At 59.4% G+C, this 57671-nt stretch carries 47 protein-coding genes and 1 tRNA gene (1 of these 48 cut by a window edge); 24 read left to right on the top strand and 24 right to left on the bottom strand.

Features of this window, described 5'->3' with window-relative positions; translation table 11 throughout:
• Both ctlX and JZY08_RS19635 read right to left on the bottom strand, forming a co-directional pair.
• Window positions 1–272, bottom strand: partial view of a citrulline utilization hydrolase CtlX gene (ctlX, locus tag JZY08_RS19640; protein ID WP_216333273.1) — the beginning only. 652 nt of this gene lie to the left of the window's left edge; 272 of the gene's 924 nt are visible here — the first part of the coding sequence; it begins with the start codon at window positions 270–272; its stop codon lies beyond the left edge, outside the window.
• An 11-nt stretch (window positions 273–283) separates the two neighbouring features.
• Window positions 284–1333, bottom strand: a complete 1050-nt coding sequence (locus JZY08_RS19635) for an ornithine cyclodeaminase (RefSeq protein ID WP_216333271.1) — start codon at window positions 1331–1333, stop codon at window positions 284–286.
• A gap of 133 nt (window positions 1334–1466) precedes the next feature.
• On the opposite strand from JZY08_RS19635, the gene JZY08_RS19630 reads away from it, so the two are divergent.
• Complete coding sequence (locus tag JZY08_RS19630; protein WP_003497825.1) at window positions 1467–1904, top strand: Lrp/AsnC family transcriptional regulator; 438 nt, start codon at window positions 1467–1469, stop codon at window positions 1902–1904.
• A gap of 2 nt (window positions 1905–1906) precedes the next feature.
• On the opposite strand, the gene JZY08_RS19625 is transcribed toward JZY08_RS19630, so the two are convergent.
• Window positions 1907–2905 carry a helix-turn-helix domain-containing GNAT family N-acetyltransferase gene (locus JZY08_RS19625; RefSeq protein WP_035243264.1) on the bottom strand — a complete coding sequence of 333 codons (999 nt, stop codon included), beginning with the start codon at window positions 2903–2905 and terminating at the stop codon, window positions 1907–1909.
• A gap of 178 nt (window positions 2906–3083) precedes the next feature.
• Here JZY08_RS19625 and JZY08_RS19620 point away from each other — a divergent pair, with 178 nt between their 5' ends.
• The gene (locus JZY08_RS19620) at window positions 3084–3428 is read left to right on the top strand and encodes a hypothetical protein (protein WP_216333269.1); all 345 of its coding nucleotides are present in this window, start codon (window positions 3084–3086) and stop codon (window positions 3426–3428) included.
• A gap of 69 nt (window positions 3429–3497) precedes the next feature.
• On the opposite strand, the gene JZY08_RS19615 is transcribed toward JZY08_RS19620, so the two are convergent.
• The 7 genes from JZY08_RS19615 to JZY08_RS19585 form a co-directional block, all read right to left on the bottom strand.
• Window positions 3498–4646 carry an alpha-hydroxy acid oxidase gene (locus JZY08_RS19615; RefSeq protein ID WP_082185276.1) on the bottom strand — a complete coding sequence of 383 codons (1149 nt, stop codon included), beginning with the start codon at window positions 4644–4646 and terminating at the stop codon, window positions 3498–3500.
• 136 nt (window positions 4647–4782) lie between these two features.
• On the bottom strand, window positions 4783–5793 hold the full coding sequence (locus JZY08_RS19610; RefSeq protein WP_216333267.1) for a 2-hydroxyacid dehydrogenase: 1011 nt from the start codon (window positions 5791–5793) through the stop codon (window positions 4783–4785).
• Window positions 5794–5853: 60 nt separating this feature from the next.
• Window positions 5854–7476 (bottom strand): ribosomal protection-like ABC-F family protein, encoded by a 1623-nt coding sequence (abc-f, locus tag JZY08_RS19605; protein WP_216333265.1) that lies wholly within the window; start codon window positions 7474–7476, stop codon window positions 5854–5856.
• Window positions 7477–7634: 158 nt separating this feature from the next.
• On the bottom strand, window positions 7635–8873 hold the full coding sequence (locus JZY08_RS19600) for a TadE/TadG family type IV pilus assembly protein (RefSeq protein WP_216333263.1): 1239 nt from the start codon (window positions 8871–8873) through the stop codon (window positions 7635–7637).
• A gap of 169 nt (window positions 8874–9042) precedes the next feature.
• Entirely contained in the window at window positions 9043–9921 is an 879-nt protein-coding gene (locus tag JZY08_RS19595; protein WP_216333261.1) for a transglutaminase family protein, read from the bottom strand.
• A gap of 4 nt (window positions 9922–9925) precedes the next feature.
• Window positions 9926–12331 carry a circularly permuted type 2 ATP-grasp protein gene (locus JZY08_RS19590; RefSeq protein ID WP_216333259.1) on the bottom strand — a complete coding sequence of 802 codons (2406 nt, stop codon included), beginning with the start codon at window positions 12329–12331 and terminating at the stop codon, window positions 9926–9928.
• Window position 12332: 1 nt separating this feature from the next.
• A complete protein-coding gene (locus JZY08_RS19585) occupies window positions 12333–15659 on the bottom strand; it encodes a DUF2126 domain-containing protein (protein ID WP_216333257.1) in 3327 nt (1108 codons plus the stop codon).
• 72 nt (window positions 15660–15731) lie between these two features.
• Between JZY08_RS19585 and JZY08_RS19580 the strand changes: the two genes are divergently transcribed.
• The gene (locus JZY08_RS19580; RefSeq protein ID WP_137067609.1) at window positions 15732–15968 is read left to right on the top strand and encodes a hypothetical protein; all 237 of its coding nucleotides are present in this window, start codon (window positions 15732–15734) and stop codon (window positions 15966–15968) included.
• The gene (locus JZY08_RS19575; RefSeq protein ID WP_216333256.1) at window positions 15953–17761 is read left to right on the top strand and encodes an ABC transporter ATP-binding protein/permease; all 1809 of its coding nucleotides are present in this window, start codon (window positions 15953–15955) and stop codon (window positions 17759–17761) included. The genes JZY08_RS19580 and JZY08_RS19575 overlap by 16 nt, the downstream gene beginning before the upstream one ends.
• 4 nt (window positions 17762–17765) lie before the next feature.
• Here JZY08_RS19575 and JZY08_RS19570 read toward each other — a convergent pair whose 3' ends face one another.
• A complete protein-coding gene (locus JZY08_RS19570; protein ID WP_164056821.1) occupies window positions 17766–17960 on the bottom strand; it encodes a hypothetical protein in 195 nt (64 codons plus the stop codon).
• Window positions 17961–18133: 173 nt separating this feature from the next.
• Here JZY08_RS19570 and JZY08_RS19565 point away from each other — a divergent pair, with 173 nt between their 5' ends.
• From JZY08_RS19565 to JZY08_RS19535, 7 genes are all read left to right on the top strand, one after another.
• Window positions 18134–18523 carry an acyl-CoA thioesterase gene (locus JZY08_RS19565; protein ID WP_035242922.1) on the top strand — a complete coding sequence of 130 codons (390 nt, stop codon included), beginning with the start codon at window positions 18134–18136 and terminating at the stop codon, window positions 18521–18523.
• A 174-nt stretch (window positions 18524–18697) separates the two neighbouring features.
• Entirely contained in the window at window positions 18698–20941 is a 2244-nt protein-coding gene (locus JZY08_RS19560; RefSeq protein ID WP_216333255.1) for a polysaccharide deacetylase family protein, read from the top strand.
• Window positions 20942–21341: 400 nt separating this feature from the next.
• Window positions 21342–21431: transfer RNA gene (locus JZY08_RS19555), tRNA-Ser, on the top strand.
• 90 nt (window positions 21432–21521) lie between these two features.
• On the top strand, window positions 21522–23399 hold the full coding sequence (locus JZY08_RS19550) for a hypothetical protein (protein ID WP_216333254.1): 1878 nt from the start codon (window positions 21522–21524) through the stop codon (window positions 23397–23399).
• Window positions 23400–23806: 407 nt separating this feature from the next.
• On the top strand, window positions 23807–26425 hold the full coding sequence (locus JZY08_RS19545) for a DEAD/DEAH box helicase (protein WP_216333253.1): 2619 nt from the start codon (window positions 23807–23809) through the stop codon (window positions 26423–26425).
• Window positions 26426–26616: 191 nt separating this feature from the next.
• Window positions 26617–27381 carry a DUF4276 family protein gene (locus JZY08_RS19540; RefSeq protein ID WP_216333252.1) on the top strand — a complete coding sequence of 255 codons (765 nt, stop codon included), beginning with the start codon at window positions 26617–26619 and terminating at the stop codon, window positions 27379–27381.
• On the top strand, window positions 27378–28025 hold the full coding sequence (locus JZY08_RS19535; protein ID WP_216333251.1) for a hypothetical protein: 648 nt from the start codon (window positions 27378–27380) through the stop codon (window positions 28023–28025). The genes JZY08_RS19540 and JZY08_RS19535 overlap by 4 nt, the downstream gene beginning before the upstream one ends.
• A gap of 169 nt (window positions 28026–28194) precedes the next feature.
• Here JZY08_RS19535 and JZY08_RS19530 read toward each other — a convergent pair whose 3' ends face one another.
• The 13 genes from JZY08_RS19530 to JZY08_RS19470 form a co-directional block, all read right to left on the bottom strand.
• A complete protein-coding gene (locus tag JZY08_RS19530; RefSeq protein WP_216333249.1) occupies window positions 28195–29130 on the bottom strand; it encodes a restriction endonuclease in 936 nt (311 codons plus the stop codon).
• Between the two features lie 14 nt (window positions 29131–29144).
• Window positions 29145–30656, bottom strand: coding sequence for a restriction endonuclease subunit S (locus tag JZY08_RS19525; RefSeq protein ID WP_301183742.1), 1512 nt, complete (start codon window positions 30654–30656; stop codon window positions 29145–29147).
• The gene (locus JZY08_RS19520) at window positions 30656–32137 is read right to left on the bottom strand and encodes an N-6 DNA methylase (protein ID WP_216333245.1); all 1482 of its coding nucleotides are present in this window, start codon (window positions 32135–32137) and stop codon (window positions 30656–30658) included. Before JZY08_RS19520 ends, JZY08_RS19525 begins: the two co-directional genes overlap by 1 nt.
• Window positions 32138–32150: 13 nt before the next feature.
• Window positions 32151–35540: a type I restriction-modification system endonuclease gene (gene hsdR, locus JZY08_RS19515; protein WP_253204153.1), complete on the bottom strand. Its 3390-nt coding sequence runs from the start codon at window positions 35538–35540 to the stop codon at window positions 32151–32153.
• 221 nt (window positions 35541–35761) lie between these two features.
• The gene (locus JZY08_RS19510; protein ID WP_216333244.1) at window positions 35762–36079 is read right to left on the bottom strand and encodes a hypothetical protein; all 318 of its coding nucleotides are present in this window, start codon (window positions 36077–36079) and stop codon (window positions 35762–35764) included.
• A 651-nt stretch (window positions 36080–36730) separates the two neighbouring features.
• Window positions 36731–37480, bottom strand: coding sequence for a hypothetical protein (locus tag JZY08_RS19505; protein ID WP_216333243.1), 750 nt, complete (start codon window positions 37478–37480; stop codon window positions 36731–36733).
• Entirely contained in the window at window positions 37473–39509 is a 2037-nt protein-coding gene (locus tag JZY08_RS19500; RefSeq protein WP_216333242.1) for an ATP-binding protein, read from the bottom strand. Before JZY08_RS19500 ends, JZY08_RS19505 begins: the two co-directional genes overlap by 8 nt.
• Entirely contained in the window at window positions 39509–39928 is a 420-nt protein-coding gene (locus JZY08_RS19495) for a hypothetical protein (protein WP_216333241.1), read from the bottom strand. Before JZY08_RS19495 ends, JZY08_RS19500 begins: the two co-directional genes overlap by 1 nt.
• A gap of 82 nt (window positions 39929–40010) precedes the next feature.
• Window positions 40011–40916, bottom strand: coding sequence for a hypothetical protein (locus JZY08_RS19490; protein WP_216333240.1), 906 nt, complete (start codon window positions 40914–40916; stop codon window positions 40011–40013).
• 528 nt (window positions 40917–41444) lie between these two features.
• Window positions 41445–42554, bottom strand: coding sequence for a hypothetical protein (locus tag JZY08_RS19485; RefSeq protein ID WP_216333239.1), 1110 nt, complete (start codon window positions 42552–42554; stop codon window positions 41445–41447).
• Window positions 42555–43033: 479 nt separating this feature from the next.
• Window positions 43034–44278: a type II toxin-antitoxin system HipA family toxin gene (locus JZY08_RS19480; protein ID WP_216333238.1), complete on the bottom strand. Its 1245-nt coding sequence runs from the start codon at window positions 44276–44278 to the stop codon at window positions 43034–43036.
• A 12-nt stretch (window positions 44279–44290) separates the two neighbouring features.
• Window positions 44291–44557, bottom strand: a complete 267-nt coding sequence (locus JZY08_RS19475; protein ID WP_216333237.1) for a helix-turn-helix domain-containing protein — start codon at window positions 44555–44557, stop codon at window positions 44291–44293.
• A 1227-nt stretch (window positions 44558–45784) separates the two neighbouring features.
• Window positions 45785–46696 (bottom strand): LysR substrate-binding domain-containing protein, encoded by a 912-nt coding sequence (locus JZY08_RS19470; RefSeq protein WP_216333236.1) that lies wholly within the window; start codon window positions 46694–46696, stop codon window positions 45785–45787.
• Between the two features lie 201 nt (window positions 46697–46897).
• Here JZY08_RS19470 and JZY08_RS19465 point away from each other — a divergent pair, with 201 nt between their 5' ends.
• The 13 genes from JZY08_RS19465 to JZY08_RS19405 all read left to right on the top strand — a co-directional run bounded on the left by JZY08_RS19465 (window position 46898) and on the right by JZY08_RS19405 (window position 57485).
• A complete protein-coding gene (locus JZY08_RS19465; RefSeq protein ID WP_082185304.1) occupies window positions 46898–48085 on the top strand; it encodes a CaiB/BaiF CoA-transferase family protein in 1188 nt (395 codons plus the stop codon).
• A complete protein-coding gene (locus tag JZY08_RS19460; protein WP_216333235.1) occupies window positions 48085–49293 on the top strand; it encodes a CaiB/BaiF CoA-transferase family protein in 1209 nt (402 codons plus the stop codon). The genes JZY08_RS19465 and JZY08_RS19460 overlap by 1 nt, the downstream gene beginning before the upstream one ends.
• A 37-nt stretch (window positions 49294–49330) precedes the next feature.
• Window positions 49331–50494 (top strand): acyl-CoA dehydrogenase family protein, encoded by a 1164-nt coding sequence (locus JZY08_RS19455; RefSeq protein ID WP_082185306.1) that lies wholly within the window; start codon window positions 49331–49333, stop codon window positions 50492–50494.
• A 12-nt stretch (window positions 50495–50506) separates the two neighbouring features.
• Window positions 50507–50920, top strand: a complete 414-nt coding sequence (locus JZY08_RS19450; RefSeq protein ID WP_216333234.1) for a MaoC/PaaZ C-terminal domain-containing protein — start codon at window positions 50507–50509, stop codon at window positions 50918–50920.
• A 4-nt stretch (window positions 50921–50924) separates the two neighbouring features.
• Entirely contained in the window at window positions 50925–51362 is a 438-nt protein-coding gene (locus tag JZY08_RS19445; RefSeq protein ID WP_216333233.1) for a MaoC family dehydratase, read from the top strand.
• Window positions 51363–51370: 8 nt separating this feature from the next.
• Window positions 51371–52312: a dihydrodipicolinate synthase family protein gene (locus tag JZY08_RS19440; protein ID WP_253204152.1), complete on the top strand. Its 942-nt coding sequence runs from the start codon at window positions 51371–51373 to the stop codon at window positions 52310–52312.
• 10 nt (window positions 52313–52322) lie between these two features.
• On the top strand, window positions 52323–52616 hold the full coding sequence (locus JZY08_RS19435) for a DUF4286 family protein (protein ID WP_253204151.1): 294 nt from the start codon (window positions 52323–52325) through the stop codon (window positions 52614–52616).
• 122 nt (window positions 52617–52738) lie between these two features.
• Entirely contained in the window at window positions 52739–53575 is an 837-nt protein-coding gene (locus tag JZY08_RS19430; protein WP_216333229.1) for an ABC transporter substrate-binding protein, read from the top strand.
• Between the two features lie 31 nt (window positions 53576–53606).
• Window positions 53607–54305, top strand: a complete 699-nt coding sequence (locus tag JZY08_RS19425; protein ID WP_003497781.1) for an amino acid ABC transporter permease — start codon at window positions 53607–53609, stop codon at window positions 54303–54305.
• Between the two features lie 20 nt (window positions 54306–54325).
• Window positions 54326–55090 (top strand): amino acid ABC transporter ATP-binding protein, encoded by a 765-nt coding sequence (locus JZY08_RS19420; protein ID WP_137039229.1) that lies wholly within the window; start codon window positions 54326–54328, stop codon window positions 55088–55090.
• Between the two features lie 37 nt (window positions 55091–55127).
• Window positions 55128–55874, top strand: a complete 747-nt coding sequence (locus JZY08_RS19415) for an electron transfer flavoprotein subunit beta/FixA family protein (RefSeq protein WP_216333227.1) — start codon at window positions 55128–55130, stop codon at window positions 55872–55874.
• A 25-nt stretch (window positions 55875–55899) separates the two neighbouring features.
• Window positions 55900–56829 (top strand): electron transfer flavoprotein subunit alpha/FixB family protein, encoded by a 930-nt coding sequence (locus JZY08_RS19410; protein ID WP_216333225.1) that lies wholly within the window; start codon window positions 55900–55902, stop codon window positions 56827–56829.
• Window positions 56830–57122: 293 nt separating this feature from the next.
• Window positions 57123–57485, top strand: a complete 363-nt coding sequence (locus tag JZY08_RS19405) for a hypothetical protein (RefSeq protein WP_003497769.1) — start codon at window positions 57123–57125, stop codon at window positions 57483–57485.
• Window positions 57486–57671 lie beyond the last annotated feature (186 nt).

The raw sequence follows: 57671 nt of genomic DNA, 5'->3' as shown, positions 1-57671 counted from the left end.
CCGCCCGCATGGGTGGAAAACCAGTTGTTGGGAAAGACCGAGTCGGGCGTCCGCGTGCTTTCGTCCTCGAAGAGGTGCACTGCTACGCCATGGCTTTCCAGCATTTGAGCGGCGCGGGTGATTTCACGATGGGCAATCGCGCTGAAGTCTTCGCCGCTTGCCGGTGTCGCCTGAAAGCGGTTGTCGGCTGCTGTCTCGGTATTAACCGTGAAATGGTGCGGCCGCACCATGACGACGGCGGCCGGAGCCTGAATGGAATAGGTTTTTTTCATCGTTTTAATCCTCAGTTCCGGGCGCGTTGCAGCATGCCGAAGAGGTCGCGTGGGTCATCGGGATCGGCGATGATGTCGATCTCCTGATAGAAGCTGGAGCCCTCAAGTTTTCCGCGCACGTAACGCAGCGCGGAAAAGTCCTCAATGGCGAAACCCACGCTGTCGAACAGGGTGATCTGGCGCGCGTCTCGCCGGCCTTCGGCTTCGCCAAGGATCACTTTCCAAAGCTCGGTCACCGGATAATCCGGGTCCATCTGCTGGATTTCGCCGTCGATGCGTGTCTGCGGGGGGTATTCGACGAAGGTATCGGCGCGCAGCAGAATATCCCTGTGCAGTTCCGTCTTGCCGGGGCAATCGCCACCGATGGCGTTAATGTGTACACCAGCGCCGACCATATTGTCGGGCAGGATCGTCGCATATTGCTTGTCTGCGGTGCAGGTGGTGATGATGTCGGCGCCCTCGATCGCGGTCTGGGCCGATTTGCACGGTGTCACGTTCAGGCCGCTCCCCCTCAGGTTCGCGGCCGTCTTTTCAGTGGCGCGGGGATCGATATCGTAAAGGCGTACTTCCTCGATGCCGATCACCGCCTTCATTGCCAGCGCCTGGAATTCCGCCTGCGCTCCGTTGCCGATCATCGCCATCACCCGGGTGCCCTTCGGCGCCAGATGCCGGGCGGCCATTGCCGAGGTGGCGGCGGTGCGCAGCGCCGTCAGCAGGGTCATCTCCGTCAAAAGTACCGGATAACCGGTGGAGACGGATGCAAGCAGGCCAAAGGCGGTGACTGTCTGAAGCCCATCGGCCATGTTTTTCGGATGGCCGTTTACATATTTGAAGCCGTAGATTTCGCCGTCGGACGTCGGCATCAGCTCGATGACGCCTTCTCGCGAATGGGAGGCGACGCGCGGGGTCTTGTCGAAGCACTGCCAACGGCGAAAATCAGCCTCTATGGCATCGGTAAGCTCGACGAGCATCTGCTCGATGCCGATATGATGCACGAGGCGCATCATGTTCTCGACACTGACGAAAGGGATCAGGGCTTTTGCGGACGGGGACAGGGGCATCTGGGCAACTCCTCACTTGCTGGAGCGAGGATATCCATTGTGCCTGTTCAACCGAAATCGCAGAAGCTTGTTGTTTCTGAAACTATTTTGAACAATATGTTCAGTCCAGTTGTCAATTCTGTCAGATATTCAAATGAGCATCGCAAAATACATACCTGATGAGCTCGACCGGCAAATCATTGCCCATCTGCGGGTCGACGGCCGCGCTTCGCTGGCCAAGCTCTCGGATGTGCTGGGTGTGGCGCGCGGAACGGTTCAAAACAGGCTGGACCGCTTGACGGAAACCGGCACGCTGCTTGGTTTCACCGTGCGGGTGCGCGAGGATTATGATGACCGGGCGGTACATGCGGTCATGATGATAGAGGTAATGGGCAAATCCACCACGCAGGTCATCCGCAAGCTGCGTGGCATCGCAGAGATTTCCTCGCTGCACACCACCAACGGCAATTGGGACCTTGTGGCAAACATCCGCGCCGGAAGCCTCTCGGATTTCGATCGCGTGCTGCGCGAGGTCCGCATGATAGACGGCGTCTCAAACAGCGAAACCAGCCTTTTGCTCAGCAGCGTCTGAGCTCAGCCGCGCGGGGCGGGCATGCCGTTGAGTTGCCTGACAAAACGCTGCTCCAGAACCTCGCTTCCCCATTGGCTGCCCGGATGTTCTTCGACACATGCGAAACCATGGGCCTCGTAAAGATGCCGTGCGGCCAAAAGGCCGTTGAACGTCCATAGATGGGTCTCATGAAAGGCATTTTCATCCGCAAAGGCGAGCGCGGTTGCCAGCAGCCTGCGCCCGACACCGCCGCCGCGCACGCCGTCATCGACGATGAACCAGCGCAGATGCGCCACACCCGGCCCCAGATCCTCGCCGTCGATTGCGACGGAGCCGATGATCTCCTGTCCCCGCATTGCGACCCAGATTGCATTTTTCGGGTTTTCCAGCCGGTTGCAAAAGGAGGCGAGGCCTTCAGCCACAACGGATTCGAAGCGTTGGCCGAAGCCCGATGTCCGGGCATAATAAAGCGCGTGCATCTGGGTGATGCGGGCAATGAGGCCTGGTCTATAGCCTTCGACGATATCGATGGTGGGAGCCGCCTTGTCGCTCCGGCCTCCCAGCGCATCGGCGTAAAGGCGAAGTCCTTCGAGGATCGTATGGCCGTCCGCCCGCGTGAGCCGCGTCAGCGCGCTCGACACCTGCCTGTTTGCAAAGCTGTGAATGGCGCCGGCCCGTTCCTGCCCTTGTCCGGAGAGATGCAGCCGCTTGATACGACTATCTTCATCGTCCGTCTCTTCCCGGACGTCGCCGGACAGAACGAGTTTGCGAAGCATGCGGCTGACGCTGGATTTCTCAAGCCGAAGCAGCTTGCCGAGATCACGCGCCGTGATGCCCGGGCATGCGTCGATTTCGATCAGGGCATGCACCGCAGAGGGCGGCAAGTCGGTGCCAGCGAAGTCTCCGCCCATAAAACCGAGCTCGCGGACAAGCCGACGCGAGGTGGAGCGGATGTCGTTTATGGTGAAGGATTGTTGAGACACGTTAAATCCATTATGGTTGCATGATGCAACGATAATCATGATTTGCGTGGCCTGCCAAGATGAAAGCCGTTCAAAATGCTGGATTTCCCTGCGAAAGCGGGCAATCTTCAATCCAGCAATTCGCAAGTGGCGTGTTGAAGCCGCTGCCGTCGGTGGAAACCCCTTCACCCGGTTTCTTGCAGGTTCGCATAGTTGATTATCCGGCTATGGAGAAGCCATGCCCGATACACCGCGATTTTTCCGCTATGCCGTTTTAGCCGCGATGTTTCCCGTCGCCGCCCTTGGGGTATTGGGAACACCGAACGAATATCGCGCCATCGGCATCGATGCCGTTGATTGCGACGGGCCAATCTCCGTTCTGATAGCCGCCGTGCCGGCGCTCGCGGCCTATGCCACTGTCGGATGGTTGTTTGTTTTCGACACCAAGCGCCATCGTTCATTGATGGCGGGTGGTGTCTGTGGGCTGATCTGTCTGGCGCTTGTCTGGAGTATCGGGGCTGCGCTTCTGGAGCATCGGCGAAACACGATTGAAATGGCATGTGATGCCAGTGGCCGGCTGTGATTGTCTTCCGGCTCGCCGATAGAGACGCGGGATTTCGGTTGAAAGCTCCGTTCAGTTTTTCCAGTCGCCTTAGTCGCGAAAACGAAGGTTCCGGCGTGTCAGCTGGTCGACGGTGGTGCAGCCCATAAGCTTCATATCGCGCTCGATTTCGATGCGCATCAGTTCGAGAGCCCGCTCCACACCGGGCTGTCCGGCGGCAGCGAGCGGAAAAAGGTAATAGCGGCCGAGCCCAACCGCTTTCGCGCCCAGTGACAGTGCTTTGAGCACATGGGTTCCGCGCTGCACGCCGCCATCCATCATGACATCGATCCGGTCACCGACCGCATCGACAATCTCGGCAAGCTGGTCGAAGGCGCTGCGCGAACCATCGAGCTGGCGGCCGCCATGATTGGAGAGCACGATGCCGCTGCAGCCGATCTCGACCGCGCGTCTTGCGTCATCGACGGACATAATCCCCTTCAGGCAGAAGGGCCCGCCCCATTCGCGCACCATCTGCGCCACATCGTCCCAGTTCATGGAAGGGTCGAGCATCTCAGTGAAATAGCGGCTGATGGAAAGCGCGCCACCATCCATTTTGATGTGGCCGTCAAGCTGCGGCAGGCTGAAGCGCTCATGCGTGAGGTAATTAATCCCCCATGCCGGTTTCATGGCGAATTGCGCGATGCCGGAAAGATTGAGCTTGAAGGGAATGGCAAAGCCGGTGCGCTTGTCCCGCTCGCGGTTTCCACCCGTGATGCTGTCTACCGTCAGCATCATCGTCTGCACGCCGGCAGTCTTGGCGCGCGCCATCATATCGCGGTTGAGGCCGCGATCCTTGTGGAAATAGAACTGATAGACCTGCGGCCCGCCGCTGATGCGGCGCGCTTCCTCGAGGCTGGTGGTGCCAAGCGAGGAGACGCCGAACATGGTGCCATATTTTCCCGCCGCTGCCGCAACCGCCCGCTCGCCCTGGTGGTGGAAGAGGCGCTGCAACGCCGTCGGGGAACAATAGACCGGCATTGCCAGCTTCTGCCCCATGACGGTGACAGACATGTCCACATCCGCCACGCCTCGCAACACGTCGGGAACGAGATCGCAATTCTCGAAAGCGGCCGTGTTTCGTCGATACGTCACCTCGTCATCGGCAGCGCCATCAATGTAGTTGAAGATCGGTCCGGGAAGACGCTGTTTCGCCATGCGGCGAAAATCGTGAAAATTATAGCAGTCCTTGAGTTGCATCTGTTACCCGACCGGTCCGGTGTGAAAACGTATCAAAAGATCGCCCGAAACCTATACCGGAGATCTGGGACGGGCAATTGCATTGCGGACGATTTCAGTACCCTGTTGAAAGGCTTTTTGCCGGCCGTAGCGGAGATCAGGCAGGGCCTGCCAGCTGCCGGGTGGAAACGACGTGCAGGGCTTTGCCGGTGTCGAAAAAGCTCTGCACATTGCCGATCGTGGTGTCTGCAATGTTCTTGAGCGCTTCGTGCGTGAAAAACCCCTGATGGCCGGTGACCAGAACATTCGGGAAAGTCAGCAATCGCGCAAAGACGTCATCGCGCAGCACATCGTTGGAAAGATCTTCGAAAAAGAGGTCTGCCTCCTCCTCATAGACATCGATGCCGAGACTGCCGATCGTGCCATCCTTCAGACCTGCAATCGCCGCGCGTGTGTCGATGATAGCCCCGCGGCTGGTGTTGACGAGCATGACGCCCTTCTTCAGGAGCGGCAACGTATCCCGGCGGATCAGGTGACGGGTCTCAGGCGTGAGCGGGCACATCAGCGCGAGAACGTCCGATGTACGGAACAATTCCTCCCGGGTGACATAGACCATGCCAAGGGCTTCGCAATCTGGATTTGGGTAAGGATCATGGCCGATGATACGGCAGCCGAAACCGGCAGCAATGCGTGCGAAAATCGCGCCGATCTTTCCGGTACCAACGATGCCCACCGTCTTGCCGTGAAGATCGAAACCAAGCAGGCCATCCAGGGCGAAGTTGCCTTCGCGCACCCGGTTATAGGCGCGGTGAATCTTGCGGTTGAGCGCCAGTATGAGCGCCATCGTGTGTTCGGCGACCGCATGGGGCGAATAGGCAGGTACGCGCGCAATGGTCAGGCCCAGCTTTTCGGCAGCCGCGATATCGACCTGATTGAAGCCGGCGCAGCGCAGCGCAACGAGCCGCACGCCCATCTCCACCAGTTTTTCCAGCACGGGCCGCGACAGATCATCGTTGACGAAGGCGCAGATCGCGACAGCGCCCTTGGCCAGTGCCACCGTTTCAAGAGACAGCCGCGCTTCGCAATATTGCATCCGCATGCCGGACCCTGCAGCCGCGTCAAGGAACTGCCTGTCATAGGGTTTGGCGCTATAGACGACGATCCGCATCTGCTTCTCCGGTATAGAGTACGAAAGTTGCCGTAGCGGGCCTATGCGTACGGCTTCCGGTTAGCTGCGCAGGCCCGGCGCTTCCTGTCCGGTGCTTTCCACATATTCCGTGTATCCGCCGCCATATTGGTGGATTCCGTCCGGTGTCAGTTCCAGCACCCGGTTTGAAAGCGCGGCCAGGAAATGGCGATCGTGGGAAACGAACAGCATCGTGCCTTCATATTGCGACAGGGCCTTGATCAGCATTTCCTTGGTGTCGAGGTCGAGATGGTTCGTCGGCTCGTCCAGCACGAGGAAATTCGGTGGGTCGAACAGCATGGCGGCCATGACGAGACGGGCTTTTTCACCGCCGGAGAGAACGCGGCAGCGTTTTTCCACGTCGTCGCCGGAAAAGCCGAAACAGCCGGCAAGGGCGCGCAGCGGTGCCTGGCCCGCTTTCGGAAAGCGTTCTTCCAGCCATTCGAGAATGGTGCTGTCGCCATCCAGAACATCCATGGCGTGCTGGGCGAAATAACCGAGCTTGACGCTGGCGCCGAGCGTGACATTGCCGGAATCCGGCTCTGTTGTGCCGGTCACCAGTTTCAGCAATGTCGATTTTCCGGCACCGTTGACGCCCATGATGCACCAGCGTTCCTTGCGCCGTACCATGAAGTCCAGTTCGCCGTAGATCGTGCGGCTGCCATAGGCCTTGTTCACTTTTTTCAGCGCGACGACATCCTCGCCCGATCTGGGCGCAGGTGCGAATTCGAAAGCGACCGTCTGACGCCGGCGTGGGGGTTCGACGCGGTCGATCTTGTCGAGTTTCTTCACGCGGCTTTGCACCTGCGCGGCGTGCGAGGCGCGCGCCTTGAAGCGCTCGATGAATTTGATTTCCTTGGCAAGCATGGCCTGCTGGCGTTCGAACTGCGCCTGCTGCTGTTTTTCGTTCTGCGCCCGCTGCTGTTCGTAAAAGCCGTAATCGCCGGAATAGGTGGTGAGGCTGCCGCCGTCGATCTCGATGATCTTGGTCACGATGCGGTTCATGAATTCGCGGTCGTGCGAGGTCATCAAAAGCGCGCCGTCGTAGTTCTTCAGAAAATCCTCGAGCCAGATCAGGCTTTCGAGATCGAGATGGTTCGAGGGTTCGTCGAGCAGCATCACGTCCGGTCGCATCAGAAGAATGCGGGCGAGCGCCACGCGCATTTTCCAGCCGCCGGAAAGTTTGCCGACATCGCCGTCCATCATCTCCTGGCTGAAGCTCAGACCGTCCAGAACCTCGCGGGCACGGCCTTCGAGCGCATATCCGTCCAGCTCCTCATACCGCGCCTGCACTTCGCCGTAACGTTCGATGATGGCGTCCATCTCGTCCATCCGGTCGGGATCGGACATGGCGGCTTCCAGTTGCCTGAGCTCGGCCGCCACTTCGCTGACCGGGCCGGCGCCTTCCATGACTTCGGCCACGGCTGAGCGGCCGGACATTTCGCCGACATCCTGATTGAAGTAGCCGATCGTCATGCCCTTTTCGGCGACGACCTGTCCCTCATCGGGCTGTTCCTCTCCGGTGATCATCCGGAACAGCGTGGTCTTGCCAGCGCCGTTCGGGCCGACAAGGCCAATCTTCTCGCCGCGATTGAGTGCGGCGGAGGCCTCGATGTAAAGAATGCGGTGACTGTTCGACTTGCTGATATTTTCGATGCGGATCATGACGGGGCCTGTGAATGGGAGCGCCCTCCTATGCCACGGGCCGCCGCCGCTGTCACCTGCCGCTCACGACTTGCCAGCCATGCAGCCGGACAGAATCTCCAGGAAGCATCGCTCCTTGCAAACGACGCCGTCTCAAGGCCCCGCTCGCCGAATTTTCATCAGTTGGTCAGCGTGGCAATGCTGCCGGCAGCCTTGCGCGCGATTTCGCCAAAAGCGGTGACGATCTGCTGCATGTTTTCGGGCGCGTAATAATTGTCGAGGTTTGAGGCGCAATATTGCAGCAGGGACTTGCCCTTGTCGGGCGCCATGAAGGCCACGCTAAAAATCTTGATGCCGTCCTTCTTGGCCGTATCGCAGGTATTACGTACGGCCTGGTCGATGCCGGAGTTCCACGCGGCGCTATACCCCGTCATTTCGCCATCCGTCATCAGAACGATGTAGCGTTCGAAGGATTCGTTTTTCTGTTTTTTATGAGCGGTGGCTTCCGTTGTATTCACCTTTTTGAGCGCGTTGTAAGCGGCGTTCAGGCCGCTCGTCGCGTCCGTGCCGCCAGTAGGGAATTCTGGAATTTGTTTGTCGACATAGCTGACGACGCCGCTCGTCCCCCAGTTAAGGGCCTGAGCAGCATAGCTCTCATGTGTATAGACAGAGGCACCTGTTCGGACCAGTTCGGAGCCGCCGCTCGCCGTATAAGTCGGATCGGCCTTGTTCAGAGTGGCAACGAGAAAGCCTATCGCAGTTTTTAGCGAAGTGGCCTTGTTAACGTAGCAGGGCGACGTGTTCTTAAGATTGGGATAGCTACCCCAGTTATCGGACGTGTAGTTCTGGCACGACGTTTTTTTGGTGTCGACGGTATCGGTCTTGAAGGACATCGAACCCGAGCGGTCCAGCACCAGATACATGGAAATCGGCGCGCCCTTGTTGACCGTGCTCTTTGCGGTCCCGGTTGCCGAAACTTCGAGTGTTTTTACCCCGATTAACCCAAGCAGAGGATTGAGCTGTATCTCGCGGTTGATCGTGGTCTCGATTGTGTAAGTCTTGCCACGGGTATCTTCCGTCGTACCGATATTGATTGGCGAATTCTTCTCGATTGCCTTCTTCTCTTCCTCGGTCAGGTTCTTTTCCAGCTGGCTGGCGATGAAAGCCTTGGCGATCTCCTTGATTTGTTCGTCGGTCAGTGCGCCTTCCTTCAAACGAGCCTCGGTCGCCGCCGCAAGGGCTGCTGAATCTGCCGTATTCTGCAAATCCGCTTTCACCTGCATCACATTTGCAAGTTCCAAGCCAGCGCCGGCAAAGCCAAGCAACACCGGTAGCAATACTGCCGTCATGATGCCGAAATTGCCGTTGGTATCGGCAAGGAAACGGCGCTTCAGTTTTTGATAGGCGGAGGCGGTCATGATGGGGCTCACGGATTAGAATATACGACTGAGCGCAGGAAACCCGCAAACGATGTAAAATCCGCTAACGTGATGGGTTCAATTTTATGCGGCGCTCAAATTGGCGCAGTTTTTGAAGTATTTTTAAGAATTAATTCCAGCAAATTTCGAAACAATACACCTTGCATCATTACTGGACGGGGATGACGTCGACGGCCTGTTTTATCTGCTGGTTGCCATAGCTCTTCAATACCCCGATCACCGGTGCGACGTCGGAATAGTCCCGGCCATAACCGACGACGATATGGTCGCTGCCGGCGACGATATCATTAGTGGGGTCGAGTTCCAGATAGCCCGCCGCCTCGCCGCACCAGACGCGAACCCAGGCATGCATTGCATCGGCCCCTTCCAGACGTTCCTTGCCCGGCGGGGGAATGGTGCGCAGGAAGCCGCTGACATAACCGGCGGGAATGCCGAGGCTGCGCAGCGCCATGATCATGATATGCGAGAAATCCTGACAAACGCCGCGTTTCAGCTTGAAGGCTTCCGATGGCGTCGTATCCACGGTCGTTGCCTCGCCATCATAGGTAAAGTCCTTGTGGATGCGTTTGCACATGGCGAGCGCGATTTCGCGAATGGTCATTCGCGGTTTCAGCAGCTCCCGCGCATAGGCTGCGATTGCCGCATCCATCCCTATTCTCGGGCTGGCGCCGATGAAATGGTGCGGCGACTGGAAATCGAGCGACCAGACATCGGCAAGATCTTGCGGCAACCGTGAAAGCTCCGGTGAAAAATCGGCCGTCAGGGCCGCCGCCTCGACCATCACGCGCGCCTGCATGCGGATATCCAGCTTCTCATGCGGCGCGCGCAGATGCACGGAGGTGGCCGATTGATGGAAGAAGTCGTCGAAAACGACGCGTTCTTCCGGCACAGGAGAAACATCGAGAGATCCGGCGACAAGCCGCTGCCGGCCGGGGATGGACAAAGGCAGGACACGGATGATGTGCCGCGCACCATGGGCCGGTGTGTCGTAGGTGTAACCCATATGCAGGGAGAGATCGTAAAGCATCGGGTTATCCGAGATAGGTCTGGGCAAGAACATCGGACAGGTGTTCCATGTCCGTTTCGAGCTGGCGATAGATCGCGCCATTCATGTTTTCCGGCGTCATGACCGCAAGGCCGGAATGCAGCCGCATCGCCTCGCGGTAAAAAGGCGACATCTGCCCGTTTACAAAGGCGTTCGGAAGCTGTTCCACCTCGGTGCGGATTTCGTTCAGCTGAAACAGGATGGACCGTGGATTGAGCGGATCGAGCGCCAGAAGATCGGTGACGGTCAGTCCCGCCGTGCTGACATTGTAGCGGCGGCGATGGGTCATGACGCTGTCGCCGATTTCCAGCAGCATGTCATAGGATCCATCGGGCGCATCGGGCCCGGTCATATGGCCGAGCAGCCGCGTCATATGCAGGCCACGCTCGAGATAACGGCCGATCGACAGGAACCGCCAGCCGGTGAAACGATACATGTTTTCGTGCACGAGACCGGCAAAGCCCGCAAGCTTGCGCAACAGGATCGTCATGGCATGGGTCGCGTCGTCGCCAGGCGACACCTTTGCGTGGAACCGGCGGGCGGTCTTGGCAAGGTCGTTCAGCGCCAGCCATCCATCGGGTGAAAAGCGGTCGCGGATGTTGCTGGCGGAATAAACCGCGCTGTTGATGTTGTTCAGCAGGCTTTCCGGCACGGCATCGTTCATCTCCACGTCGAGCGCTTCCAGATAGCGCGTCACATGGGCAAGCAGGGGCTGGCGCGGATCGGCCGATTCGGCATAACGCCCGTGCCAGGCACGCAGGATGCGCAGCGCGCCTTCCGAGCGTTCGATATAGCGGCCGAGCCAGAAGAGATTGTCGGCGGCCCTGCTTGGCAGGCTGCCCGGCATGTTGCGGGTGAAGCTTTCTTCCGCAGGCAAAAGCGTGGTGCGTTCCACCGGCTTGTCGCTGACGATCCAGACATCCGCCGCACTGCCGCCCGATTGCATGGCGATGGCGGATACGTCGTTGCTGCTGCCGATCCGCGCAAAACCGCCCGGCATGATCTGCCAGCCATCCTGGGTGCGGGCGGCAAAAACGCGAAGGCTCATCGGGCGTGGCACGAGCTTGTTGTCGACATAGGCCGGCGTGGTGGAGAGTGTCACCACCTCCTGGCCGACCAGCCTGTGGCCGTCGGAGGCGAGCCAGTCGCTGATCGATTCCTTCGCCGTTTCGCGGAGCGACGAGCCGAGCACTGATTGGCCGTTGTCGTCGAAGAAGGGAAGCCGGGAATAGGCGGGGCCGATGACCATGCCTTCGATATTGCCGGCAACGTGGCGCCGTTCGGATTCCTGCCCGCACCACCAGGTCGCGATCGACGGCAGTTTCAGGTCTTCGCCAAGCAGGTGGCGGCAGACACGCGGCATGAAGGAAAGCAAGGCCCGCGTTTCGAGAATACCGCTGCCAAGCGCATTGACGATGGTGAGCGCCTCGTTGCGCAGCGCCTGCACCATGCCGGGCGTGCCGATATGGGATTGCTGGTTGAGTTCCAGCGGATCGGAGTAGGAAGCATCGAGACGCCGCCAGAGCACACCGATCGGTTTCAGCCCTGCCACGGTTCTGACCATGACCCTGCCGTTGACGACGGTCAGATCCTCACCCTCCAGCAGCATGAAGCCGAGATAACGGGCTATATAGGCGTGTTCGAAATAGGTTTCGTTGGCGGGTCCGGGCGTCAGCACCGCGATACGGTCATCGGGGTGTTTTCTGTGCGCCTGCAACGTATCGCGGAAAGCGCCAAAAAAAGAGGCGAGACGGTGCACATGGGTTTCCGCATAGATGTCGGACAGGGCACGCGTGGTCGCCACCCGGTTTTCGAGCGCGAAACCTGCGCCCGAAGGCGCCTGCGTCCTGTCGGCCAGCACCCACCAGTTTCCATCAGGTCCACGCCCGATTTCAAACGAGCAGAAATGAAGATAGTGGCCGCTTGCCGGTTTTACGCCGACCATCGGCCGCAGATATTCCGGATTGGAGGCGATCAGCGCCGGCGGTACGTAACCTTCCTTCACCAGCCGGTTTTCGCCGTAAAAATCAGCGACCATGGCTTCGAGAAGATTGGCGCGCTGTTTCAGCCCTTCGGAAAGAACTGCCCATTCCCTGTCATCGATCAGCACCGGAATATGGGAAATCGGCCAGTTTCTTTCGCTGCTGCCCTTGCCGTAATCGCGGTAGAACACGCCCGCATCGCGCAGATAGCGGTCGGTGCGGGCAAAGCGTTCATGCAGTTCGCGCTCAGACATGCGCGAGAGCGCACCGAGCAGGTTCTTCCAGACCGGCCTGACCTTGCCGTTGGTGTCGAGCATTTCATCGGCCACACCCGGCAAGGTGGAGTAGTCAAGCCCGCGCGGTGGCGCGCTCGTTTCCGTCTTGCGTTCCGTTGCCGGGGCTTTGGACAATTTAAACTCCGTATGGCCGGCGCAGATCGAGCGTCAGCGGAAATTCTGGCGACACGGTTTCCGCATGAAGCGGATATTGCCCTGCCGTATGTCCCCATGGTTCGAAACGGGCAAGGCGTCGTGCCTCGGCCTCGTTGCCGTTGACGGGAAACGTCTCGTAATTGCGCCCGCCCGGATGAGCAACATGGTAGATGCATCCGCCGATCGATCGCCTCGACCATGTATCATAAATGTCAAAGGTCAAGGGTGAATTGACGGGCAGCACGGGATGCAGGCCCGAGGAGGGCTGCCATGCCTTGAAGCGGACGCCGGCAACCGCAACGCTGTGGTTCTCCGTTGCGACGAGCGGAACCGCGCGTCCGTTGCAGGCCACAGTAAAGCGGGACGGGTTGGATGTTTCGAGGCGCACCTGCAGGCGCTCCACGGAGCTGTCCACAAAACGCACGGTTCCGCCGATTGCGCCCTGTTCACCCATCACGTGCCAGGGTTCCAGAGCCTGACGCAATTCCAGTTTCGCGCCCTCATATTCCACTTCGCCGAAGAAGGGGAAACGGAATTCCTGCTGTGCTGTGAACCATTCGGGCTTCAGGTCGAAGCCGTTTTCCCTGAGATCGGCAAGCACATCCAGAAAATCCGCCCAGATGTAATGCGGCAGCATGAAGCGATCGGCGAGCGCCGTGCCCCAGCGCACGAATTTACCACCGGCTGGGCTCTGCCAGAAGCGGGCAATGAGGGCGCGCACCAGCAATTGCTGGGCAAGCGACATGCGGGCATTCGGAGGCATTTCGAAGCCACGGAATTCCACAAGGCCGAGGCGGCCGGTCGGTCCGTCCGGCGAAAACAGCTTGTCGATGCAGATTTCGGCCCTGTGGGTATTACCCGTCACATCCGTCAGGAGATTGCGGAAGAGACGATCGACCAGCCAGGGCAGCGGCGGCACGCCCTCGCCGGGGGCAGGAACCTGCGAAAGCGCGATTTCCAGCTCGTAGAGACTGTCGTGACGGGCTTCGTCAATGCGTGGCGCCTGACTTGTCGGGCCGATGAACAGGCCGGAGAACAGATAGGAAAGGGACGGATGCCGCTGCCAGTGCAAAACGAGGCTTTTCAGAAGATCGGGCCGGCGCAGGAAGGGGCTGTCATTGGGGTTGGCGCCGCCCACCACCACATGGTTGCCGCCACCGGTGCCGGTATGGCGGCCATCGATCATGAACTTGTCTGCGCCGAGACGCGTCTGGCGCGCTTCATCATAGACTGCGGTCGTGATGTCGACGCAATCCTTCCAGCTGGAGGCGGGGTGGATATTGACCTCGATGACGCCGGGATCGGGCGCGACGCGAATGACATTGATGCGCTCATCATGCGGGGGCGCATAACCTTCGATGTGAACGGGCAATCCGAGATCGGCCGCCGCCGCTTCCGCCGCCGCGATCAGTTCGAGATAGTCCTCGATACGTTCGACAGGCGGCATGAAGACGCAGAGCCGGCCGTCGCGTGGTTCCACCGACATAGCGGTGCGCACCGCGCCGCCGATTTCTCCGAGTGTCTGTTCGATGCGCTCCTGGCTGGAGGCTTCATCGGCCTGGAAAGAAGCTTCCGGCATGGCGCGCCCGGAAGGTTTGAATATGTCGGGAAGCGGCCCTCGCGGGATCGAGGGATCAGCCTCGTGGATATAGGGATAGGCGGATGGCGGCACGTGGGGCAGGGTGCCGAGCGGCAGGCGGTAACCCACGGGGCTGTCGCCCGGAACGAGGAAAATCTTGCCGCGCCGTGTCTTCCATTTCTCGCTGACCCAGCGCTTGCCGTCCGCCTTGGCGTTCCACGCCTGAACCGGAAGAATATAACCCGTTGGCGTCGTCAGACCGCGCTCGAACACGCGGGCGATACGGTTTCGCTCTTCAGGGTCCTTCAGTTTGGAATTGGACGGATCGACATTGTCTGGAAGGCTGCCTTCCTTGATGATCCATTCGGCCGGGTCCTCGTAAGCCGGCAGCACCAGCTCCGGCTCAATGCCGAGATGGGTGGCGATGCCGCTGAGGAGCTTCTGCGCATCCTCGGCCTCGACGCCGGCATCCGCGCCTTCTTCGGCGATCAGCGCCGGGTCCTGCCAGATCGGCATTCCATCCTTTCGCCAATAGAGAGAAAAGGTCCAGCGCGGCAGGCTTTCGCCCGGATACCATTTTCCCTGTCCGTAATGCAGAAAACCGCCGGGGGCGAAACGTTCACGCAGGCGGCGGATCAAGGCGTCCGCCTTTTCGCGTTTCGTCGGCCCCACCGCCCCGGTGTTCCATTCCTCGGATTCGAAGTCGTCGATGGAAACGAAGGTCGGCTCGCCGCCCATGGTCAGCCTGACGTCGTGGGCGTTCAGAACCTGATCGACCTTTTCGCCGAGCGCGTTGAGGCTCTCCCAGCTTTCGTCTGAAAAGGGCTTGGTGATGCGCGGGGTTTCGGCAACGCGCCGGACCTGCATGTCGAAAGCGAATTCCGTGTTCGCCTCGCCGAAATAACCGCCGGAGATCGGCGCGGCGTTGCGATAATGCGGTGTGGCCGCCAAGGGAATATGGCTTTCGCCTGTGAGAAGCCCGGACGTGGGATCAAGGCCTATCCAGCCGGCGCCCGGCATATAGACCTCGGCCCAGGCGTGCAGATCGGTGAAATCCACTTCGGTGCCGGATGGACCGTCCAGTGCCTTGAGATCGGGGGTGAGCTGAATGAGGTATCCCGACACGAAACGCGCAGCAAGGCCGAGATGCCTCAATATCTGGACGAACAGCCAGCTGGTGTCGCGGCATGAACCCTTGCCGGAGGCCAGCGTTTCTTCCGGGGTCTGAACACCCGGCTCCATGCGGATGACGTAACCGATTTCCTGTTGCAGACGGGCGTTGAGACCAACGACCATATCCACCGTCGGCTGTCCGGGTGTGTGGTCCACGGTGGCCATGAAGGCGGAAAGCAGAGGGCCGGTCGGTTCCGGTTTCATGTAGATCGAGAGATCGTCCCGCAGTTCCTGCGGATAGTCGAACGGCCACTTGGTCGCCTCTTCCTCGACAAAGAAATCGAACGGGTTGTAAACCGTCATATCGGCGACAAGATCGACCTCGATCTTGAACTCCGTTGTCGGCTCGGGAAAAACGAACCGGGCGAGGTAGTTGCCGTATGGGTCCTGCTGCAGGTTCACAAAGTGGTTGGAGGGCGAAACCTTGAGCGAGTGGCTGATGACGCGGGTTCTGGAATGGGAGGCGGGCTTCAATCTTATGATCTGTGGTCCAAGGCGAACCGGATTGTCATATTTATAATGCGTCAGATGATAGATGCTCGCTTTGATCGCCATTAATCTGCCTTGCCCGGTTTTTCCGGTTTATGCGGTTTGTCCGCCCCTCTGAAATTATTCGGATTTTGTGCAATGCAGGAAAAGAAAGCAAGGATCATTTCCGGGGGCCATCGCATTGTTGGTAAAGGCCGCGATGTTTGCCTGCGCAGAGAATTGCCCGGGCTTTTCAACCGCCGCCACAGTGATTTCGACGGGATTGTAGACAAGGTCGAACGGCGTGTTATTGCTTGGCATCGCAAGGCGCAGGGTCGCGGCCCGCTTTCTTTGCCGACTGACGTTTCGGAATGGAATGAATGGCAACCACGGTGACCGACGATCAGCGCAAGAGCGCGGCTAACCTTTCGGGCTTCGACCTCGATTTTCCTGCGCAGCTGCGCATGATGGGTCGTGCCTTCTGGACGTCGCCGGTGCGCACCCGGTTGATAATGCTGTCGATCGCACTTCTGGCGGTGATATTGCTCACTGCCTATGGGCAGATCAGGCTTAATGAATGGAACGCCCCGTTTTACAACGCGCTGGAACGGCGCGATCTCGACGCCTTCCTCCACCAGCTGGAAGTCTTCGCCATCATTGCCGGGCTGCTGCTGCTTCTCAACGTCATCCAGACCTGGCTCAACCAGATGACGGCGCTGAACATGCGCGAGGGTCTTGCCAAGGACATGGTGGATCAATGGCTGAAGCCCGGGCGCGCTGCGCGTCTTGCCGGTTTCGGTACGATCGCGATCAACCCGGACCAGCGTCTCCATGATGATGTCCGCAACCTTGCGGAAAGCAGCACCGCGCTTTCCATCGGCCTCGTAAACGCAACGATCCTGCTCATCAGCTTTATCGGCGTTCTCTGGTCACTCTCGGCGGGTTTCTCCATCACCATCAATGGCGATCCGGTCGCAATCCCCGGATATATGGTTTGGGCGGCAATTCTTTACGCGGGTTCGGCATCGCTGCTCAGCAATCTCGTCGGTTACCGTCTGGTCGGGCTGAATGCGGAACGTTATTCAAAAGAGGCTGAACTGCGCTTTTCACTGATGCGCGCCAGCGAAAACCTGGCGGCGATCGCACTTGCGCGCGGTGAAAAAAACGAGCGGCGGCGGATCGGCGTCGATATCGACGCCGTACTCGGTGTGATCCGCGGATTGGCCATGGCGCTGACCCATCTGACGTGGGTGTCTTCCGGTTACGGCTGGCTTGCGGTTGTCGCGCCCATTCTGATCGCCGCACCGGTCTATTTTTCCGGCAACCTCACCTTCGGCGGGCTGATGATGGCTGTGGGGGCTTTCAACCAGGTCAATACTGCGCTTCGCTGGTATATCGACAATTTCGGGCCGATCGCCAGCTGGAAGGCGACGCTGCAGCGCGTTTCGGTGTTTCGTAACGCCCTGATCCAGATGGACAGCGTTGAACAGCATGGGCTGGCGATCGACCTGCAACGAAGCGCTGACAATGAAAAGATCCGGCTGCAGTCGGTGATTATCTGCCGCGATGCGGGCGGGCAGGATCTGGAGCGGAGTTTCCGGCTGCGCGAGGCCGACATTGCAATCGGGCCCGGTGATCGTCTCATGATCAATGGCGAGCAGGGCGTGAACCGGCGGCTGCTCTTTGCTGCGATGGCGGGCCTGTGGCCATGGGGGCAGGGCAGGATAGAAATGCCCGAACAATCCGATACGCTTTTCATCGCCCAGCACGGCTATCTGCCAACGGGCACGCTGCGCGAAATTCTCGCCTATCCGCGCGCGCCCCAGCGATTTGCGGAGGAAGATTATCTCGCGGCGCTCACCGCATGCGGGCTTGGCGACATGGCCTCCCGTCTCGATGAGAACATCCGCTGGGACAAGAGGCTGGATTCGGATGAGCAAGCGAGCATCAGGATCGCCAATGCCCTGTTGCTAAAACCGAAATTCATCGTCATCGACGACCTGCTGGAAGGGCTGGAAAAACAGACGCAGGATACGCTGGCCGAGGTTCTGCACGCTATTGAAGGTGTGGCGATTGTCTATATCGGAAGGTCCGAGACATTTCTGTCAGTTCTTTCGCCGGCTGTGGCCCATCTGGATCATACGCCTGCCAAGGAAAATCCAGCGAAGCCGGATAGTGCTTCGCATTAAGGGATCAGAGCCGCAGGTGCCATTTTTCCGAATCGAGCCGCTGCTGTTTGGCAAGGCTTATGGTGCCGTCCGGCCCGTCCTGCGAGCGCAGGGCAAGTGTCCCGGTCGCAAGGCTGATGGCGACGACGCCGGCGACCGCCAGGATGATGCGATCGTAGCGCTGCTGTATCGTGTTATTTCCACTCCAGTCATAGGCCATTCGCACGCCCTCGCGTTTTTTGGAATCGTGCCCCATCATGGTTAACCGAAGCTTACGATGGCTCTGTGATTCCTTGCTGTTTTGGAAGGGCTGCCGCGAAAAATCGGCTATTGGCTGAGGGCGCGCGGTTGTTTAAGTCCGGCGGCGGGAGGTTTGTGAAAGGATTTTGAGAGATGGACCAGCAACCGCCCGCAGATATGGAACTCACGCTCAGAACGCTTGCCATGCCGGCGGACGCCAATCCGGCCGGGGATATATTCGGCGGCTGGGTGATGTCGCAGATGGACCTTGCCGCTTTCGTGCGCGCCAATGATGTGGCGGGCGGGCGCACCGTCACCGTGGCGGTCCATGAAATCGTCTTCAAGAAACCGGTCAAGATCGGCGATACCTTGTGCGTCTACACCAGGATCGAAAAGGTCGGCCGCACCTCCGTCACGCTGAAGATCGAGGCCTGGACCCGCAGGCACTATCAGGACTCCCGGGATAAGGTCACGGAGGCCGTCTTCATCATGGTTGCGGTGGATGACAATGGCGAGCCGCGCGCCGTGCGTAAAGAGGCGTGAGGCGGGATCCGCAGTCACATTCAAAGCAGATACCGAAGCGCTCGTAATAAGCTGAAAGAGCAGAAAGCGCTTCGGATCCCGCAATCCGATACCCGTCCGTTAGATACTTTAGAAATATCCAATTTATTTAACAATTTTTGCGATCAAGGTATGGAGTAGGACGGGGATCAGACTTTGACCATTCCAGGTGTTGTTATTGTTGGGGGCGCTCACGGCACGCTTGCCCTTGCCCGCAGCCTTGGCGCCCTGAACGTGCCCGTGCACTATCTCACACATGATTCACCTTTGCCGGGCTGGTCGCGTTTCGTGCGGGAAACGATCCGCTGGTCAGGTCCGCGCGATGCCGGGGCGATATCGTTCCTGCGTGAAATGGCCACGAAGCATCATCTGAAGGGTTGCCTTCTGGTGCCTTCGGGAGATGGCGAGGTGCAGCTTGTTTCGGAACATCGCGAAGAGCTTTCCGCCCTTTACAGGATCGTTCTGCCCGATTGGGCATCCCTTCAATGGTTGTGTGAGAAGCCGCTGCTCTACAGACGTGCTGCGGAACTCGGTGTCAGTTTTCCCCGGACCTATGCGCTGACATCCGCCGATGACGCCGATGCGCTCGACGTCACATTCCCCGTTATCCTGAAGCCGAATATGGGCGGCGGCGACACCGTGATTTCGCGGGCGAAGGTCATCCGCGCCGATGACCGGCAGGCGCTGAAAGCCGCTTTTGCCGAGGCAAGCAGCGAGATCGGTGCTGCCAATGTCGTGGTGCAGGAACTCATTCCCGGCGGGGGAGAAAGCCAGTTTTCCTATGCGGCGCTGTGGCGGGAAGGTGAGCCGGTTGCCGAATTCACCGCCCGGCGCACGCGCCAATATCCTGTCGATTTCGGTTATACCAGTACCTGCGTCGAGGTTATCGATAATGTTGAAGCGATCGATGCGGCCCGGAAAATATTGAAATCAGCCGGTCATAGCGGGCTTGTCGAGGTGGAGTTCAAGCGGGATGGCAGGGATGGTTCGCTGAAACTCCTTGATGTCAATCCGCGCCCGTGGTCGTGGTTTGGCCTCTGTTCGGCTGCCGGCGTCGATCTTGGCGCCCTCCTGTGGCAGGTGGCCAATAACGTGCCGACCGGCAAGGCACCGCTCGCGCGGGATGGCGTGTCGTGGTCCTATCTTGTCCGTGATGCCGTTGCGGCATTCAAGTTGAACCGGCGCGGCCAGGCGGGCATCGGCGAGTATTTGGCCTCTTTGCGCAAAATCCGCAGCTGGGCCGCTTTTGCGCCCAACGATCCGTTGCCAGGCCTGATCGATCTGCCGCTCACGGTCGGGAGAGTCATCAAAAAACGGGTTTTGCCAGGTCTGAATTCACGGCAATCGACAGGAATGCTGCTGCAATCGGTCAAACGCTCCCTTAAATACGGGGCGATAAGGGCGGGGCTGGAGGTGAGCTCTCTCCCGGCGGTTCGTTCGGCCTTTCCATCCTTTGCCGGACGCGGTGTTATTTTCACGCTACACCATGTTCGCCCGGACATGGGGGGGCCGGCCTTTGCGCCAAATGCGCATTTGTCCATCACGCCGCAATTTCTGGAAGAGGCGATAGAGGCCGCACTCGAATGTGGTCTCGTTCCCGTTCATCTGCATGATCTGCCAGGCCTGCTTGCTGATGATTCCGACAAGCGGTCGTTCTGCGTCTTCACGCTTGACGACGGTTATCGCAACAATGCCGAATATGCGGCCCCGATTTTCCGCAGATACGGCGTTCCCTACACGATTTTCATCACGCCGGGTTTTGTCGAGAGGACACGCAGCGTGTGGTGGGAAACCGCCGCCGCGCTGACGCAGAAAGCTGCGTCCTTCGAGTTCGATTTCGGATCGGGGCCGGAATACGTGAAATCCGCCAGTCTTTCCCAAAAAGCGGAGGCATACACGCGTCTTGAAGCCTTCGTCCAGACCCTGGTGGAAGACGAGGCGGTGGAGAGGATCGATCGCGCCGCGAGGCAACACGGTATCGATCCCATCGCGATCGTGGACGAACTCGTCCTGGATGCAGGGGAACTCAAGGTGCTGTCGGCAGATCCGCTCGCTCATCTCGGTGCCCATACCATGACGCATGTGAACATGCGCAGGATCGATGCGGTGCGTCTGGCTTACGAGATCGAGGAATCGACGCGCCGGGTAGAGACCTATGTTGGCCATCCGCCCCGGTCCTTTTCCTATCCCTATGGCTGGTCGAAAGCCGCCGGAGAGCGTGAGGCGAAGGCGGTGTTTGACGCGGGGTTTCCCGTTGCGGTTACCACGCAGGCCGGTGTTCTCGGACCTCACAGTCTCGAAAAGCCGACACTGCTGCCCCGCGTATCGCTGAACGGGCATTTTCAGAAAAAGCGATTTGTCAAAGCGCTGATCTCTGGCCTGCCGTTCCGGTTCGTGTAGCGACGAAAGCTGCTCGCCGTCTTCTCACCGTGGCGCCGCCATCTGATGGATGCGGCTTGAGGCGGCGCATCTGTCTATTTCGTGCATCATTGCCGCCACATGCAACACGCTGATGATCACCCCCGGCACGATGCTATTTCCGCCGTCACCGTCACCGTGCTCTGCCTGATCGCCAGTCTCTCCTTCAATTCAGCCAGACACCGGCCGCGGCGCCAGCCGGCGGCCTCGGCTGAAGCTTGAGGCTTGTCACGTCAAAAATATCCGCGAAAACGGCCGTATGCCAAAGCTTTTCCGCGGCCTCGCCCATGACGAATAATTTGTGACACAAACAAGAAATTTCCCTTGTCAGTCCCGCCATTGATGTTTAAGAGGAGCGCGCAACGCAAGCGTTCGCGCATGCGGAGAGGTGGCAGAGTGGTCGAATGCACCGCACTCGAAATGCGGCATACCTGCAAGGGTATCGTGGGTTCGAATCCCACCCTCTCCGCCATTCGTTGGGTCACTCTTCCCCAATTACTCGCAAGCCCTTGGGTTTCCTCGTGAATTCCTGACCGATTGCCCTCACCAGGGAAGTTCAGTCATGAATGTATCGCGCATTGTATCGCTCGATGTACAGTCCGATGTATCGCCGGACGCGGAAATGATTTCCGCGAAGAAACGAAATCGCAAGCTTAAAACGCGATCTTCCGGGCTCTATCTGGTCAGAAGCGGCGGCATCTACCTTTTTCAGATCAGATTGCCGAAACGCATCGGCGGCGGCGCAGGCTCGCGACCGATACGCATCAGCCTCGGTGCTCTGCCGCATCAGGAAGCACGGGAGTTTGCTGATGCGCTGGCTGCATTGGCGAGAACAGTGTTCAAGGAGATCGAAAAGAGAATGGCTGGCTACGAGGGACCCGATCTGGCGCGCATCGTGAGTGCCTTCGCTGACGAGGATATTCCTGCCGACGACTGGCCGTTCGAGTTCGCGACGCTGATTCTCAAAGGCGGACTGTTTGACTTGCGCGAGCCCGCTCGCGCCCCGACGCCGGAGGAGGCCAAAGGTCTCGAGATGATGCGCGGGCTTGTTCGTATCGGTCGGGAGGTTGCCGCGAAACAATCGGGGCAGCCTCATGATGAGATGATTGCCGACAACGCAGACATGCTCGTCGCACGGCATATCGCCAAATATGACGAAATGGCCGGGCATATCTCGATTCCCGAGCAGCTCTATTCATCTACCCAGATGCCCGTGCCACCTGCACAGACCGCGATGCCAATTGCTCCTTCGATCAAGCGATCGAAGAAAGGGCCGATTTCACGTTCGGAAACGCCTGCGTTCAAGGCGGATCGCAGAACCGTCGAACGCAAGCCGTCTACGAAGCCGCTGTTCAGTCAGGTCGCATCCGAGTATCTGACGCTCCGTCAATCGGGCAAGTCTGGGAAAAGCACGGACCTCGACATCGCGGAATTCCGTCTCAATCTGTTCGTCGAGCTGATCGGCGACCATCCGATCGACACCTACACGCCGACCGATCTGCAAGCCTTTATCGACCTTATGAAATATTGGCCGGCTAAGCAGAAGGATCGGGACGACAACCTGACACCGCGCCAGATTATTGCCAGCAACCAGGATTTCCATCTGGAAACCTTGGCGCGCAAAACGTTGCAGGAAGGGTATGTCGCGGTCGTCAAAACGGTCTTCGGGTCCCGGACAACCACCTATGACTATTCCAACCCGATTGCTGGCACGAAACTGGTTTACCCGGATTCCGCCCGGGAATCAGTCCCGACGGAACCGCTGTCGAAAAGGAAGGTCGAGCTGCTGCTCAGAACGGGCGTGCAGTCGGGTCTGTTGGACAATGCAATGCTGCCACTCCTCGGCCTGCTGACCGGAAGACGGCTCGGTTTGCTGGTGCATCTCCAGGGCATCGATTTCCGCGAAAAATTCGAAGGCGTGTGGGTCGCGCAGACTGGTGGCATTGTCTACGGCGACGGTGTCTGGCGGCGAGTTCCGTACAAGACAAATGCCAGCGTCAGCTTTTTCGTTCTCCACAATTTCCTCGTCGAAATCGGGTTTCCGCAGTGGGCGAAAGAGCAAGGTGGTGAGTTCATTTTCAAGGAACTCAACAGGCTGGCTGACCCCAGTAAGAGCGCCTCTTCATATATGGCTCGGCTATTCGAGCGGGCGGGCATCAAGGAGGTTCGTCAGGAAGTGTACCATTCCCTGAGGAGCGGGTTCATTTCTACCTCCGGCGATGAAGGTATCGAAACCCGTGATCGAAAGTTGCAAGCCGGCCATGAACTGGGTGCAGATGAGCATGAGCTCTATGGTTTCAAGACATTGACCGAAACCAAAGCTCGGCAGATTGCATATATGCCGCTCCCGGGCATCGATCTGTCTCCGTACCGCGGACTGGATTTCGATAGGTTGGCCAGGGCGGAACGCACGCGAGGACGTAAGATTAAAGGTGCTTAGGTCGTGCGGCCCTCCGAAGCTAGGATTCCCAGCTGAGGAACCCGCTCTTTTTCAAGCCGTTGAAGAGGTTAACAAATCCTGATCGCCTAATATTCTTGTACGACAGTCCGTAGGGATGGTTACTGATTTACAATCCACTGGCTCTCCTGCTGAGACGGGTAGAGGAATGCGGTACCACGGCGTCTGGCGGCGGAAATAATTTCCGCTTCGCCGCCAGAAGCAGGCAGAGGCTCGGTGTGTCACGGCTCACGCTGATGTCATCAGCTTCTAGGCGTTAGTCGCCGCGGACAAGTCATCGGCTCCCTAATTCCTTCAAATTTCTATCTTCTTAGGGTTGCGCAAATCTGAATTCGCAATGATAACGTTTGCGATCCTTTCTCTGAGCATTTTAGTGCAGGTAAGACATTATGGCTTTCAAGAAGAACACCTTGTCACCTGGCGCGCCGGACTCTCCCGCCAAGCTGTTCCAAACACTCACGCGGCGTAAACTGCCGGATGTTATGACCCACCAGCGTGACATGCTCATTGCCTATGGCAATGAAATGGTTGGTGAGAAGGATGTAGCCCTTCAGCTACCCACTGGCAGCGGGAAAACCCTAGTTGGCTTGCTGATCGCGGAGTGGCGGCGGCGCAAGTTTAAGGAGCGCGTAGTCTATCTTTGCCCCACGCGCCAACTCGTTAATCAGACCGTCGACCAGGCACAAAATCGCTATGGAATCGACGCAGTCGGTTTCACCAGTTCCAAGCGGGAATATTCTGCTGCCGCGAAGTCCGACTACACGACCGGGAGCAAGATCGCCGTAACGACCTATTCGAGCCTATTCAATGTAAGCCCCTTCTTCAGCAAACCAGATTTGGTCATCGTTGACGATGCTCATGCCGCCGAGAACTACATCGCCAAGATGTGGTCGCTGGAGATACCGGCCGACGACCAGGAACATGCAACGATTCATGCCGCCGTGAGCGACGTACTACGGCCCTATCTGACCAGCCAATCTTACGCGCGTCTGACCGGAGAGTGGAGAGACCCGTCCGATGCGACTTGGGTGGACAAGCTGCCCTCCACCGTACTTCAGGAAATCGCGCCGAAGCTCACAGCAATTCTGGATGCTAATTCCGATGCCAGCGACGACGTGACGTTCCGCTGGCGTTTACTGCGCGACCACCTACGGTCCTGCCACATCTATCTCGCATCTCGTGAAATCCTCATCCGTCCGCTGATACCGCCGGTGTGGACCCATACTCCGTTCGCCAGCGCGACCCAGCGCATCTACATGTCCGCAACATTGGGGGCCGGTGGCGATCTGGAACGGTTGATGGGCACCGCTTCGATCAAGCGCCTGCCGGCCCCCGAAGGTTTCCGGTCAACTGGCGTGGGGCGTCGTTTCTTTATCTTTCCGGGCCTGTCGCTTGAACCGGCCGAAAGCGAGGAGCTTCGCTTGAGAATGCAAAAGCTCGCTGGACGGTCTGTCGTGCTGACGCCGAACAACGCGGCAGCAACGACCATCCGCAAGCAGGTCGAGAAACTGGAAGGCTTCGAAGTCTTCGACGCTGCCGACATCGAAAATTCGAAGGAGGATTTCGTCGTCGCTGAGAAGGCCGCCGCCATCATGGCTGGCCGCTTCGATGGCATCGACTTCCCCAACGATGAGTGCCGCCTGCTTTGCCTCGATGGTCTTCCCAAAGCGACCAACGCCCAAGAGCGCTTTTTGATGACCAAAATGAGCGCGACGGCGCTTTTCAACGAGCGACTTCAGACGCGTGTATTGCAGGCTGCCGGGCGATGTACCCGAGCGCTTCAAGATCGTTCCGCGGTGTTCATCACTGGTCACGAATTGCTCGAATACTTGGCCGATGACCGCAATTGGGCGCATTTCCATCCCGAACTTCAGGCGGAACTCGCGTTCGGGGTTGAACAGTCGAAGGATGTCCAGACGGACGACCTTGTTGCCAACTTCAAGAGCTTCCTAGCCAACAAGAATGATTGGGGTCAGGCGAACGCCGAGATTCTTGACGACGCGAAAAACTATACTCAAACACCCTATCCCGCGATGGACATTCTCGAAGATGTCGTCGCCCACGAGATACGCTACTCGAAGGCTCTGTGGATGGGCGATGCCGACACAGCCCTCATCGAGGCCCGTGCAATCACGGCAAAGCTGACCGCGCCCGAGTTGCGTGGTTATCGAGCCCTGTGGCACTATCTCGCGGGCTCGGTGGCCTGGTCGATGTCAAAGTCAGCCAACGACGCTCACCAGCATGCGGCACGCGAACAGTTCGGCGAAGCGATGAAGGCCGCACCGGCCGTCGGCTGGCTGGCACGTCTTTCTAAGGCGCAATCGACAAACGAGGCTGCTGAGGCCGAGGTTGTAGATGAGGATGCGATCGTACAAGTCGAACGTCTCGAAGCCGCGCTGTTGGCGATGGGCACGGCGAACGAGCGAGCGTTCGAAAAGAAAGCGAAGCGCATCCTGAATAATCTGGGAAAGCCGCAGACTTTCGAGGAAGGTCACCGCGAATTAGGGGAATTGCTCGGTTTCATCGTGGGGAACGAGGAGTCCGACGCTGCGCCCGACCCATGGTGGCTTGGAGAGACCAAAGGTATCGTATTCGAGGATCACGCGAACGGCAGCGATACGACAGTGCTGGGGGCCGAAAAGGCTAAACAGGCCGCGATGCACCCCGACTGGATCAAGGAAAACGTGCACGGAGCGGGCGAATTGAACATCACCGCAGTTCTCATAACACCGTGCGTCAAGGCAGGGATCGGCGCGAAACCTGCATTGGGCAAAGTGCTCTACTGGTCAGTCAATGATTTTCATAAATGGGCCAAAAAGGCCATTCAGACCATTCGGGAACTGAAGGCGAAGCTGCCGCCGCATAGCGACCTGTTCTGGAAGGATGAGACCAAGGATCGTCTGCATAAGGAAGGTCTGACGCTAACTACCATCGTTTACCGTCTTCAAGTCGCGGCCGATGTGTTTGAATTTGTCGGTAAGTCGAAGAGCGATCAGCACCAAGATTAACCGACTGGTGTCAGCCTAAGGTAGCGTTCTTCTGATTTGCGCCAGAAGCGGACACACAGCGCTTTAGTGCGTGAAATTTCCGCTCAGAAAGGGGCCGGTTTGGCTCTATTACTGAGCACCTTGGTTAAGCTTTATTGACTCTTCAAGACAAATCGATTCACGTCAAAATCCCGTCCCAAGAAATGCCTCCGATGACAAATCCCCATCTTACCGTATTCGTAGAAGGCCCAGCAGACCATTCGATGGTCCTAACGCTGTTCGAAGCTTTAGGGCTGCACCAAAAAGCGCAGATCAATGTTCGCGCAATGGGCGGCAAGAGAAAGATTGCATCTTATATCCGCCAACTGAAAAATGATCATCAGCATAAGTTTGTCGCCCTCGTCGATGCCGACGAGGCGAGCGTCGCAGACTCGAGAGAATTGGCACGTCACCAGTTGGGGCGTCCATCAATTGACGTATTTTGTGCTGTTCCCACAATCGAGGCATGGATATTCGCTGATCCCGAATTTGCGAAGAACGCAGCTCGCAGCCTCCATGCCCAGGAAATGATTGAACGCGCGCCGCTGCCCGAGATGATCCCCTATCCAAAACAGTTCGCTATGAACGTATTTGGCTCCGCCAAACATTACCCGAGCGGTGGGGATTTCGACATAAGCTTGGCTGCCGTTCGCTCTCCTTCATTACGGGCGTTTGTTGAGGGAGTCGCCGCGCTGGTAGGTGCTGAGTTCAGTTTCATGTTACCAGTCGGCAAACTCTCGGATACCCGTGATGTAGTCTCCACATTGCTGCGAGAACTGCCGGAGTCGAAGGTGGTGTGGAAAACATTGACAGGTGCGCGGGTTAGCGCCGGTGAATTAGCTAAAGCAATTGCAGATGGAGCGCCCCTTGGAAATCAGTATGCTACAGAGCTACTGAGAGTTGCCCGCGATCTCATCGCACGGCAGGCAAATAAATGACCATTTTCTTTGTCTCCTCCACCGATCCTGCTACGCAGGCCAATCATGCTATTGCGTTACAAATGCAGGAGCAAAGCGACCTTATCCTCTTTGCTGCCGATGCGACTCGCGCGCGTTTACATTCCGAGTTTCAAAACAATACACCAGACAATCTGATCTTCGCGATGAGCCACGGCTCGCCAGATGCTGTCTTGGACTCACATGGAGAACCGGCCTTGTCCGCTCCCGATGCAGTCAATCTGCGTGGGTACAAAATTTTCTGCTGGGCGTGCCATACAGCTAAAGGACTTGGAGAAACCTTTGCCGCGCACGGTTCGACGTGGTGGGGATATGACTGTGCTATAACCGCTCCAGACGAACGAGCACCGTACTCAACGGTGTTCAGGGATTTGCTGCTCGGGCTGAAGCAAGCTTTTCCAACGGGAGTTGATCCAGTCTCGGTCGGAGATGTATTCACTGCCATTAAAGACGCGTGCGTTGATGCAGAGACTCGATTGGAGGAGCTTGGTGCATCCGATGATAACGATGCAATGTCTATTTACTCGTGCTGTAATCAGATGTGGCAGCATCTTTGCGTCTGGCTCGCTGGTCAAGGGCAGCCAATCACCCACCATGAAGCTCCAAGCTCCTCAATCTTTGGATGACTTTCGCTGGACTCTGTAAATAAAAAGATTTCCGCCTGACATCCATTTGGCCGCTTGGGCTGAAAGCGGAAGGCACGCATGCGTTGGATGTATTGTTAGCCGCCTGTCTCATCGGCGGGACTGCGGAAATGATTTCCGCGTTGGTGCCAACTCACCATGCGAGTAAGGATCACTCCTCGACGAAGAAATCCTCGTCCAGCCGCTTTACTTCGACCATGCGCGCCACGCGGACGCCAACGCCGTGTTCGATCATCAGGTCGGCGAGGCGGTCGCCGTCGATGAGGACGATCCGCTGGGGGAGATGGCGGACGAAATCCGTAGCGGGCGTGCTGAAGCTTGATGTGGTGACGAAGACGCCTTTTGTTGCGCCGAAGCCGACGAGGCTGCCGACGAAACCTTGCACCTCTGGCCGACCGACGCCGACATGCGGGGCATAGCGCTTGGCCTGGACATAGATGCGGTCGAGGCCGAGGCGGTCCTCGTCGATCACGCCGTCGATACCGCCGTCCCCTGTCTTGCCAAGCCGTCGGGCCGCATCCTCGTGGCTGCCGCCATAGCCCATGCCGACCAGGAGATCGACGATGGCGCGCTCGAAGAAGGTCGGGCTCTGCGCCAGAATGCGTTGCAACAGGTCCGCCTTCAGGGCCTGGTTCAGAAGCGCCTGCGCGGCGTCAATCTGTTCCTCCGGCGTGGCGGAGGTGGCCGCGTCGATGGTGTCACCGGTACCGTTTGCGGTCGCATCCGGACTACCGGAGCCGGACTTGCTTGAGGCATAGAACTCCACGAAGGCCGGATAGGCTTTCAGGGTATCGACGTTTATGGAGGCGGGGTTGGTGCCGAGCAGCTTGCGGCCCAACTCGCTTGCCAAGAACCGGCCCCGTGCCGGGCTGTCGATCAGACCCGCCCTGGTCATGTAGAATTTTGCCCAGTGCAGGCGGTTGTGGAGCAGGCGCTGTCGCCCGCTGGGCAGCATCTCCTCCCGCTCCTCAACGGAAAGGCCAAGCTGATCGGCCAACTTGTCCGCTGCCTCCGGCACGCGCGTCTCGCCGTTAGCGGCAAGTCTGAGGACCGGGAGCATGAGGGACTGATAATCGGGAATGGGCATGATCTTGTCCGAGGTCAGGTAGCAGCGCGGCGGGCGCGTTTGGGTTTCGGCGCGGCTGCACGATCGGCGCGGATGCGCTTCAGAAGCTTTTCCGCCGGCTCGTCATTCGGGTTTTGCGGCACCAGCTCGCCGCGAAAGGCCTTGGCGAGGATGGTGGACTCCAGCCGGTCGAGCAGTTTCCGAGCACGCGCAGCTTCGGCTTCGAGGCGGTCGGCGCGGGCGAACGCTACGTCCATAAGTCGCTTCATTTCCACCTGTTCTTCCTCCGAAGGCAGTGGAATGCCGAGTGAACGCAGCTTCGTTCCATTTACATTCGCCTGTCCCACCTGCTGGCTTGCAACGCTTTCGATCCAGGAGCGGCCCAGCGGCGAGTTGAGGTAGCGTACAAGCAGGTCAGGTAAAATGCCGCAGCACTGAAGCCGTATGAGATATGATGCATACGACATCGGCCTTGAAGCGCCGCGAAACACCGCACTTTTTCCCACAAGCTCGAAGCTGTTCGTGCGATTGAAAAGAACATCGCCATCTGTGAGTAGAAGGTCTGGGAATTCGTGATGACCAAGCGGCAAATACTTCAGATTCGAGAAATCCAGCTCACCGCTCTGGATATTGCCCATGCGGAGCACTGGCACGCCATCTGAGTTCTCATCTGTTTTCGATGACGATCCATATTGGGCAATGGCGATCACCCGGTCAACTGACACCCAACGCCACTCATCAGGGATGGCCAACTTCGGTTGCCAGTCGATTGCCGCAGCGGGCTTCTTTCGCTTCGCTTTGGTCTTCCGTGCGAAGAGATTGTCGAGATGTTCGTTGTCTTCGGCTTTGAGCTGAGAGGCTCTTCGAAGCTCTTCGGTAAGCCGCCCCGAGAAAGCATCAACCACAACTGATTGCCGGAGTTTTTCAGCCAGCACCGGTACGCGAGCCAACTCGGCGCGGGCGCGCGCTATGCGGGCGGTCAGCGCATCCAGCTTTGCAACGATCCGGCGTTGTTCCGTTATGGGAGGCAAGTCGAGATGAAATGCCTTGACCGCAGGGAAGTAAATCGTGGTGTGTGTCGATCCCTCTCCAAACTTCCGAATATCCTCCCCTTCTGCCAAGAGGGCGGACATTAGAAAGTCCGGATCAAGCGCCTGACTACAACTCCATGTAACAAAATCCTGGCTAGTCGCCATGTCGCGGCCCATCTTGACGACGTAGCCGACTGACGCTGTTCGGGAGAGGCAGACGGTTTCTTTCGGCAACATCCTTGCCGACGAATTTTCCAGCCCAAGCGGCGTTATCGTTTGAGCGGTCGTGTTGATAATTCCTCCATGATGAGCGCCAGCATCGCGAATTCCGATCCAGGGAACATCCCCGTCCCAATACTCCGGATGATTTCTACTTGGCGTATGCCCTGTCCCGAGGTCGGCAATGTCGGTCAATGGGGTGCGAACCCATCCCGGGGGTGTCGGATGCCCTGGATCATTCACGGAAATACCGAAGCGACCCCGCAGTATGCGGTCTGTTGCTGCCCTTCCGCTCATTACTCCGCTGCCTCCGGTACCACCAACTCGATGGCATCTCCCTCCAGTTCCGCCATCAGCGCTGCAATTTCCTCCAGCGCCGATTTCAGATGGCCCTCGATGGCAAGCGCAATATCTTCCGGCGTCTCCAGCCCGTCTTCGGCCTCCGTGCTGGTATCCTTCAGCCAGGTGATATCGAGATTGTCGCCACGAGTGGCAATCTCCTCACGGGTAAACTTGCGGAAGCGGCCGGTTTCTCCCTGAGCCTCACGCGGCGAGGCACCGTTCGGGTCTTCGCCGAAGGCTTCCACGAAACCTTCGAGATCGGCGGCCTTGAAGGCGTTGGTCTTGCCATAGGAGGGCGCGCCCGAGCGAGCGTCGTAAATCCACACTGCCTTCGTCGCGTCCTCCATCGGCGCTTCTTCAGTAGAGCGTGTGAAGAACAGCACATTGGTCTTGACGCCCTGCGCATAGAAAATGCCGGTCGGCAGGCGCAGAATTGTGTGCAGGTTGCACCAGCTCATCAGCCGGCGGCGCAGCTCCTTGCCACGCCCGTCATCGAACAGCACGTTGTCCGGCACGACGACAGCGGCGCGGCCACCGAGTTTCAACGCGCGGATGCAATGTTCGACGAAGGGCAGCTGGTAGGAGGAAACCCGGTCGGTGATGGTCAGGTCGTCGCGGGTCGGCGGACCGCCGGCGGGTCCGAAGGGCGGATTGGTGAGGATGAGATTGGCATTCTTGAACTTTGCCTCCGAGCCGCGCGGGCTGAGTGTATCAGCAAGGTCGATATGGTTGGGATCGATGGCATGCAGATGCAGGTTCATCAGCAGCAGGCGGAAGGTGTCCGGCACGTTTTCGACGCCGCGCAATGCGTCCTGCAATTGGAAAGCCTGCTGCTTGGGTGACAATGCAAAATAATCGTCCGTTTTCTCTTTCATGTAGCTGTTGGCGGCGATCAGAAAACCGCCGGTACCGGCGGCCGGGTCCTGGATCACCTCGTTCGGCTGCGGTTTCATCAGCTTCACCATGACGTCGATCAGCACACGCGGGGTGAAATACTGGCCGGCGCCCCGCTTGGTCTCCTCCGCCATTTTCTGGAGCAGGCCCTCATAGGCATCGCCGAAACGGTCGCGCTCCTCGCTGAACCAGTGCAGTCCGTCGATGGCATCGATCAGCTTGCGCAGGTTGGCGGGCTCGCGCACGATGGTCGCGGCATTCTGGAAGATGGCGACGACGGAACGGTCGGCGATCTTGGTGCCGTCGCCAAGATCGATCAGCGCCTGCCGGTAGCGTTGCAGCACCTCGGTTTCGCTCGCAGATTTCAGCGCCCCCCAGCGGTATTGTTCCGGAATGCGGCTTTCGTCCTTCTGCTCGGAGGCCATCTTCAGGAACAGGAGATAGGTCAGCTCCGTCACATATTGCTGATAGGTGACGCCGTCCTTGCGCAACAAAGCACAGAGACGCCAGAGCTTGTTCACGAGATCGGCAGAGGGGTTCATGGCAAAACTTTCGTCAGGCTACCTGGCCACCATCCCAGATGGCGGCATTCAAATCCTTGAGCACATCTCCTAGACCGGAATCGAACTCCCGGTCCACCATGTCGAACCCGCCAGCCTGTGCAAACAATGGTTCGGACAGAATTTCGGGATCGCTGATCGGCTGAGCCTTCAGGGCGCGGCCGATGCGGGTGAGCCATTGTTTCTGCTTCTGGCTCCAGGCACGGCTGGCGAGCATCTTCTGCACGCCGTTTTCGACCCGGGTTTCGTAAGGCACCAGCGGATCACCCAATGCCGCCTGGCGCACGAAGCCGATGATGTGGGCGGCGATATCGGCATTGCGGGCGCTGCCATAGGCGCGCCGGAGACGCGCTTCGGAAAACCCTTCCGCATCGAGGCGGATGGCCAGCTCCTTCAGTTCCTTGCGCGTCAGTTCGCGCGGGCGCTGGGTGGCGGCGACCATGGCGGGGATGGCGTTCATGTTGCTGCGAACAAACGTCTCGAAGCTTTCGATGTAATCGACCGGACTCGCCTTGCCGCCAAAATCATCCTCGACCGAGATCAATTCATCCTCATGTTCGGAAATATAGATGCCATCGCCACGGCCACCTTTGCCCGAAGCATCGAGGATGGTCGTGAGCGAGGGGTATTGCTGGAACAAAGAAGCGATCTCTGCAGGCGGCGCAGATTTCAGGCGCTCCACCAGAGGCTCCAGCGGGCCCAGCACCGTCTCCAGCTTTTCCCGCTGGTCGTCATCGATCCGTTTCAACCGCTGGCGCAGCTTCACGACGATCTGGTCCCGGACGAATGCGCGATCCTCGTCGGTCAATGCTCGGTTGAGGTCGCCAACCAGCGTTGCGAAACTCAAGGTTGGATCGACCACGACCGGCCGCATATCCGTCACCTCCTGCAGGTTCGCGTAGATATCGACGGCGTCAAAGATGCGAAAATATTCCTTGCCGATCTCATCGCAGCGACGGGTGGCACGGCCAATCATCTGGTCGTAGAGGATGCGGCTGTTGACGCGGCGGACAAAGACGAGGTTGGTGATGGCTGGCACGTCGATGCCCGTTGAAAGAAGGTCGACGGTGACGACATATTTGGGCCGCGGATCGTTCTTGAAGGTCTTAATCCGGTCTCCGGGCTTATCGACCGAGCCGGTGATCTTCTCGACAATATCGTGGGGCTGAGGACCGTATTCCCCGACGAGTGCTGCGCGAAGTTCCTCAACAAGGAGGTCGGCATGGTCGTCCCGCGCGGCAAATAGCAGGGTCTTGCCGGGCTGGTCGGGCGGGCACTCCGCCGCTACTGCGGCGGCTACCGCCCGGTTGAAGGCGCGGGTGTAGACCTTCTTGTTGAACTCGGCGACCTCGAAATCCACATGGTCGTCCAGATCGAACAGATCGACCTGGCCCGTGCGGGGATCGATGATGTTGACCTCTTCGCCCTTGTCGAAGGAGATGCCGGTTTGGCTGAGCGCTGTGGTGATGCGGCGCGGCGGGCGATGGTCGATCAGATAACCGTCGATGACCGCCTGCCGGTAGCCATAACGGAAGACCGGCGCCCCAAAGATTTCGCGGGTGTGGAAGGCAGGCGTGGCGGTGAGCGCGATCTTGGTGGAGTCGAAGTAATCGAGGACACGGCGATAGGCCGACAAGTAGTCATCCAGATTGCGGAAGCCGAGATCGTCCTCGCGCAGCTCGGCATCCAGCGTGTAGCCGCGATGGGCTTCGTCCACGATGATGAGATCGTAGGTTCCAGGGGTCGGCCGCTCGGCGTTGGGGTCGTCGAAAATGCGCCGGATCATGGCCTGGACGGTTGCAACCTGCACGCGGTCCGTCGCCTCAGCCAGCTTGCGCGCCATTTCTGCAACGGGGAAGACCTGATCGAACTTGAGGAAACCACTGGTATCTGTCGTGCTCATGGCATCGAGCGTCTGACGCCCGAGCGCGTTGCGGTCCACGAGAAAGAGGATGCGGCGAAAGCGCTTAGCACGAAGGAGTTCGTACATCAGGGCAATGGCAAGCCGGGTTTTCCCCGTACCGGTCGCCATGGCAAGCAGGATGTGGTCCTGCCCCCGCCCGATCGCCTCTTCGACGGCGTGAATTGCTTCCTGCTGGTAGGGTCGAAGGCCGGTGACGCCGATCTCCCGGTCCGCAAAGCCTGGGTTGGTGTCAGAAACGTCCTGCTCCAGGCGCTCGATCAAGTCTCGCGGGGAAAACCATTCGGCCAGTGCTCTCGGCGGCGCTTTGGTTCGCGCATCCCAGAACCACGTGCCCGATTTGGTTGCGAGCTGCTTCACATAAGGTCGCCCATTGGTGACGAACATGAAGGGTATGCGGAACTGATCAAGGCCATCGATCCACGGGCTGTCGGGGACTTGCTCATCTGGAGTCAACCTGATGCCAAGGCCATAGCGTTTCGCTTGACCGAGGCGGCCTGGCACATCCCGGATTTGCCGCTTTGCTTCGATGACGCCGACGCAGCGGCCATCAATAAACAAAGCGTAATCGACGGGACCGCTGCCCGTCGGCCATTCGGCAATCGCAATGGCTTCAGCCCGGCCCGGCCGTGTTCCGTTTCCATGCCGCAGCAGTGCGGTATCGACCTTCCAACCGGCTGATCGCAACTGCTCATCAATGAGGACTCGCGTCGTCGCTTCGTCGATCTCGATATGGTCGGCGCTTCTCGCCGCCGCCTCAGCCAACAGGTCCAGTTGCTGGGTGGGCATGGCGGCGGCACGGGCCTGCGTTTCGGCAAGAACCCGCTCGGCGTCCCGCAGGGCCGCTTCGGTTTCCTGCGCCTGCGCTTCCCAGAAAGCCCGGTCCTGCGCCTCGGTGGCGGCTCTGCCTTCCAGTTCCCGGCGCGCCTCCTCTGCCTGCTGCGCCGCCAGCCGTGCCTTGGCCTCAGCATCCGTGCTTTCCGTGACGACCTTCTGCAGACGTTCGATTTCCTGCCGCAGAGCTTCACTCGCATCTGCGGGTGGCGAAGGCGGGACGAAGGGACCCGGTCGAAACGACGGCGCATTCCCATAAGATTGGTGGAACCACGCTCCGATGGCGCGTGCCACTTTGAGAGCCGTCAGGGCATCGCTTCTGGTGCCCCGGTCTTCGTGGGCAGCCAGATTGCCCGCACGCTTCAGATGATAGAAATATTCGGCGACCTCCCGCTGGAGGACCGAGCGGGCGCGCAAAACGCTCAGCACTTCATCAAACGACATACGGTCAGTTGTCAAAAGCGCCTGGCGGGCGGCGACGTCCTTTGCGACGAGTTCGGCGAATTGGCGAAGCTTCACCAGGGATGTCGGCGGGTCGTCGTGAAAATAGCGCTCGGCAAGTGAACCCAGCCGCGCAAGCTGCGGATTGTTTCCGGCTAGAAAGGCAAAGTTTCCCGCGTCTCCCATCATGCGATGAAACTTATCTATTTCAACCGCTTACACAAGCCTGTTTCTAGGCAAGGTAGCACTCAGGAAATTGGCTGCACCTCTTCTAAGGTCCGTGTTGCCGCCCGAAGGATATGACCCTATTTTTTCGATTCCTCTGCAAACGCCGTGATCAAGAGTAATGGGGAGAAGACGGGGGTATAGAACAAAACGGCGTTTGCAGGAGAATGCCGACAGAGCGATAGCTAGACAGGCATCAGATGACGTTTGGGACGGAAGGGAACGAGACCATCGGCATAACGATCAGCAAGCTCTTCGAAGACATCCTCGCTCTCGCGGACGTCAAAACCCTGGCGTTCCAGCTCGCCGACGATGGCTTCGGAGAGCTTGTCCAGGGCGACCCGCGCATCTTCACGTCCCTGAGCGGCCGTGATCATCTGCCAGAGCAGCACCCTCGCCAGATCGTCACGAGACGGCCGACGCCTATCCCGAGCATCACCCCTCACCCGCTGCTGCCGGGCGACCTGTTCTGCATTGCGTTGTTTCTTCGATTTCCGGGGCATTGCCTGTCTCCTTGTTGTGGAGCCTCAGCCTCGGTGCCGGCCACGCAAGGAACAAGCGGGGCTGCCTATGTTGACATTTCGGACAGGGGAGGCTGGATCGAATCCATCGCCAGCCAGACGGCTTCCGGCCTGCACACGCGGTTTGCCGGAATCGCCGATCAGGACTTTGGAAACGACAAATCTTGGATAGGAATCGCGGAAGCGTAAATTGAGATGATGTGTTTCGAGTTGCCTGCAACATAGACCAACGCATGGTGTTTTGATCTGACGGGTGTTGATTTGCAGAAGCCTTGAGCCGGCGTGAAGCGCATTGCCGCCAAGCTGAGATGCCGCCTTCGGCGGGTGGACAGCATCACAACTCTCGACAACATACCCTGAGGCCTTTCCAACCAGCTCTCCGGCTAGATTGTGGTGAGGCATCGAGGGTCAACTCCATGCACTTCGTCATCGTCTTCTTATAGCCTCCGCCACCTCCGACGCGCTGCCGATGACAGGCAAATCGAACTCGGCGCGACGGCACCGGGGCGGATGTAGGAATCGAACTTCCGCAGATCGGAATCGATTTCCGCGACTTCGGAATCGGCATTCGGGAACGGTGAATCGGAGTGGCGCCGGCAGGAATCGCGGTTTCGGAGCCCCCGTCGTTTTTTGTCAGATTGGTGGACCAGGGGACGCGATGAGCAGGCGCGTGATCTCCTCGCCCGTCATGACCCCGACATCCTTCAACCGCATGGCGATGGCGATCAGAGCATCCCGGCGGTCCTCCAGCAGACTGCGAGCCATCGCTTCGGCTTCCATCAAGCGATTGTTGACCCGGTCAGCCAGATGCCGGTCGAGGCTGAGCTCGTTGATCGAGCCAGCCACGGACCGATAGAGCAAGGGCTGATGATCGGAGAACCCGAGCCGGGTCTCGGCGGCGACCGCATGTTCGGTGGCCTTGGCGAGATCGCTATCATCGTATCCACCTGCCCCGGCCACCGTGTCGCCAAAGATCAGCAGCTCTGCCGTCCGCCCGGCCAGCATGCAGGCGATGCTGCGCATCAGCCAGTCCTGCGTCTGCGGGAGATGTTGACATTGCCGACTGACCACTTGCCCCATTCCTCCGATCCCGATGCTTGCGGTAATGATCTCTGCGATCCCCATGTCACAGAAGGCGATCGCATGACCGACCTCATGAATGGCGGTGCGCCAGCGCACATCGTCCGAGAGTTTCATCTGGCCGGCAAGCAGGGCATGCTCAAGATCGCCCCAGGTCAGCGACCGCTGTTGCCTTCTGGTTTTCCGGCGAAGGTCACGAACAAGTCGTTCGATGTCGGCTCCGGTACTACCGCTCGCCAGCAAGGCCAGCCGTCGAAGATCAAGATGCTGCTCAGGTGTGATCGTATTGCTGGCTTCAGGCATCTTGGGATACTCCGCGATTGGATTGGTCGATGACATCTGCATCACTACCGACATAGGCATGGTGCTGCCGTGCTGCTTCGATCATTTGGGGGCTGCCCGACGGCGCAGAGGCCAACACACCAGCCAGATTGTCTCCGAGATGATGAGCAAGAATGCCGGCCAGCGCCTCCGTATCCGGCAGCGGGATGGCGACATGCTTTTCCAGACGCCCGGATCGCAACAGGGCCGGATCGATCTTTTCGGGGAGGTTCGTCGCCGCAACGACGATCACACCATCGGTCTTCGAGGCTCCATCAAGAAGCTCAAGCAGCCGGTTGATCAGCGAGCGCCAGTAGTCATCATGCTGCTCCCGTCGACCTGCCGACCGGCTTCCGATGTTGTCGATTTCGTCGATGAACAGGATGACCGGAGCATTTTCCCGTGCCAGCTCGAAAGCCTTGGACATGCGCTTGAGGACGTCACCGAGATAACCAGGCTCAAGCCAGGAGGCTACCGACGTCACCAGCAGCGGAACCTGCAAACTATTGCAGAGCGCGCGGGCATAAGTCGTCTTGCCAGTGCCGGGCGGTCCTGACAGGATCAGTTTCGCACTCATCTCGCTCCAGGCCAGCCCACCGTCGCGCCAGAGCTGAAGGTCTGTCTTGAGGTCGAGCGCCCAGTCGCGTGCGTCGCCATAGCCCGAGAGCGTCTCGACCCGCAGCTGACGCAGCCGGCTGTGTTCCGGATTGGCCGGATCAACGGATACGCTGCCGCTGTTCTCTTTCCCGGATGTCTCCGCCGGCTTCTCCGGCTGAACGACATCGACGCCATCCACGGATTTTGGTGGGTCATCACCGTCCTTGATCAGGAAACGGCTCTTGACCTTCGGCCGCCCCGACCGATCGCTGCCGCGCCCGGAGCCGCGGCCGTCATCGTCGTCTTCGTCCGACTTGTCGGCTGAGCGCGCCCGTTCTCCGAGGACTTCGAGGATCGACAAGATGTGTTCGAGACCGCGCCCGGGACGAACAGCCAACGCCAGCGCGTCGATCGAAAGACCCTCAAGATCAAGAGCCATCTTCTCCATTTGCCGCAGCGACTGCTTCGGCGCGATGCCGCAACAAGTCTGCAGGAGTTCCGCGATCAGTCCATGATCGAGACCACCGGTCTCAAGAACGAGATCGGCCGTCATAGACACAAAAGGCGGAAGAGCGGTCTTTGTCTCATCGGCAAGAACCACGGGCGCTGACCGCTCCAGCAGAACATCCACGAGGAACCGGCTCAACGACCGTTCGACGGCCTTCGGCACATCGGTGCCGGCGAGTGTCTTGATCGTCTTGCGGGTCTTTCCCCGGCGGCGATCACCGTAACCGTCCGAGAGCGGGCTGCTGCGATGGACGTCTTCGAGCTTGGTCCAGTAGGGAACGATCAGGCCGTCCTCGAGCATAAGGCCGAAGCGGCGTTCGAAACGGCCAACCGGCGCTTTGATCAGCACGAAGGCTCCAGGGTTCCGAAGAACGGCCGACAGGGCCGACAAGTCGGGAACGCTTGAACCAACGGCACGGGCGACCAGGAGGGCGACTGCGACATGCGCGACGCTTGGCGGAGCAATGTGCTGCCGAAGCAGCGCCAGGAATTCGCTGGATGCCGATGGCGTCTTCTCCGGTCCCTTCGCGGCAGAGACCGGTCCCGGTTTCGGGCGGCCTGCGGCAAGGCTTTCCCGATCGGTCCTGCCCTTCGGGGTGGAACGGACGTTTCCATGGATGGGTTTTGTGGGAAGGTCCTGGATCAGCACGTCGATTGCCGTCGTCTTGTATGGCGCTTTCCCGAGACGCCGCATCATTTCGGCGCGCACCTTGGCCGGGTCGGCGTTGAGCAGACGCAAGGACTGCTCCGGAACCCGCCAGACCGTCCCTGCCGTCTCATCCCCAGCCACGATGAAGCCCGCCTCCAGCAATCCGACGACTGACGCGCGCTCGTAAAGGTCGAGGATGGTCAGCCGACGGATGCGGGCAAGCAGGTAGCGCGTGATGCGATCAGTAGGCGTTTCCATCACGCGCCCTCCTCCGTTCCATGAATAATTTGAGGAGTCGGCATCCCATCGACGGCCAGCAGCTTGCGATTGCCCTCGAGCCAGTCGCGTAACATCAGCGCCGTCGGATCGCCGGCCGCACACAGCGCGAGGAGCTGCTCACGGAAGATTTTCGGGATGCTGGCCATAGCGATGCCCTTGCGTCGGGCAAAGCCGATCACGACCTGGGCGACAATCGCCGGATCGGGCAAGGCGTCGGGCATAGCCGCGCACATGGCCACGGCCTGAGGAATGGCTTGTGACCTGGAAGTCGCCACGCAGCTCGTCGCCTCTTGCAACTTCGCCAGTCGCTTCAGCCGGCTGGATGGCTTCGGCGTCGAAGGTACTTCGTGCGGAAGGTTGTTTGGGAAAGGGATCACGTTGGAAGTGTGTCGGCTCATGACAGACGTCTCCTGTCGCCGAACAGCACGGTTCGGCGCGAACGAATGGAACAGAAAGCGGAAAGGAACGTGAGCGGGCCGGTCAGCCCGTGCTGGTCCGTGGGATGCGGGCGAAACCGACCCGGATTTGGCCACGACCGGTTGGCTGACGGACCTCGGTGATCGGGCCTGGGTCACAAACTTCGTTTCCGCTCGCGTCAGTGATGTCCGCCGAGGCACCGCGACGGACCCGTGCCTCCTTCGGTCCGGCAAAGGCATTCCGAGCCAGTTTCCAGTTCTCGTCGATCCGACCATGGAAGCGTTCACGCAGCATGCCGATCGCCTTCCCCGCCCCGCCGACCTCGACGAGATGATCGAGATTGCTGAGGGGCCAGACGCCGCCAGCAATGTCGGAACGCTGGTTTTCTGCGTTCAGGGTGACGACGCGGACTTCTTCGGCCACCAGCCGATGATGGTCGCGGTAAAGGAGATCGGGAACGACGAGTGCTGCGGCCAGCATACGGCTCTTCAGCTCGTTGATGCGGGAGACTTCGTAGGAGCCGAGGCTGCGCTTGACGTCGATGACGTGGGCAAGTTTTGTCTTCCGGTTCACGAGGATCAGGTCCGGCGTATACGTCTTGCGCCCGCCGGTATCCGCATCGAGCGTCAGGGACCGAAAGTGTTTCGGATCGTTTTTCTCGACCAGCTCGAGCGCCGTCTTGGTGACCGGCAGCCGTAGATTTTGCGTCAGCACCGCGAGGTCCGGGTTAAGGTCGGCGATGATCCCAATGCCACGCTCCAGCAGCCGCCCTTCCTGGATGGGAATGGCGCGCAGGATCGCGGCGGCTTCAGAGACACCCCCGGCAAGCGCCTTGGAAAGAGCGCCGGCAGAGAGGGGTTGCGACGAAAGCTCGTCGATCAGGACTTCGAAGCGCGGCCGGAGGGCGTCGAGATCGACGGCATGTGGATAGGCGGGCGCGCCAGGCGCACCGGAAGAAATGGTCGTCATGGTATTGCTCCTGCTGACGGTGGCGATCGGCCCGCAAACTTCAGGCGCACGACGTCCGACGCGGAAATGATTTCCGCGTCCGGTGGCCGACTGGCTTCAAACGAAGCCGTGTCCGAAGTCAGGGACGATCAGCTGTTGAATCAGGCGAGTGCCAGCCCAGAGGCATGCGCAATCGTGCAGCACGCCAACCGGCGCCGCGGCGACGCGCGGTCATCAACAGGATCAGGAGACGAGAAAGCTTCCCGTTCGGAAGCGAAGCAGATATGGGTCGACATAGCCCAAGTCCTTCTACGACAAGGTTGCGGGTCAGGCCTTCGTTGGTGTTGGTAGCACCAACGGGGGCCGCTAAGTGTCTGCAGATATTCAATTTCTGCTGACCCTGTCGACATAGCCCGGAGAAACGTGTCCGGCAAGCCGGTTGGAACACACCCGGAACAACAGAGCTCCGGTATGGTTAACGGACGACGCGTCCGCCGAAGCGGTGAACGCAAAGGCCCCGCACGGTGGCGGGGCTCCTGGACGTCATCTTCAAGCTGCCAGCTTCTTGTACTGGCGTTTCATGGACTTGGGATCGAAAACGATCTGGCTCCTGATCTCGTCCCGGCGCTCGGGTGACACGATCTCCAGGGCATTCTCGATGGTTTCCTGTATCTTGGGGGGCATGTCTTCGAATGCGGGCAGCCCATCGTCAGCATCCTTATCGAGCGGAGCGGCGGCATCCGCACGATCCTCCCCGTCAGCGTCGCCTTGCAAGGCATCGCCGTGGACGACGAAGCGAAGCAGGGGAATGACCTCGGCCTGAAGCCAGGGGACGAAATCTTCCTTGCCCGGCCAGCCGTTGGCTCCACCCATGGCGGACAGAAGCTCCTGCACCTTGCGCCAGGTCGTGCCTTCCGTCAGCTTGGCCGGCCGCCAATTGACGCTTGCAACCATCGCCGGCTGCAAGGGGGCCGCGATGCTGTTGATCAGATCGTGCGCGTGCTTGCAGTCGTCCATGATCAATTCCTGCAGCGGACCCTTGAACACCGCACGGTTCTGCGCCAGCGGTTCCATGGCCTTCTCGACGCGTTTCAGGATGCCGGTTGTCAGCTGGAGGAACTTCACCGAGTCCTCCTCGACTTTCAGCTCGGCTATCTTGCGCAGACCGGCCATTCCGCCGACGTCGAGGACCCCTTCATTTGTCGCCTTTTTCGCGGGCATCGCACCGACCATCGCCTTCACCTGGGCGACGGTGAGTTGCTCGCCATCCTCGATTGCCGAGATGACCCGTTCGACGTCTGGCTGTTCGGCGTAGGCCAGCACGAACAGAGTGGTCGGTGCGACGGCAGCCGTCACGAGCCGATCCTTGTATTCGGACAGGTGTTCATGAACGGCAATGTAGTTGCGCGCCGTCTTGGGCGTGAACTTGCAGATTGCCCTGACCCATGCGCCAAACGCCCTCTCCGGAAGAATGGATTTTGCGCGCGCGAGGTAGCCACCCAGTTCGAGGGCTTGCTCGGTCGTTCGGCGTCCGAGCGACAGGATGCCTTCGCCGAGTGCTTTCAGTTCGCCTTCCTGCTCCGGGCTGATCTCGTCAGCGTCGGTCGCGGCCTTCGCCGCCAGCTTGGCTGCGATCTTCTTTTGCGTGTATTTTGCCATGTCTTCCTATCTCCATGTTTCATCCGGTCTTCAGTAGCGACCGTGAGATAATGATGACATGAAATTTCGAAAGCCGTTACAACCGACATTGTCAACACATTGAAAAACAATAGTAAACTTTAAAGTTTCCGAATTCATTCCCTTTTTGAGACGGAAATTATTCAACGATTCCGGTGCGCATTTTTTCTGAAATAATTTCCAATCAAGGAATGCCTAATGCACTATATGGTTGCGGTTGGCGTTCTTGAGTATGGCGCTGACGCCTCCGCTAGCCAGGTAGCACGTCTCAAACGTCATGTTCGCGATTGATCGCGAGACCCTTTCATCGACAACGACCAGGCAACATGTTTTCACCGCTGCTTCGGAAAATCCGGTTCCCGCCCCTCACGCGCTCGGAATAGCTTTTTGAAGCCATCAGGATCAGTCCACACACCGTCTTGCCTCCAAACGACGTTAAAGCCTCGGGGCAGGAATATCGACTACCCAGCAGCCTGTCGTCCGATCCGCTGGCACCTCTTGCGAATGAGGAAGAGGAGGTTCGCCCCGAAGTCTCGATGAAAAGAGGGATAGCGCTCTGTCTCCCCCAGTGCCTCTTCGAGCTTTGATGCAACCCGGTCCGAGAGCTCCCGTACCCGTCTTGTGACGACAGCAGGGCTCAGGCCGACGGCCGATGCGAATTGTCGCCAGTCATTGCCGTGAAGTTCGTTTGCATTCCGCTTTGTTGCGATCTGCTGAGGAAGCGACTGGTCAACCTGCTTATAGACTGCCGCGCACATCAGGTCGTAGAGCGGCGCTAGTTTGGCTGTTCCGGCGGCACCGACGAGAACGGAATAGTTCTTGGCGTGGGAGTCGGAGTTGCAGATCAGAATATTGAGCATGACGGCGTCCAACAGCTTCAGTCGTTCGGCGGGCGACACGTAGCGCGCCAGCGCTTCAAACATACGAACCAGCGACGCGCCGCCTTGCTGCCCAAGGCCGGTGCGCTCATATTTTTCCGCCGGGAACACCCCGAGCAACTGGCAGAAATCCTCCTGATGGACGCGGCGGATTGTCCCTTGAGCGTCGGCGATGCGGTCATAGCGCTTGACCAGCAGGTAGTCTCTGTTCCCGGCCCGACCGGTCGTCACTTCGGCTGTCTCCAGCCCACAGAGCCTGGCGAGGGTCATGCAGAAGGCTTCATTCTGAACACTGCAGGTCAGGCGTCTGATGTCGGGCTTCAGAATATGCGTGGATGGCGTGCCATCGACGGGAATCGCGATCTTACCATCCGCATCAAGGTAGACCGGCAGCTTGTCCTGCACGCCTGCCAAGGACATCGACACGCCCCGCTCTCCGACCAGGAAAGGTCGCTCTGGCAGTTCGTTCAAAATGCGCTCGAGCGATGCCTCATCCGGCACGACGCGGAAATTATTTCCGTCTCGGCGCGGTTCGCCGATCGAAAAGGCCCCGGCGGTATCGCGCCCAAGGCGCGTCAGCAGGCCGACAATGTCCTGTGGCGAAACCTTCAGCTGCTGACCGATCTCGGAGAGATGCGTTTCCGGCAGAAGATTGGCAAGCCAGGGCATAATCTGTTCAGCGCCATAGGTGCCGGACCGCAAAGGCATGGTCAGCGAGATCGGGAATGCCGAGGCGCGTTGCTCCCAGCTTGGCTCATAGGCAAGCGAAATCCCATCGCGGTCGATGAGATTGGCAACGGGCAAGCTCTCGTAGTAGATCGTGGTCACGGCGACGCCTGATCAGGAGAAACGGGGCAGGTAGCCGAGATCGTCATCGGCTTCCGTGGCAGCAGGCGGTGCTGCGGTTTTCAGGTCGCCGAGATCGATGCCGACCGTTCGGGCCGCGATCAGGGATTTCTCGAGCTGGCAGCTGGGCTTGCCGTTCTCCAGGTCGACGATGAAGCGTTCCCCGGTGCCGCAGCGTTCCGCGAGCTGGTTTTGCGTCCACCCCTGCTTCTTCCTGTGCTCTCGGACAAGCGCGCCGAATTCTGCCGCTGAACGGATCATGATACGTCTCCTCATGGGGAGCTTACCGTACAGGAAGAATTGACAACAATCCATGAAAACTTACCGAAGAGGAAGGAATCGCATTCCATCCGGGAATCCTCCCGATCGGGAAGGCTAACATCCCGAACTTGATCACCATAGAACTTTTGGTAAGCTGACGATGGATGGAGGCGAGACAAGTTGCTCGCCTGGAGTTTTACACGAACTCGTCAGCGAAACGTCCAATAGGCGCTCGTACCGCTCAAAGACTGCGGAGTGACGTAGATTTACGTCGTCTTGTGCGAGGAACATCCTCCCAACTGAGGGGTGGCCGTATCCGGCCATTGCACGTCCGCTTCAGCAATGAAGCAAAGGACGTGGATTCATGCCATCAAACAAACTGAAGAATCTGAGAAAGCAGGCTGCGCAGCGCCAAGGCGGACGGTGCTTCTATTGTGAGCTGCCGATGTGGGACGACAGTCCGCGAGAGTTCATCGTGCACTATGGACTTTCGCTTGGTCTGGCAAAACGGTTTCGGTGTACCGCTGAGCATGTTGAGGCGAGATGCGATGGCGGCAAGGATGTCGCACCGAACATTGTGGCGGCCTGCCTTTTCTGCAATGCAACGCGGTACAAGGCGAAGCATCCTGTGGACGCCGTAACGCATGCGTCCATCGTGCGTTCCAGGCTGGCAAAGGGCAGGTGGCACCCGCCGCAGGTCAAGGCCGCTTTCAGCCAAAGAACAGTGCCACCGGTCTGAGCCGTAGAGGCTCCACGATCATCCCGATCGTGAGATCAAATCAGGGTCAGACAACGCTCGAAAAACGTCGACTTGCCAAAATGTATCGCGCAATGTATCGCTCGAAGTATCGTAATCGGGCTTTTCCGTCAGTATGTTGGCGGAAACCCCTGGATTTGCTGTAATTGGGGAAGAGTCCCACCCTCTCCGCCACATACCGTTTTTCCACGTAAAAGCCGCACCGGATACGTTGCATATTTGACGAGGCGGGGTATTGAGCGTCGGTATCTCTCTCGGCAATGACGCGCTTCGCGTCCAAAAGCCTGTTGTTCGACTCGACTTTAGCAGAACCCGCAAGCCGTCCGTTCACAAAGTGCGGCCGGACACCTTGAGGGTTGGGTAGACGCAAACATCCGCCGGCTGGGAACGTCGGCATCGATCTTATGTCCGAGCACTTCCAGGTCGCGCTAGGCGACGGCCCCAACAAGATCACGCAGTTGCCGAAGCGTTCATGGAGCCGGTCGGTCCGATGCCCCTAGTCGCCGTTTCACTTCCTCGCGGGCATGCTTGATGATTCCCTTCGTCAGGCTTTGCTGAAGCCGTTGTGACGAAACGATGGCAGACATCGTTACCTGCAGCCGCGGTTGCAGTCGAATGCTTTTCAAGTCGCTGTAGCGCCGGGACGAGGCGGTTAGTTCGTCCATGATTGTCACCCCGAGGCCCTCCTCCACGAAGTGACCAGCCACGTTCATGAACCGGACGTCGATACTTGGGGTGTAAGGCGCATCGCTTCGCCGGAAGGCTTCTTCAACGAGATTGCTGATGCGACTGCTTGTGCGTGCATTGATCAGCGGATAGCCGACCAGGTCGGTGGGCGTGACGAAGTCGAGGGCGTTGAGCGGACTGTGCGTGTGGCAGGCGCAAACCATGTCCAGCATGGCAAGCGGCAGATATTCCAGCGTGCGGCGTGGATGCGGCTCCATGGCAAAGCCGATGTCGGCGATGCCGGTTTCCACATATTCCAGCAGGTTGTCGAGCCGTTGTGTTTCCAGCGAAACCTCGACCCCGGCATGGTCTTGCAGGAAATGCGCGACCACCTGCGGCAGGAGGGATTCCGAAAGCTCCGACGTCGCGACAATGCGCATACGGCCCTTGCGGCCGTTTTTCAGGTGTACGGCAGTCTGGTTGACCTTCTCCTGCATCAGGAACAGAGGTTCGGCCTCCGAGAGCAGAATCTGTGCCTCCTGGGTCGGAATCAGGCGCTTGTTGACGCGCTCGAAGAGCAGGAAGCCGAGCGAGGCCTCTGTGTTCTTGATCGCGTTCGATACGGCAGGCTGCGACATGCCGAGATCTTGCGCCGCGGCAATTGTGGAGCGGGTACGTATCACAGCACGCAGGATTTCAAGCTGGCGAAGGTTCAAGGGGTGCCTCTGAAGACGAGTTGGTTTTGCGCTTGGACATCAGTCCAGTTCATATCTATCAGTTATGAACTACCTTTATCAAATAATTGATACGCATATTGCGGTCTTCAAAATTCCTTCTATCCTTGCTCATAAGAAAAGCAGATTTCGTGTGTGCATTAGATTTGTGCAGATGCGCAACATATCCCGAGAGCGGCAATAATGACCCTGTTGAACGGCGTGAAAATCCTCAGTTTCAACCATTTCCTGGCGGGACCGCTGGCCGCCCAGACGCTTGCCGATCTCGGTGCGGATGTCATTGCGGTTGAGCCTATCGAGGGTGCTTTCCAGCGGAACTGGGCGGTCGCCAACCGCTTCGTCGGCGGCGACAGTGTCAACCACCTCGCGACCGGCCGCAACAAACGCAGCATCGCTGTCAATCTGAAGCACCCGGACGGCGTCGCGGCCGTGAAGAAGCTGGTCGAGGGGGCAGATGTCGTGATGGAGAATTTCCGTCCCGGCACGATGGAAAAACTCGGCCTCGGTTACGAGGTCCTGAAGGCGATCAATCCCGGGCTGATCTATGCGGTGGCGACCGGTTTCGGAGGCGATGGCCCTTATCGCAACCGCCCCGGTCAGGACCTTCTCCTGCAGGCAATGTCCGGTCTTGCCGCGCGCACCGGGAGCGCCGACGGCGCACCGACCGCGGTCGGTGCGGTCATCATCGATCAGCATGCTGCATCCCTCTATGCCATGGCAGTGCTCGCAGCGCTTTTTGCCAAAGCGAACACCGGCGAAGGGCGGTTGGTCGAGGTCAATCTGTTTCAGGCAGCGATTGACCTGCAGGTCGAGCCGCTGACGGCCTGGCTGAACGGTGCGTCCTCGCCCACTCCCCGCGGCCCGGCCGGTATCGCCTCCTGGTTCAGCCCTGGCCCTTACGGCATCCATGCGACGATGGATGGTTATCTGGCGATTTCGATGGCCGCGCCGAAGGCGCTGGCGTCGGCACTTAATATCCCGGCCCTTAACGATTTCACCGAAGAGGATAGTTTCGCACGCCGCGAGGAAATCACCCGGCTGGTCGCGGAGCGGCTGGCGGAGAGGGCAACCGCCGACTGGCTCCCGCCTCTGGAGGCGGGCCAGATATGGCATGCGCCTGTCCAGGATTACGAGGACCTCCGGAACGATCCGCAACTCGCCCATATGGGTGCGTTTAAGACGGTCGAGGGTGCGTACGGTGAGCCGGTGACCATGGTCATGCACCCGGCGCGCTACGATGGAAAGGCGCCCGATGTGCGGCTTGTGCCGCAGCAACTCGGCGCGCAGACGCGCGACATTCTTGCAGAAGCCGGCTATGCGGACGGCGAGATCGCCGCCCTCGTCGCCAACGGCGCTTTCGGAGCACGCTGATGGCAGGCTCCCTCGACATCCGCATGAAGGTCATCAGCTTCTGTCACTACCTGCAAGGGCCGGCATGCAGCCAGTACCTTGCGGATATGGGGGCGGATGTCATCAAGATCGAACCACTCAGGGGAGCCTTCGAGCGCCATTGGTCCGGCGGCAATTCCTGGGTCACGGATGTCAGTGCCTTCTCGCTGGCCGTCAATCGTAACAAGCGCTCCATTTCCATCGACCTCAAATCAGAGGAGGGACTGACCCTTGTGCGTTCACTGATCGCCGAGGCCGATGTCGTGGTGGAGAATTACCGTCCCGGCGTGCTCGACCGGCTCGGGCTCGGCTACGAGGCCGTGTGCGCGATCAATCCGGCGATCATCTATGCCTCCGCCTCGGGCCTCGGCGCGACCGGCCCGGCCTCCGGCCGCCCCGGACAGGATTTGCTGATGCAGGCGCGCTCCGGCCTCATCGCCGCTACCGGCGGCGGTGAGGAGGGACCCGCCGTGGTCGGTGCCGCCATCGTTGATCAGCATGGTGGATCGCTGCTGGCGATGGGCATTCTCGCCGCTTATGTCCGCCGGCTGCAAACGGGTAAGGGGACGCGTGTGGAATCCAGTCTTTTCTCGGCGGCGATCGATCTCCAGGTGGAGGCCCTGACCAAATATTATGCGGCACCCGGCCGGGAAGCACTTCTCGAACGTGGACGCAATGTCGGTAGCTGGTATCACGACGCGCCCTACGGGCTCTATCGCTTGTCCGATACCCACATCGTGCTGTCGATGAACGATGCGGTGAAATTGGCGGAGGCGCTCGACAGTGAGGACCTGCGCGCGCTCAGCGCGGTCGACCGATATACCGAACGCGACCGGTACGCGACTGTCATGGCCGGCGTGTTGGTGAGCCGCAGCTTTGCAGAGCTGAGTGCCCGGTTTGATGCCCACGGCATCTGGTTCGAGCGGGTCCAGACCTATGAGGACCTGAGAGCTGATCCACAGGCCAACCATATGGGCGTGTTCAGCGAAATCGACGTCAACGGCAAGTCCGCAACGTTGATCAGCCATCCGCTGAGCTACGATGGCGAAGTGCCGGCGCTTGCGCGCATGCCACTTTATCCGGGCAGCGACAGCCGTGAGATCATGACGGAAATGGGTTTGTCCGCCGATAGGCAGGCGGACCTCGTCGAAAAGGGTGTGGTCGGGCTGCCGCAGGCAGGCCGGCGATGATCTGAGACAACGCCTTCGGGCCGATTGGAAGACAGAGATGATAGATTTTTCACTGCCGGATGACAGCCGGCTGCTGGTTGAGACTGTCCGCAAGTTCGTTGAAGCGGAGGTTCAACCGCTGGAGGAGGCGACGGAACGTGACGCCCGCATCCCGCCGGAAGAGCTGAAGCGCGTCAGGGCAAAGGCGCAGGAACTGGGCCTCTATGCCATGAACATGCCGGAATCAGTCGGCGGCGGCGGCCTTTCCTGCGTCGATCACTGCCTCGTCGAAGAGGAGTTCGGCAAGACCGCCGACGCGCTCATTCGCCGCGTTTTCGGACAGGTTTATCCCATGTTGCTCGCCTGCAAGGACGAGCAGAGGGAAAAGTATCTGCTGCCGACGGTGCGAGGCGAGAAGATTTGCGCCATGGCCATAACCGAGCCGGGCGCCGGTTCCGATGCTGCCTCGATCACCACGACGGCCGAACGCGACGGTGACGAATGGGTGCTGAAGGGCACCAAGCACTTCATCAGCGATGGCGATATCGCAGACTATGTTATCGTCATGGCCCTGACGGACAGAGAAAAACGCGCCCGCGGCGGCATCACGCTGTTCCTCGTCGACAAGGGCACGCCGGGCTTCAGCGTCGCCCGCACCCAGCCGATGATGGGCCATCGCGGTTACGGTCATGCGGAACTTGTCTTCGACAATTGCCGTATCCCGGCCTCCGCCGTGCTCGGCGAGATCGGTGCGGGTTTCAAGCTGATCATGCAGAGCGTGCTGGAAATCCGCCTTGCCCATATTGGCGCCCGCGCCGTCGGCATGGCCAGCCGCGCGTTGGAACTGATGCGGCGATACGCGGGTGAGCGCCGACAATTCGGCCAGGCCATCGGCGACTTCCAGATGGTGCAGAAACTCATTGCCGATAGCGCCATCGAGATCTTCGCTGTCAAGATGATGGTTCTCAATGCTGCCTGGGAGATCGACCAGGGTCTGGAGCCGCGCGACAAGGTCTCGATGATCAAGGTCGCTGCCTCCGAAATGCAGGGCCGCGTCGTCGACCGCGCGATCCAGGTGTTCGGCGGCATGGGCTTCACCAAGGAGATGCCGCTGGAGCGCATGTATCGCGATGCGCGTGTCACACGCATCTATGACGGCACCTCGGAAATCCACCGGATGCTGATTGCCCGCAGCACCATCAAGAACGGCCTCAATCTCTAAGGAAGACATTTCATGAGCACGCAAACTCCCCTTACGGTCGGCGCGACCTTCTCCTTCCGCAAGACGATGACGGTCGCCGAACAGGCGATGTTCACCGGCATCAGCGGCAATCTCGGCCCGCTTTACGTGGATGCCTACGCCGCCGCCAGGGCCGGTGCGTCCGGCATGGTTGCCTTCGAGTTGGCCGTCGGCGCGCTCACCACCACCTGCCTTGCGCGTCTAGGCGGGCCTGAGCGGCGCATCGCCGATCTTGCGCTCTCTTTTTCTGCCCCGGTCATGGTGGGCGAATCCGTTGAGGCCAGTGCCGAGGTGACCGCCCTTGAAGGCGAGGCGACCACCTGCCGTATCGCCTGCACCAATACCGGCACAGGTGAACAGGTCGCGACCGGCACGGCGCGCCTCGTGCCTTTCGTCAGCAAGGGGTGATGCGATGTACGATCCAAAATCCTTCGATGACCTCAGCGTGGGAGAGAAGGTCACCCTCTCCAAGACGATCACCGAGGCCGACGGCGCCCTCTATATCGCGGCAACGGGGGATTTCGGCCCCGTGCATGTGGACGAGGTCTATGCCGGTGCGACCCGTTTCGGCAAGCGGCTTGCGCCGGGCATCATGGTGGCGGGGCTTTGCACGAGTGTCCTCACCAGCGAGCTCGTTGGCACGATCGGCGTGTCCATCGAGGACCGCTTCTGGTTCACCGGACCGGTCTTCTATGGCGATACCATCACTTTCGATGTCTGGATCGCCGAGAAGCGCGAGGAAAACCGAACCATCATCTGGCAGGCGAGTGCGCGCAACACAGGCGGCCTTGAAGTGCTGAAGGCGGAAGCCACGCTCAAATTCCCGCGCAAGAAGCCGGCTGCGGCATGAGGGACGCTATGAAAAAGCTTGATCTCGGCGGCATTACCGTCGCCACCGTGCTTCCCTACAAGGAGGATTTCTCCATCGACTGGGATGACTATGCGAAGGTGCTCGACTATTGCGTCGGCCCGGACGGTATCACTGCGGCACTGGTCAACGGCCATGCGGGCGAAGGCGGGCTTCTCACCATCGAGGAGCGCTGCCAGGTCATCGAACGCACCCGTGCGCATATCGGAAACAAGTCGCTGCTCGCCGGCGTGATCGCGACTTCGACGACGGAGGCGATCTCGGAAGCGCGGCAGGCGCGGGAAGCCGGCGCCGACTGCGCCGTGCTGTTTCCACCGGGGCCACTCGGTGGCGGCGCATCGGCGTCCCCGCGCGCACCCGTGGCCTACGTGAAGGCAATCGTCGAAGCGATCGATATTCCGGTGTCGCTGTTCCAGTACCCCGTGACATCAGGCTTCGGTTACTCGACCGAGACGCTTTGCGAACTGGCCGCGATTGACGGCGTGATCGCAATCAAGGAAGGCAGCGACACCATGTTTGCCTATGACGAAAACTGGCGCGCCATCAAGAAATCGGCGCCCAGCGTCGCAATCCTGGCTTCGAACTACAATTGGATGCTGCCGCAGATGGCGGCCGGTGCTGATGGCATCCTGTCCGGTCTTGGCAGCCTTGCGCCGCATCTCTTTGCAGAACTGTGGGCCGCGACGGTGGCGGCCGACCTTAGGGCGATGCGAGCTGTTAACGACCGGCTCTATCCGATCGTCCGCGCGATCTACGGGCCGTCTCCGCTGATCGACATGCACACGCGCATAAAAACCGGCCTGAAGTCGCTGGGCGTGATCCGCAACGATGCACCCCGATCGCCGATGATGCCGACGCTGCCCGGGATCGCGGCCGATATCGCCCGGGCGATGGATGCGGCCCGGTGTGCCGGCGATGTCCGGGTCGATTGAGGAGGCGGAGATGGACGACGAACCTTTCATTCATATCGTGCGGGTTAACATCGATCCCGAGCATGAGGAAGCCTTCAACGCCTGGTATCTTGACCGGCATTTCCCCGACCTCCTTGCTTGTCCCGGCTGGCTTTCGGCCAGGCGCTTCATTTCCCTCGGCGAGGGCCCCAAATACGCGGCCATGTACGAGGTGGCTGGGCAATGGGCCTTTGAAACACCTGAATTCCAGAAGGTAAAAGGCTTCGGCCCGTTCGAACTTCACGTCCGCAATTTCACCCGCATCCAGCTCCGCTCGATTGGCTGAGATATGCGCCCATATTGCTGACGCGCTATGATACTGACGTCCGACGATTAGCCGGTCCGGCGGACGTCCAAATAAAAAAAGACCACGAGAAATCCGGTCAACAAAACTTCAGAGGTAAGAACATGTTTTCACGATTCCTGAAGGCGACCGCCGTAGCGGCGCTTCTCCTGTCACCTGCCGTCGCCAGCGCCCAATGTATGCCGGCCATCAGCGACGACAATCTCGTCGAGAAAGGCAAAGTGCTTCTCTCCATCAACCCGACCAACCCACCACAGCAATTCGTCGACAAGGACGGCAATCTGCGGGGGCTGAACGTCGAGCTGGCCGCCGAGCTTGGCAAGCGGATCTGCATGCCGATCGAGCTCGTGCGCATGGATTTTCCGGGAATGATCCCGGCCATGAATGCCGGCCGTATTGATGGGCTGAACACCGGCATGTTCTGGAACGAGGAGCGGTCCAAGCTCATGTACACTGTTCCCTACGGCCGCCAGTCCGTCTCCGTCGTCGTTGCACCCAATAGCGGCACGACCTATTCCAAGCCGGAAGAGTTGCTGGGTAAGGTATCGGCGGTTGAGGTCAGTTCCTACCAGATGAACTGGTTGAAGAAGTTCAGCGAGGAGCGGGTCGCCGCCGGCGGTAAGGCGGTGGACATCCGCACCTTCCCGACAGCCACCAATGTCGTCAGCGCCCTGCTGGCCGGACAGGTCGACAATGCCTTCCTCGTCGACAGCGTCGCCCGCGACCTTGTCGGCAAAGGCAAGGTCAAGGAGGCCCTGACTGGGCTCGGTGCAGCGCGCACCACGCTTGCCTTCCGTAACAAGGCGGTCGCCGATGCCATCGTCAAGGGGCTGAACGAGATGCGTGCTGATGGCACCTATCAGGCGCTCTTCGACAAGTTCGGCCTGACCGCGCTCCCGCCCGAGCAGCCGCTTGAGATCGCCGGCCCGGGTCCAGCCTGAACCTCGATGCATCCAGACAAGGAGCCAAGCCGTGAGCTACTTCGATCCCGCCGCGTTCGTGGACTACCTCTTCAACCGATTTCTGCTTGGCGGTGTTCTCGTCACGATCGGGCTGACCGTCGCTGGCGTGCTTGGCGGCCTTGTCCTCGGCATGGTCATCGCGCTGATGCGCATGTCCGCCAGCCGCTCTCTTTCCATTCCCGCGAAGATCTATATCTGGTTCTTTCGCGGAACTCCGCTGCTGATCCAGCTCGTCGTCATTTATACCGGCCTTCCGCAACTGGGCCTGAAGTTCGGCGTCATCGGTTCGGCGCTGATCGGGCTCATCCTGCATGAGGCGGCTTATCTCGCTGAGATCATCCGCAGCGGCTTCATGGCGGTGCCGCAGGGGCAGCGCGAGGCTGCCTGGGCGCTCAGTATTCCAAAGGCGACGATCTTCTGGCGTGTGACCCTGCCGCAGGCCTTTCGCCTGATGATCCCGCCTTTCGGAAACTCCGTGAACTCGCTGCTGAAGGCGACGTCGCTGACCTCGGTTATCTCCGTAGAAGAGATCATGCGGCGAAGCGACATGCTGATGCAGGAGCACTTCCAGATCCTGGAGGTTTTTGCCGCAGCGACCGTCTATTACCTCATTCTGGTGTCGGTCTGGGATCTCGTCCAGCAGCGATTGGAACGTCATTTCGGACGTTCTGTCGCCCGCGAGACGAAACCCGCCACCGTGCAGCATTGAACCTTCGAGCAGGATAAAAGATGAGCACCTCCGACACCAACATCCGCACCGAGCCCTCCGCCGTCCGCATCGAGGCCGTCTACAAACGGTTCGGCGATTTCACGGCGCTGACGGACATCGATCTCACCGTCGCGAAGGGCGAGAAGATCGTGATCTGCGGCCCTTCCGGTTCCGGCAAATCGACCTTGATCCGCTGCATCAACCACGTCGAAAAGCACGATGACGGGCGAATTGCCGTCAACGGCATCGAACTGAAACGCGATGCGAGGTCCGTCGACATGGTTCGGCGGGAAACCGGGATGGTTTTCCAGAGCTTCAACCTGTTTCCGCACATGACCGTGCTTGAGAATTGCCTCCTGGCCCCCATGTCGGCGCTTGGCCTGTCGCGCAGGGAGGCGACGGACAGTGCCATGCATTTTCTAGAAAAGGTCCGCATCCCCGAACAGGCCAGCAAGTTTCCTGCTCAGCTCTCCGGTGGCCAGCAGCAGCGTGTGGCTATTGCGCGGGCGCTCTGCATGAAACCGAAGGTCATGCTGTTCGATGAACCGACCTCGGCGCTCGATCCGGAAATGGTCAAGGAGGTTCTCGAGACGATGAAGGGACTGGCGACCGACGGCATGACGATGCTGTGCGTCACCCACGAAATGGGCTTTGCCCGTGAGGTGGCCGACCGCATCATCTTCATGGACAAGGGGCGAATCATCGAGCAGGGCGTGCCCGAAGCCTTCTTCTCCGCGCCGCAGACGGAGCGCGCCCGCTATTTCCTCGACCAGATCATTCACTGATCCATTCGTTTTCTAAATCCATTCCGAGAGGCATCCCATGAAGATCCTTGTCCCCGTCAAACGAGTTGTTGATTACAACGTCAAGATCCGCGTGAAAGCGGATGGTTCAGGCGTTGAGCTTGCCAATGTGAAGATGTCGATGAACCCGTTCGACGAGATCTCGGTGGAAGAGGCGCTTCGCCTGAAGGAGCAAGGCAAGGCTGAAGAGGTTGTGGTCGTGTCGATCGGCCCGGCCAAGGCGGAAGAAACGCTGCGCACGGCGCTCGCCATGGGCGCCGATCGCGCCATCCTGATCGAGACCGACGAAGCGGTCGAGCCGCTCGCCGTCGCCAAGCTTTTGAAGGGCGTGGCAGAGGCCGAGCAGCCAGGCCTCGTCATCGTCGGCAAGCAGGCAATCGACGACGATTCGAACCAGACCGGCCAGATGCTGGCGGCGCTGCTGGGCTGGGGCCAGGGCACCTTCGCCTCCAAGGTCGAGCCTTCCGACGGCAAGGTCGCGGTCACCCGCGAAGTCGATGGCGGTTTGCAGACCATCGAGCTGAAGCTTCCCGCCGTCGTCACCACCGATCTTCGTCTGAACGAGCCGCGTTATGCCTCGCTGCCGAACATCATGAAGGCGAAGAAGAAGCCGCTCGACAAGAAGTCGCCGGCCGATTTCGGCGTCGATGTTTCGCCGCGCCTGAAGGTGTTGAAGACCGAGGAGCCGGCAGGCCGCAAGGCTGGCATCAAGGTCGGCTCGGTGGCCGAGCTGGTCGAAAAGCTCAAAGCCGACGGCGTCCTCTAAGGTTTCGGAAAAGGGAGATATTCTCATGGCCATTCTTCTTCTGGCAGAACACGACAACGCAACCCTTTCCGACCTGACGGCAAAGACGCTGACGGCGGCAACGCAGATCGGCTCCGACGTGCATGTTCTTGTTGCCGGTTCCGGTGCAAAGGGCGCTGCCGATGCAGCCGCAAAACTCTCCGGCGTATCGAAAGTGCTGCTGGCCGATGACGCGTCCTATGCCAATGCGCTCGCCGAGCCGCTGGCGGCGCTGATCGTTTCGCTCGCACCCTCCTACGACGTCATCATCGCACCGGCGACCGCGTCGGCCAAGAACGTTGCCCCGCGTGTGGCGGCCCTTCTCGATGTGGCGCAGGTCTCGGAAATCATCGAGGTCGTCAGCCCTGATACCTTCAAGCGCCCGATCTATGCCGGCAACGCCATCCAGACGGTGCAGGCAACCGATGCGAAGAAGGTGATCACCGTGCGCCCCACCGCCTTTGCGGCAGCGGCCGAAGGCGGCTCGGCTCCGGTCGAAACGATCGGCGCTGCCGAGAACCCCGGCCTGTCCAGCTTCGTGTCCGACGCGCTCGCCTCTTCCGACCGTCCGGAACTGACATCGGCCAAGATCATCATCTCGGGCGGTCGCGCGCTTGGCTCCTCCGAAAAGTTCAAGGAAGTCATCCTTCCGGTCGCCGACAAGCTCGGTGCAGCCGTTGGCGCATCGCGCGCGGCGGTCGATGCGGGTTATGCTCCGAACGACTGGCAGGTTGGCCAGACCGGCAAGGTGGTTGCGCCGCAGCTTTACATCGCCGCCGGCATCTCCGGCGCCATCCAGCATCTGGCCGGCATGAAGGACTCAAAGGTCATCGTCGCCATCAACAAGGACGAGGAAGCGCCGATCTTCCAGGTCGCCGATTATGGCCTCGTCGCCGATCTGTTCGTGGCCTTGCCGGAACTCGAAAAGGCGCTGTGACGAGAGGTATGGCACCGTTGGCCGTGTTCTCCGAATGCGAAAGTATGGAATTGGATGTTGTGTTCATCAGCAAGTCGTCGCGAACTTTTCCCGTGATTTGCTGAACTTTCGATCTTAGATGAAAGCGCGAAAATTGGCGCGGACCACACTCCCGGCATAACTTCGCTCACTTGCTCTCTCCCGGCTTCCCGGTGCAGGCGCAGGTTCATATCCACCATTGCCTCTCGCGGCAGAGGCGCTATCATGGTTGTGCAGTGGATGGATAGCTTTGGGAGGAGCGATACATGAGACGTATGTGGCCAGACGAATTTGCCTTTCTGCTGGACGGTGCGGAAGAGGTTGATCTGCGTATTCCACCGGTGGCGCACGACGATAATTCGCCAGGAGAAGCAATCTCCAGAAAGGCCTTGAAAGCCCGTATCACCCAGCAGGATTTTGAGAAGATCTGGCATCTGGCTGAGGCCCGGTATCGGCTGAACGGCAGGTTTTCGGGCAAGGCGATCACGCTGATCGCCAACAATCCTCATTACCAGCAATGGCACCCCTCCGACGGCGGTAGCGTCGAGAGCATGTCCGATAGCGGTCAGAAATACACGACACGCTATGTGATTGTGCATTTTCTCTTGGATGATGTTCGCGAGCCTGTCGAAGCCTGAAGTCCGTAGAGGCGGCGCTCGACAGTGATTGATGGAGTGGCCTCGAAAGCCATGGGTCGTGGCAATGCGAAATTTGCGGTGCCGGGGTGAGTCGTGGCACTGCTTCGGAACCCTATGGCGACAATTCAGCAACTCCAAGGATGCTGGCAAACACAGGTGCGCCGGCGCGGTGTCTTCATTGGCTGC

The organism is Rhizobium sp. X9 (assembly GCF_018873185.1).
GTDB classification, from domain to species: Bacteria; Pseudomonadota; Alphaproteobacteria; order Rhizobiales; family Rhizobiaceae; genus Agrobacterium; species Agrobacterium oryzihabitans.
Note: the sequence above shows the minus strand (reverse complement) of the source record. Positions and strands in the feature narration are given on the sequence as shown.

Coding starts and splice junctions, on each gene's coding strand:
- JZY08_RS19620 (WP_216333269.1), top strand. CDS start 3,084: ATGCCCGATACACCGCGATTTTTCCGCTATGCCGTTTTAGCCGCGATG.
- JZY08_RS19460 (WP_216333235.1), top strand. CDS start 48,085: ATGGCAGGCTCCCTCGACATCCGCATGAAGGTCATCAGCTTCTGTCAC.
- hsdR (WP_253204153.1), bottom strand. CDS start 35,540: ATGATGGGAGACGCGGGAAACTTTGCCTTTCTAGCCGGAAACAATCCG.
- JZY08_RS19580 (WP_137067609.1), top strand. CDS start 15,732: ATGCAGGAAAAGAAAGCAAGGATCATTTCCGGGGGCCATCGCATTGTT.
- JZY08_RS19455 (WP_082185306.1), top strand. CDS start 49,331: ATGATAGATTTTTCACTGCCGGATGACAGCCGGCTGCTGGTTGAGACT.
- JZY08_RS19525 (WP_301183742.1), bottom strand. CDS start 30,656: ATGAGCGGAAGGGCAGCAACAGACCGCATACTGCGGGGTCGCTTCGGT.
- JZY08_RS19475 (WP_216333237.1), bottom strand. CDS start 44,557: ATGATCCGTTCAGCGGCAGAATTCGGCGCGCTTGTCCGAGAGCACAGG.
- JZY08_RS19450 (WP_216333234.1), top strand. CDS start 50,507: ATGAGCACGCAAACTCCCCTTACGGTCGGCGCGACCTTCTCCTTCCGC.
- JZY08_RS19565 (WP_035242922.1), top strand. CDS start 18,134: ATGGACCAGCAACCGCCCGCAGATATGGAACTCACGCTCAGAACGCTT.
- JZY08_RS19420 (WP_137039229.1), top strand. CDS start 54,326: ATGAGCACCTCCGACACCAACATCCGCACCGAGCCCTCCGCCGTCCGC.
- JZY08_RS19635 (WP_216333271.1), bottom strand. CDS start 1,333: ATGCCCCTGTCCCCGTCCGCAAAAGCCCTGATCCCTTTCGTCAGTGTC.
- JZY08_RS19600 (WP_216333263.1), bottom strand. CDS start 8,873: ATGACCGCCTCCGCCTATCAAAAACTGAAGCGCCGTTTCCTTGCCGAT.
- JZY08_RS19570 (WP_164056821.1), bottom strand. CDS start 17,960: ATGGCCTATGACTGGAGTGGAAATAACACGATACAGCAGCGCTACGAT.
- JZY08_RS19625 (WP_035243264.1), bottom strand. CDS start 2,905: ATGATTATCGTTGCATCATGCAACCATAATGGATTTAACGTGTCTCAA.
- abc-f (WP_216333265.1), bottom strand. CDS start 7,476: ATGATCCGCATCGAAAATATCAGCAAGTCGAACAGTCACCGCATTCTT.
- JZY08_RS19510 (WP_216333244.1), bottom strand. CDS start 36,079: ATGCCCCGGAAATCGAAGAAACAACGCAATGCAGAACAGGTCGCCCGG.
- JZY08_RS19505 (WP_216333243.1), bottom strand. CDS start 37,480: ATGCCTGAAGCCAGCAATACGATCACACCTGAGCAGCATCTTGATCTT.
- JZY08_RS19495 (WP_216333241.1), bottom strand. CDS start 39,928: ATGAGCCGACACACTTCCAACGTGATCCCTTTCCCAAACAACCTTCCG.
- JZY08_RS19490 (WP_216333240.1), bottom strand. CDS start 40,916: ATGACGACCATTTCTTCCGGTGCGCCTGGCGCGCCCGCCTATCCACAT.
- JZY08_RS19595 (WP_216333261.1), bottom strand. CDS start 9,921: ATGCTTTACGATCTCTCCCTGCATATGGGTTACACCTACGACACACCG.
- JZY08_RS19520 (WP_216333245.1), bottom strand. CDS start 32,137: ATGAACCCCTCTGCCGATCTCGTGAACAAGCTCTGGCGTCTCTGTGCT.
- JZY08_RS19440 (WP_253204152.1), top strand. CDS start 51,371: ATGAAAAAGCTTGATCTCGGCGGCATTACCGTCGCCACCGTGCTTCCC.
- JZY08_RS19430 (WP_216333229.1), top strand. CDS start 52,739: ATGTTTTCACGATTCCTGAAGGCGACCGCCGTAGCGGCGCTTCTCCTG.
- JZY08_RS19405 (WP_003497769.1), top strand. CDS start 57,123: ATGTGGCCAGACGAATTTGCCTTTCTGCTGGACGGTGCGGAAGAGGTT.
- JZY08_RS19610 (WP_216333267.1), bottom strand. CDS start 5,793: ATGCGGATCGTCGTCTATAGCGCCAAACCCTATGACAGGCAGTTCCTT.
- JZY08_RS19530 (WP_216333249.1), bottom strand. CDS start 29,130: ATGCCCATTCCCGATTATCAGTCCCTCATGCTCCCGGTCCTCAGACTT.
- JZY08_RS19540 (WP_216333252.1), top strand. CDS start 26,617: ATGACAAATCCCCATCTTACCGTATTCGTAGAAGGCCCAGCAGACCAT.
- JZY08_RS19630 (WP_003497825.1), top strand. CDS start 1,467: ATGAGCATCGCAAAATACATACCTGATGAGCTCGACCGGCAAATCATT.
- JZY08_RS19615 (WP_082185276.1), bottom strand. CDS start 4,646: ATGCAACTCAAGGACTGCTATAATTTTCACGATTTTCGCCGCATGGCG.
- JZY08_RS19550 (WP_216333254.1), top strand. CDS start 21,522: ATGAATGTATCGCGCATTGTATCGCTCGATGTACAGTCCGATGTATCG.
- JZY08_RS19545 (WP_216333253.1), top strand. CDS start 23,807: ATGGCTTTCAAGAAGAACACCTTGTCACCTGGCGCGCCGGACTCTCCC.
- JZY08_RS19435 (WP_253204151.1), top strand. CDS start 52,323: ATGGACGACGAACCTTTCATTCATATCGTGCGGGTTAACATCGATCCC.
- JZY08_RS19415 (WP_216333227.1), top strand. CDS start 55,128: ATGAAGATCCTTGTCCCCGTCAAACGAGTTGTTGATTACAACGTCAAG.
- JZY08_RS19485 (WP_216333239.1), bottom strand. CDS start 42,554: ATGGCAAAATACACGCAAAAGAAGATCGCAGCCAAGCTGGCGGCGAAG.
- JZY08_RS19445 (WP_216333233.1), top strand. CDS start 50,925: ATGTACGATCCAAAATCCTTCGATGACCTCAGCGTGGGAGAGAAGGTC.
- JZY08_RS19535 (WP_216333251.1), top strand. CDS start 27,378: ATGACCATTTTCTTTGTCTCCTCCACCGATCCTGCTACGCAGGCCAAT.
- JZY08_RS19500 (WP_216333242.1), bottom strand. CDS start 39,509: ATGGAAACGCCTACTGATCGCATCACGCGCTACCTGCTTGCCCGCATC.
- JZY08_RS19410 (WP_216333225.1), top strand. CDS start 55,900: ATGGCCATTCTTCTTCTGGCAGAACACGACAACGCAACCCTTTCCGAC.
- JZY08_RS19465 (WP_082185304.1), top strand. CDS start 46,898: ATGACCCTGTTGAACGGCGTGAAAATCCTCAGTTTCAACCATTTCCTG.
- JZY08_RS19575 (WP_216333256.1), top strand. CDS start 15,953: ATGGCAACCACGGTGACCGACGATCAGCGCAAGAGCGCGGCTAACCTT.
- JZY08_RS19585 (WP_216333257.1), bottom strand. CDS start 15,659: ATGGCGATCAAAGCGAGCATCTATCATCTGACGCATTATAAATATGAC.